Raw genomic sequence first — 57,671 nt, 5'->3', positions numbered from 1 at the left:
GGGCCATGCGGTATGGCCAGCGATCTACGCGGCCCACAGGCGCTCGGGCAAAGTGAAACCTCGATAATGCAGTCTCTGACGCCGGAGAAAATTGCCGCCATATTACCGCTGCAATTTTTCCCGCAACTGGCGGATTTTACGGGTCCGTATGTGATGTTGGCATCGCGGCGCAATAATCGCGCATTAAGCGGGGTGATGATCAACGCTGATGCGGGATTAGCTATTCGCGGAATTCGCCACGTAGCGGCAGGGCTGGATCTTTAAGGAAGTACGATGAAAGAAAAAACGATCATTATTGTCGGTGGCGGGCAAGCGGCGGCCATGGCTGCGGCTTCGCTACGCCAGCAAGGGTTCACCGGTGAGCTGCATTTGTTTTCAGATGAGCAGCATCTTCCATATGAACGTCCACCGCTCTCGAAAGCCATGTTGCTGGAGGATTCCCCACAGTTGCAGTCGGTGTTACCCGCTAACTGGTGGCAGGAAAACAATGTTCATCTGCATTCTGGCGTAACCATCAAAACGCTGGGCCGCGACACACGAGAACTTGCGTTAGCCAACGGCGAAAGCTGGCACTGGGATCAGCTGTTTATTGCTACTGGCGCGGCAGCCCGACCGCTGCCATTGCTTGACGCACTGGGAGAACGCTGCTTTACCCTGCGCCATGCCGGCGATGCCGCCAGACTGCGAGAAGTTCTGCAGCCCGAACGGTCAGTCGTGATTGTCGGTGCCGGAACTATTGGTCTGGAACTGGCTGCCAGCGCCACGCAGCGTGGATGTAAGGTGACAGTGATTGAACTGGCGGCAACCGTCATGGGCCGTAATGCACCACCACCCGTGCAACACTATCTTTTACAGCGCCATCAGCAGGCTGGTGTGCGCATTCTGCTCAATAATGCCATTGAACATGTGGTCGATGGTGAAAAAGTAGAACTGACGCTGCAAAGTGGCGAAACGCTTCAGGCCGATGTGGTGATTTACGGTATTGGTATCAGCGCCAACGACCAACTGGCTCGCGAGGCCAACCTTGATACTGCCAATGGTATTGTCATTGATGAAGCTTGCCGCACCTGCGATCCCGCGATCTTTGCCGGTGGCGATGTGGCAATCACCCGTCTTGATAATGGTGCACTACACCGCTGCGAAAGCTGGGAAAACGCCAATAACCAGGCGCAAATTGCCGCTGCCGCAATGTTGGGGCTACCGCTTCCGCGACTGCCGCCGCCGTGGTTCTGGAGCGATCAGTACAGTGATAACTTACAGTTTATTGGCGATATGCATGGCGATGACTGGATTTGTCGTGGCAACCCGGAAACTCAGAAGGCGATTTGGTTTAATCTGCAAAACGGCGTGCTTATCGGTGCAGTCACGCTGAATCAGGGCCGTGAGATTCGCCCAATCCGCAAATGGATCCAGAGCGGCAAAACGTTTGATGCGAAACTGCTGATAGATGAGGACATCGCGCTTAAATCACTGTAACCAGGATAATTAGCGAATATCTCAACGCCTGGGGCGTGGCGAGGTACCAGAGTGTGTATTACGTTTAAATCACATTATCTTGCAAAGGGATTGGTTATGAACACACTACGTTATTTTGATTTTGGTGCTGCCCGCCCCGTTTTGTTATTAATTGCCCGTATCGCCGTGGTCTTAATTTTCATTATTTTTGGTTTTCCCAAAATGATGGGCTTTGACGGTACGGTCCAATATATGGCCTCGCTGGGCGCGCCGATGCCGATGCTGGCAGCGATTATTGCGGTAGTTATGGAAGTACCCGCCGCGATTTTAATCGTGCTTGGCTTTTTCACCCGTCCGCTGGCGGTGCTGTTTATTTTCTACACGCTGGGTACGGCGGTGATTGGTCACCATTACTGGGATATGACCGGCGATGCGGTTGGGCCAAATATGATTAATTTCTGGAAGAATGTCAGTATCGCTGGCGCATTCCTGCTGTTGGCAATTACCGGGCCGGGGGCAATTTCTCTCGATCGGCGTTAGGAAAGATGCCGGATGCGGCGTGAACGCCTTATCCGGCATTTTATAAATTACAGTAACGCAACCCGCAACGACATCTCTGACGTTGTTGATTCCCCCGGCGCAAGCGCAATGAGGTCACCTCCTTCCGGGCGATGATGGTCATCCGGCGCATGGCTCATCGGTTCCAGACAGAAGAAATCAAACGCATATCCTTTATCAAACGCCGGGTCGGAAACAAAGATGAAATAACATGGTGCAGGTGGCGTCGTTTCCATGATGATGGCATAACCCTCCTGCGGCTGCTCGATGCGGGCCTGACCATTCCGTCCGGCAAAGCCATTGTTTACCCACTGGTGCGGCAACGGCGCGAGCTGGTTGAAATCCAGCTCCTGCGGTAGCTGCTCGCAAAACTCACCCGCCAGCCACTGCTCCCGCTCCAGCCAGTAACCGCTCGCCTGCGCCTGAATCCGCGTTTGTGGTGACAACGGGAAATAAGGATGCCAGCCGGTACCAAATGGCAGCGTCTCTGCCCCTTGATTGGTGACAGAGAGCGTCACCGTCAGCGTATCTGCCGTTAAATGAAACGCCTGACTTACCCGATAGTGATAAACACCGCTGCGATGTTCATACACCAGACACAAGCTATCATCGCTGCGCGAGACACATTGCCACTGCCCCAGCCAGCCGTCGCCGTGCAGATAGTGCGCATCCCACTCAACATTCGGTTGCAGTTGATACTCACGCCCCTGCCAGACAAAACGATTGCCGCTCACCCGGTTTGCAAACGGCACCAGCGGAAAACAAGAGGCATCGGTTGCCACACCGCTTTTTTTACCGGGACGTAAGAGCGGCGTCGCGTCACGCCAGAAGCCTTCGATGACGCCGCCCCGGTCAGAAACGTCCAGCTTTAGCGGCCCGTGAGATAAGGTATAGATGGTCATCCGCTGACTCCTTAATCCGGGAAGTTAATCACAACTTTCCCGCATTTACCGCTCGCCATCAGCGCATAGGCATCTCCTGCCTGTTCCAGTGAGAAGCGATGGGTAATGGCATTACGCGGCCACAGTTTCCAGTCCGTTAAATCGTGGGCGCATTTTTCCATATGGAACAGACTGGTCACCCAGGAGCCAATAATCCGCCGTTGATGATGCATCAGATCAGCGCTAACCTCGAACTCCACTTTTCCGGTTTCCCCGATGTAAACCACCCGTCCCCAGTCAGCAGTGGATTGCAACGCCAGTAAGCGACCTGCGGCATTACCTGAACAATCGAGCGCAACATCCGCGCCACCGCGGGTGAGTTCGGCGATAATCTGCGGCAGACCTTCGGTCGTTGCTAAATAGCCGTGATCCATCACCCCTAACTGTTTCGCCATCGCCAGACGTTCCGGCAGCATATCAACGCCGATGATCCTTTTTGCACCGCGACCTTTCGCCAGCATCATCGCCATCATGCCGACCGGCCCCAGACCGACCACCAGCACGTTATCACTGCCGGAAACTTCGCCGCGCAAAATCCCTTCATACGCTGTACCAACGCCGCAACTGATAAACGCACCATCTTCATAGCTCAGCGCGTCCGGCAGGAGGATCAGATCTTTTTCTTCCGCCAGCAGATATTCGGCATGACCGCCGTCACGCTGCCAGCCGTAAGCGGCTTTTCCTTCGCCAGTACAAGAGATAGGAAAACCGCGACGGCAGTTCGGGCAAAAACCACAGCCAGAAATGTGATACACCAGCACGCGGTCGCCCTCTTTAAAATGGCGACAGCCTTGCCCCATCGCCACAATTTGCCCGCACGGTTCATGACCATTGATAAATCCCTGGTATAACGGTTTATCGGGAGCCGCCGCTGTGGCGCGGTGTTGATGATAGATATAGTGGACATCGCTTCCGCAAATCCCGGAGGATTTCATTTTAATCAGTACCTGGTTAATCCCCGGTGTCGGCACCGCAACTTCCCGCAGATCGACGGTCGAATTTCCTGGTAAATAAGCTGCCAGCATCGTTTTCATAATTCCCTCATTAACAATACGATTAATTTTCATCCCTGCCGCACCCGCGCCAGGGGGGTTAAGGTTTAGCGTTTCGCTTTACTGCTTCGCTGGGTCAGCAAGATATTCGCCAGAACCGCCACCACGATGATGACGCCGCGCACCACCTGCTGGAAAAAAGAGTTAATCCCGAGCAACACCAGACCGTTACCGATTAGCGTAATCACCAGCACACCAAGCAACGTACCGAACAAGGAACCGCGACCGCCGGAAAGTGCCGTACCGCCGACCACGACCGCGGCGATGACGTCAAACTCCAGACCGTTTGCCGCACCTGCGTTACCAGAACCGAGGCGAGCTGCCAGCAAAATGCCGGTCACCGCCGCTAATAATCCCGAAAGGGTAAAAATAAGAATGCGCACCCGACGAACGTTGATACCGCACAACTGCGCTGCCGTCGCATTACCGCCAACAGCAAAAACCGAGCGCCCGAAGGCGGTTTTGCGGCTGATGAACACAAACAGCGCAAACAACACCATCATGATCAGCGCGGATACTGGCACACCGAGAAATTGTCCCCCCAGCCAGTCCAGTACCTCGTTTTCGTCAATCGGCACTGGCAGGGCGTTAGTCATAAACAGCCCCATTCCGCGCAGGGCGCTCCACAGCCCCAGCGTGGCAACGAAACTGGGCACGTTAAACACGCCGCGCAGCACGCCGGCCAGCGTCCCCATCAGCGCGCCTAACAGCAACACCAGCAGACAAGCAATCGCCAGCGGAACGTTAAATTGCAGCAAAAATGCCAGGCACACCGAGACAAAAGCCACCATCGGTCCGACGCTGACATCAATTTCACCGGAGATAATAATCAGCGTCATCGCCCAGGCGGCGATCCCGATGGTGGCAGCATCGCGCAGCACGTTCATTTGGTTATTCAATGAGATAAAGCCAGGCGCATTCAGGGAGAAGACCAGATAAAGAATGGCGATTACCACCAGCAAACCGATCTCATTAATATGGCGACTGACAAATTGTTTGAGCGAGACGCTCTTGCCCTGCGGCAATGATAATGACGAAGCAGACATCTTCAGGTTCCTCGGTAAAATTCATCAGTGCACAGACAGAATGGCGGACATCAGCTCATCCACATTGACCGGCGAGTGAAACTCCTGCGAGAACGTACCGTGCTGTAATAACAGGATGCGGTCGCACACCAGCGGCAACTCCTCCACTTCACTGGAGATAAACACCACGCTTTTCCCTTCGGCAGCCAGCTCGCGGACAATACGGTAAATCTGCTGTTTGGCTTCGATATCGACGCCGCGCGTTGGCTCGTCGAGCAATAAAATCTGGCTGGCGGCATAGACCCAACGACCGATCACCACTTTTTGCTGATTGCCGCCAGAAAGCGTGCCAATAGGCGTTTCGCTACTGGCTGCCTTGACCGTCATCCGCTGCATCACCTCTTCGGTCAGGCGGCGGATGGTGGACCATTGCAGCACACCGTTGGCGCTGATTTTTTGCCGATTGGTCAGTACCGTATTTTCGTCAACGCCCAGCCAGGGAATGATCCCCGCTTCTTTGCGGTTTTCTGGCGTATAGCCAATGCCGCGTTTCAGCATCTCGCCGTAATCGGGGCGCGTGATTTTCTCGCCGTTGATAACAATTTCGCCCTGTTCATACGTCTCCAGCCCAACAATCGCCTTCAGCAATTCACTGCGCCCTGCCCCCAGCAGGCCAGCAATGCCGAGCACTTCGCCACGACGCAGGGAAAAACTGATCTCCGTAAGTTTTGGTCTGTGGCGTAACGCGCGAACTTCCAGTACGGTCTGGTCCGCAATCTCCTGAGCTACAACCGGTGCAAGATCAACGTGATCGCGCCCGAGCATCAGCGACACAATATGACGGGTTGAGGTGTTTTCGAGCATCACATCGCCCGCCACCTGACCATCGCGCATAACGGTGGCACAGGAGGCAATGCGGCGAATTTCTTCCATCCGGTGGCTGACATAAATCACCGCCACGCCCAGTGCTGACATTTTTTTCACGGCGCTGATTACCAGTTCAACTTCCGTACTGGCAAGCGAGCTGGTCGGTTCATCAAGGATGACCACGCGCGGTTCGCCTTTCATCACCCGCGCAATTTCCACCAGTTGCTTTTGCGCCGGGCTTAGTGTCGAAACAAGTTGTTCAGGGCTAACATCGACGCCCAGCGCCTGTAAACAACGTCGGGCATCCTGCGCCATTTGCGGGTAATCAATCATGCCGTTGCGGCGGGGCCATTGACCAAGGCAGAGGTTTTCCGCCACCGTCAGCCCCTCCACCAGACTTAATTCCTGATAAACCGCGCGTACCCCCAGTTCAGCGGCACGGCGAGTCAGCGTAGCTTCGTCGCCTTCCAGTCGCGTCTCGCCAATCCAGATATCACCGCTATCCGGACGTTCGCTACCGGTAAGCATTCGAATGAGGGTCGATTTTCCCGCACCGTTTTTGCCTAACAGCGCGCGAACTTCGCCTTTATTGAGCGTAAAGTTAACGTTATCCAGCGCAACGACGCCGGGGTAACGCTTATTTCCTGCCACCACTTTTGCTACCGGAACTGCCTCTGTTGCCGTGAACATAGGGACCTCTGCGAATCAGCTATTAGGGCAGACCATCAACGTGCGTTGCCAGCCACTGTTTACCGTCTTCCGTTTTGGTATAGAGATCGATTGGCACCTGAATCACTTTTTCACCGTCGGCTTGTTTATTGATAACCTTCAATGTTTGCGCGAAAACAGCATTGCCCATTTTCTTACCGGAAATATCCACTACCGCTTTCAGCACCTGGTTATTTTCCAGTTCCTGAGCAATTTCAGTGGTCATATCTGAACCGAAAACGGCAATTTTTCCAGCCTGATTTTGATTACGTACCGCTTTTACCGCGCCGAGTGTCGCTCCACCCGATTCCCCCATAATGGCGTTGAGATCTGGTGTGGAGATAATCAGTTTTTCACCAACAGAAATCGCTTTATCTAAAACAGTCCCTTCCTGATTAGCGACAATTTGCGCGCCGGGAACGCGGGCTTTTAATACTTCCTCAAATCCTTTACGTCGTTGCACACAAACTTCAAAGGCTTCGCAATTGATGACAGCAATTTTCGGCTGGTCAATTTTGTTGGCAATAAAATAATCGGCAGCAGCGTTACCCAGTTTTTTACCAAATTCCAGCGGATCGCCAACCAGATATGCCGAGACATATTTATCGACACCCTTTTGATTAATACAGGTGTTGTAGCAAATCACCGGAATACCCGCCTCACTGGCGCGGCGAACGGTGCGGCTACTGCCATTTTCAGACACTGCCGACAAAATAATGGCATCGACATTACGCACCACGAGGGTATCAACAAAGGTACTTTCTTTCGAAATATCGCCCTGAGCGTTAGTTTCAATTAACTGTACCTGTACTGAAGAATCTTTTGCCGCATCCTGAACGCCCTGGCGCACTCCAGCGTAATATCCCTGGGTATCAAGGTATATTGCACCAATGGTCATTTCTTTTTCCGCAGCGTTGGCAAATAGTGTGCTACCTAATAGCGTAGCCATTAATAATAGATTACGGGTTGTTCTCATTTTTTTAGGCATAGTGCCTCCTGTAGGGTTTTTATTTACAACGGCTTATTTTAATTATTTGAGCGTGAGCGGCAGCGCGTGCCGCTCAAATATTACAGTTAATAGTGTTTAGTGAACGTAGCTAAAAATAAAAGGCATCACGGTGGTAAATAATGCCGCTTTCGGCCAGGCTGGATTAATCGCCGTCAATTCAGCGCGAGCAGATTCGTATTGCGCAATCTCGCCTAATCCCGCAGCCGCCAGCATCGCCACCATCAGGCATTTTTCTTTATGCTGCTGTTGTAAATCGCCATACAGCGATAACAAGTCAGGTTGCGAGACGGCAAAGAAATCCGCTTCGATACTGGTTTTTGCCATCTCTTGTGCCCACTGTTTCATTTCACTAAACAGTTGCTGTGCGGTTTGTTGTTCGCCCAGTAATCGCAGCGCCATCCCTTGCCAGAAGAGATAATCAACCGGCTGATCGTTGTAATAACTGTGGATGTTAATGGTGCGATCGCCGGTCGCCGCCAGACGTAAACAACGCGTCGCTTCAGTTTCATCGCCCTGCGCCTTGGCGCATATCGCCTGCCAGAACCAGATGTCGTTGTCAGTTTGCCCCGGTAAACGGCCTTCGCTTAAATTCTCCGGATAATGCAACGCGGCATGAAGCAGTTCGCTGGCCTGCTGCGGCTCTCTGGCATCAAGATGCTGCCAGGCGCGTAATAACTGGTTGAGGATAAACTGGCTGGTGACCTTCCCTTCCCCACCTTCCCACGGGTGGAATTTGCGCTTGGCGAGAATGTCCGCCGCTTTGTCTGCCTGACCAGTGAGATGCCACAAATTGAGCAGTTCTGCGGTCATGTCGTCGCGTTTCAGAGCAATTTCCAGATTATTTTCCAGACGAGCCAGTCGTTTCTCCGGTGCGGCTCCGGTTAGCTTATCCAGCAAATCCCGTTCAAAAAGCAGACGAGCATCCTGCGGCGCAAGCTGATAAGCACTATCAAGATAACGCGCGGCCAGTTCATAATCATGCTGCTTATTCCATGCATGGATTGCCAGCCCACGCCAGCCGTCGGCAAACTCCGGCGACATCTCAACGCAACGTTGCCATAAGGCAATTGCTTTGCCGTAGCTGCGCTTGTTGTAGTAGAAACAGGCCAGTAAATGCCGGGCAAACCAGCACTCTTCGATACTCTCCAGCGCCGCCACTTCTTCCAGCGTATTAGGGAAACGGACAAACTGCGGGAAGACATCAATAGCTTTTGCGACCAGTTCTCCGCGTTCAGCTTTTGGCAGCAAACTGGCTTGCAGGTAAAGCGGTAGCGTGCGCTGACAGTCCAGTGCGTTCAGCATCTCTGCCGCCAGAGCGGGCATGCCCCAGTTAATCAGTTGCCCGGCGGTCATCAGGGCGTTAACGTCGCGTCCCTGACACAGACCTCGCCACTGTACGAGGGCAGATTCGCTACAACCATCGAACCAGTTCAGCCACCACAGAGTGGCGTTCAGCGGATAATCACGCAGCAACTTCTCTCGCTGCAAACGCGCGTTGTCCTGACGACCACTTAACACCAGCAGCAGGTTATGCAGGCAAAGCACTTCCTGATTGGTTGGGCAGGCGCGAAGACTTTGTTGGCAAAAATCCAGACCCGCGTCGAAGTGACCATTACGCGCCGCCAGCCGTGCCAGACCATAATAGCCACCGGCTTTACTGTTTCCGCTCCAGACCGCACGCCAGAAATCCTCTTCGGCTTGTTGATATTGCCCCTGACGTTCGTAAGCACTGGCGCGAATTAAACTCGCCTGTCCGCACTGCGGGTTTTTGTTCAGCACATGTGCGCGTTTCAGCGCCTGAGTGGCATACGCCACCGCTTGTGGGTAATCAGCGCGGTTATATTCCAGCATCGCCAACGCCAGGTTACAGCGATAATCCAGCGGGTCCAGCGCCACGCCGCGCAGGTAGTAATCGAACGGTGAACGGCTGGCATGATGATATTGCTCCAGATGCTGACCGATAAACCAGGCTTCATCTGTACTGGTAATCTCTTGTGCTGCCAGTGGCGCTTTGGCGACGTCTGGCAACGGCAACTCTTGTGGCTGATGTTCCTGATAACTCAGTACGATATTGCCATCGGCATCGGAGAGTTCAATGGTTAGTCTGTCAGGATTGATACCATGCAACACGCCCTGAATGGCGGTCGCTGGCGTCAGAGCCACGGCATCGTCGAGCAACGCGTTGCATTTGCCGATTTCGCGGATCGCCAGGCGGCATCCTTTCAACGGGGAGATGGCATACAGCCCCCACTCAATCCCCCGCTCGCTACGCTGGAGTTTAATCACCGCATCGCGGGAGGCGTTTTGCACCATGCCCAGAGAATGATAAGGCAGGAAATACTGCTCGAAACGCTTCTCTTCGTAAGCATCAAGCCAGGTAAAATCGGGCTGGTTATCGGCAAAAATACCCGTCATCAGTTCGATATACGGGCCGTTATTGTCGGTCAGGCTCTTATCCCACGCCTGGCCGAATTCACTGTGTCCCCAGCTCCACTGTTTTTTACCTGGCGCGATGTGGTGGTTGGCAACGTGTAGCAAACCGCCATCTTCATCGTGACACCATGCGCCAACAAAATCGTACTGCGATTTTTCGGCCATATACGAAGTCGGCACTGGCACATTTTTATAGCGAGAAATATCCACTCCGGCGGAGTAGTCCACTTTGTAGTAAGTGCCGGTAGCGATAGGGAAAGCTGAAACAGCCCGTTTGCCGTGATCAAACACCGCCGTTACATCCGGCGGGAAAACGCTCTGATGCCCTTCGCCACCTTTCACTGCCGGGTTAGCCCACCACAAGAAATGACGCGGCGTGGCATTGCCGTTATAGACGCGGCTGGCAATCTCCAGCGCCGCCCGGTCAGGGCGTAGTGTGAAACCGGTCATCACCTGTAAACCGTGCATCGGCTCCGTTTCGCCGACCCACACCGTCTGTGCGCCGTCTTCATGGGCTTCGATGGTGAAATCAACGGGCATAAAGGTAGTCGGGCGATGGTGTTGTGGCCAGTTAAACTCAATCCCGCCGGAGATCCACGGTCCCAGCAGCCCCACCAGCGCAGGTTTAATGACTTCATTGTGATAGACAAAATCGCGCTGTTTCACTTTATCCCATGCGCGATGCACCCGACCGCCCAGTTCCGGCAGGATCATCACTTTGATGTAGTCGTTTTCCAGCCACACCGCCTGCCAGGATTTCAGGGTTTTCTGCTCGCTCAGCGTATCGGTCACGCCGTAGGGATAAACCGCGCCGGACGATCCCTGATAAACGCGATTTTCCAGGAACATAGGGTGTATATCCTGCGGACCTGTTTCATAAGTCGGGATCTCAACGCGCTCTTGCCACACTTTTACTGGAGTCATGGTGCCCTCAATATTAACAAGACATACTGAATTAAAAGATTTGTGGCAGTGTATTGAACAATCTGGCAATGTTTTCGCGGAATAATCACGCAATTAACTAAACAAGGTTTAGTGAAGATGAAAGCCTGCATTAACAATCAACAGATCCGCCACCATAACAAATGCGTGATTCTGGAACTGCTGTACCGGCAAAAGCGCGCCAATAAATCAACGCTGGCCCGGCTGGCGCAAATTTCAATTCCGGCGGTCAGTAATATTTTGCAGGAGCTGGAAAGCGAAAAACGGGTGGTGAATATCGACGATGAAAGCCAGACGCGCGGGCACAGTAGCGGTACATGGCTGATCGCGCCGGAAGGTGACTGGACGCTGTGCCTGAACGTGACGCCCACCAGCATTGAGTGTCAGGTCGCTAATGCCTGTTTAAGTCCGAAAGGCGAATTTGAATATTTTCAGATTGATGCACCGACACCGCAGGCTCTGTTGTCCGAAATCGAAAAATGCTGGCATCGTCATCGTAAACTGTGGCCGGACCGTACTATCAACCTGGCGCTGGCAATCCACGGTCAGGTTGATCCAGTGACTGGCGTGTCGCAAACCATGCCGCAAGCGCCGTGGACAACGCCGGTTGAGGTGAAGTATCTGCTGGAAGAGAAGCTGGGCATTCGGGTGATGGTCGATAATGACTGCGTGATGCTGGCGCTGGCGGAGAAATGGCAAAATAATTCGCAAGGACGGGATTTCTGCGTGATCAACGTTGATTACGGTATTGGCTCGTCATTCGTGATTAACGAGCAAATTTATCGCGGCAGTTTGTATGGTAGCGGACAGATTGGTCACACCATCGTTAATCCGGATGGCGTCGCCTGCGACTGTGGACGTTATGGCTGCCTGGAAACCGTCGCCTCGTTAAGCGCATTAAAAAAACAGGCGCGAGTATGGCTAAAATCACAACCGGTTAATACTCAGCTTGATCCTGAAAAATTGACAACCGCACAATTAATCGCTGCCTGGCAGAGTGGAGAACCGTGGATCACCAGCTGGGTTGACCGCAGTGCCAACGCCATTGGTTTGAGTCTGTATAACTTCCTCAATATCCTCAATATTAATCAGATTTGGCTGTATGGTCGCAGCTGCGCCTTTGGTGAGAACTGGCTTAATTCCATTATTCGCCAGACGGGATTTAACCCGTTCGACCGCGATGAAGGACCGAGCGTGAAAGCAACGCAAATTGGCTTTGGGCTATTAAGCCGCGCACAGCAGGTGCTGGGGATTGGCTATTTGTATGTTGAGGCACAGTTACGACAGATTTGATGACGCGATAACGTAACAAGGCTTCCCTAAGGAAGCCTTGATGATCACAAACGAAAAAATGCCTGATGCGCTACGCTTATCAGGCCTACACGGAGATTGCAATATCTTGAATTTGCAATAATTTGTAGGCCGGATAAGGCGTTCACGCCGCATCCGGCATGAACAACGAGCACATTGTCAGCAAATCACCGTTTCGCTTATGCGTAAACCGGATAACGTGCGCAGATGTCGAGAACTTTACCTTTGATGCGCTCGATAACGGCTTCATCATTGATGCTGTCCAGCACGTCACACATCCAGCCAGCCAGTTCTTTCGCTTCGGCTTCTTTAAAGCCACGACGTGTAATCGCCGGAGTACCCACGCGAATACCGGAGGTTACAAACGGGCTCTTCGGATCGTTCGGTACGCTGTTTTTGTTGACGGTGATGTTAGCACGGCCCAGAGCGGCGTCAGCTTCTTTACCGGTCAGGTTTTTATCAACCAGATCAACCAGGAACAGGTGGTTATCAGTACCGCCGGAAACCACTTTGTAACCGCGCTCCAGGAATACTTCTACCATCGCTTTAGCGTTTTTCGCAACCTGCTGTTGGTAAGTTTTGAACTCAGGCTCCATCGCTTCTTTCAGAGCAACCGCTTTACCGGCGATTACGTGCATCAACGGACCGCCCTGACCACCAGGGAAAACGGCAGAGTTCAGTTTTTTGTACAGCTCTTCGCTACCACCTTTCGCCAGGATCAGGCCACCGCGCGGACCCGCCAGGGTTTTGTGAGTGGTGGTAGTAACAACGTGAGCATGAGGAACTGGGTTCGGGTAGACGCCAGCAGCAACCAGGCCCGCAACGTGCGCCATATCAACGAAAAGGTAAGCACCGATGCTGTCAGCGATTTCACGCATTTTCGCCCAGTCAACCACGCCGGAATATGCAGAGAAGCCACCGATGATCATTTTCGGCTTGTGTTCTTTGGCTTGTTTTTCCAGATCGGCGTAGTCGATATGACCGGTAGCATCGATACCGTAAGGAACGATGTTGTACAGTTTACCGGAGAAGTTAACCGGAGAACCGTGAGTCAGGTGACCGCCATGCGCCAGGTTCATCCCCAGAACGGTGTCGCCGGGTTCCAGCAGCGCGGTGTAGACCGCAAAGTTCGCCTGGGAACCGGAGTGCGGCTGGACGTTAGCGTAGTCAGCGCCGAACAGTTCTTTTGCGCGATCAATCGCCAGTTGTTCAACGATATCAACATACTCGCAACCGCCGTAGTAGCGTTTGCCCGGATAACCTTCAGCATATTTGTTGGTCAGCTGAGAACCCTGCGCCTGCATTACGCGCGGGCTGGTGTAGTTTTCGGAGGCGATCAGTTCGATGTGCTCTTCCTGACGTACTTTTTCCTGCTCCATAGCCTGCCACAGTTCGGCATCATAATCGGCAATGTTCATTTCACGCTTTAACATCCGCATCTCCTGACTCAGCTAACAATAAAATTTTCGGCCTTTATAGGCGGTCCTGTTGGACAACGGCGAACAGTATAACCGAATCATTGTGCGATAACAGGTCTTGACAAAGGAATTTACGCAAACGATTACCTTCAGGCTGCGCAAGGCTTTGGAGAATAAAGAGCTTGCAACCGTAAACGGATTTCTTTTCAGGTTTGTGATGCAAATTTTTCACTTCATCACATTCCTCATGAAAAACACCAAAGAACCATTTACATTGCAGGGCTATTTTTTATAAGATGCATTTGAGATACATCAATTAAGATGCAAAAAAAGGAAGACCATATGCTTGACGCTCAAACCATCGCTACAGTAAAAGCCACCATCCCTTTACTGGTGGAAACAGGGCCAAAGTTAACCGCCCATTTCTACGACCGTATGTTTACTCATAACCCAGAACTCAAAGAAATTTTTAACATGAGTAACCAGCGTAATGGCGATCAACGTGAAGCCTTGTTTAACGCCATTGCCGCCTACGCCAGCAATATCGAAAACCTGCCTGCGCTGCTGCCAGCGGTTGAAAAAATCGCGCAGAAGCACACCAGTTTCCAGATCAAACCGGAACAGTACAACATCGTCGGCGAACACCTGTTGGCGACGCTGGACGAAATGTTCAGCCCGGGCCAGGAAGTGCTGGACGCGTGGGGTAAAGCCTATGGCGTACTGGCTAACGTATTTATCAATCGCGAGGCAGAAATCTATAACGAAAACGCCAGCAAAGCCGGTGGCTGGGAAGGTACTCGCGATTTCCGCATTGTAGCTAAAACACCGCGCAGCACGCTTATCACCAGTTTCGAACTTGAGCCGGTGGACGGCGGCGCAGTGGCGGAATACCGTCCAGGGCAATATCTCGGCGTCTGGCTGAAGCCGGAAGGTTTCCCACATCAGGAAATTCGTCAGTACTCTTTGACGCGCAAACCGGATGGCAAAGGCTATCGTATTGCAGTGAAACGCGAAGAGGGTGGGCAGGTATCAAACTGGTTACACAATCACGCCAACGTTGGCGATGTCGTGAAACTGGTCGCTCCGGCAGGTGATTTCTTTATGGCTATCGCAGATGACACGCCGGTGACGTTAATCTCTGCCGGTGTCGGTCAAACACCAATGCTGGCAATGCTCGACACGCTGGCAAAAGCAGGTCATAGCGCTCAGGTAAACTGGTTCCATGCGGCAGAAAATGGCGATGTTCATGCCTTTGCCGATGAAGTTAAGGAACTGGGGCAAGCACTGCCACGCTTTACCGCGCACACCTGGTATCGTCAGCCGAGCGAAGCCGATCGCGCTAAAGGTCAGTTTGATAGTGAAGGTCTGATGGATTTGAGCAAACTGGAAGGTGCGTTCAGCGATCCGACAATGCAGTTCTATCTCTGCGGCCCGGTTGGCTTCATGCAGTTTGCCGCGAAACAGTTAGTGGACCTGGGTGTGAAACAGGAAAACATTCATTACGAATGCTTTGGCCCGCATAAAGTGCTGTGATTTGAGGTTGCCGGATGGAGACATCCGGCAACCCTGACGCGGTTTAAATTGCCGCGTCGTCCTCTTCGCCAGTACGGATACGAATGACCCGTGCCACGTCAAAGACGAAAATTTTACCGTCACCGATTTTGCCGGTTTGCGCCGTGCGAATAATCGTATCTACGCAGATATCGACAATGTCGTCCGGCACGACAATCTCAATTTTCACTTTCGGCAGAAAATCCACCATATACTCCGCGCCGCGATACAGCTCGGTATGGCCTTTCTGGCGGCCAAAACCTTTCACCTCGGTGACCGTCATGCCGGTAATGCCGACTTCAGCCAGTGCTTCGCGGACATCGTCCAGCTTGAAGGGTTTAATAATCGCATCAATCTTTTTCATGCTATTCCTTGAAAAGGTCGCCTGTCTTTTGATCTGCTAAACGTAACACATTACGCCGATTCATTCCTTGAAATCGTTTGCATCCAGCTCGTGTCGGGAAAGCAGTTTATAAAATTCTGTCCGGTTGCGCCCCGCCATTCTCGCCGCGTGGGTGACATTACCTTTGGTGATTTGCAGCAGCTTACGCAAGTAGTTGAGTTCAAACTGATTACGCGCCTCAACAAAGGTTGGCAGAGCCGTATTTTCGCCCTCCAGCGCCTGCTCGACTAACGCATCACTAATCACCGGAGATGATGTTAGCGCCACGCACTGTTCAATCACGTTGACCAACTGGCGCACATTACCCGGCCAGCTCGCGGTCATCAGTCGTTTCATTGCATCGGTGGAGAATGCGCGGACAAACGGTTTATGTCGCTCTGCCGCCTGGCGCAATAAGTGGTTTGCCAGTAGCGGAATGTCTTCTGTGCGCTCCGCCAATGCCGGAATTTTCAGACTGACAACGTTGAGGCGATAGTAGAGATCTTCACGGAATTCCCCGCGCGCCATCGCCTTTGGCAGGTCACGGTGAGTGGCGGAAATAATCCGCACGTCGATATCAATATCGCGGTTGCTGCCCAGCGGGCGCACTTTGCGCTCCTGCAACACGCGTAGCAGTTTGACCTGCAACGGTGCGGGCATGTCGCCAATCTCATCGAGAAACAGCGTACCGCCTTCCGCCGCCTGGAATAAACCTTCGCGATTGCTGACAGCGCCAGTAAACGCGCCACGCGCATGACCAAACAGCTCCGACTCCAGCAATTGCTCGGGCAATGCGCCACAGTTAATAGCAATAAACGGTTTGCTGTTGCGCGGGCTGGCGTTGTGGATCGCCTGGGCAAAAATCTCTTTCCCGGTACCGCTCTGACCGTTAATCAAAACGCTAACATCTGACTGCGCCACCAGCCTCGCCTGTTCCAGCAAACGCAGCATCAGCGGGCTGCGGGTGACAATCGCCTCGCGCCAGCGTTCGTCGGTGGTTGGCGCGGATTGTTCCAGCGCATCATCAATTGCCTGATACAGCGCGTCTTTATCGACGGGCTTTGTGAGGAAACTGAACACGCCCTGCTGTGTCGCGGCAACCGCATCGGGAATGGAGCCATGCGCGGTGAGGATGATTACTGGCATACCTGGCTGCACTTTCTGGATTTCAGCAAACAGTTGCATACCATCCATTTCATCCATCCGCAGATCGCTGATGACTAAATCTACTTTTTCACGATTCAGTATCCGCAATCCTTCAGCTCCACTTTCCGCCGTAACCACGCTGTAGCCTTCACTGGTCAGACGCAGGCCAAGCAGTTTCAGCAATCCTGGATCGTCATCGACCAGTAATAAATGCGCAGGTTTATGGCTCATCAGGAGTGACCTCATGGGTAGATGGCGCGGGCTTTTCACTCTCGTGCGGCGTATCCGGCGAGAAATTGCCAGCCGGTTTGCGGTTCGAGAGCTGACGTTCAATATCGGTCAGATTTTCCAGCTTGCGGGTGGTGAGCTCCAGTTGCTGCTGTAGAACGTGATGTTGCTGGCGCAAAGTATCCAGTTCGCTGTCGCTGGACTGCTGGAGTTTGCTGTAGCGTTGGCGCTCTTCAGCCAGTTGCAGTTGCAGCGCCTGACCGTCGCGCCAGAGTCGATACAGTGGGCGAACCTGTGCCGGGATCTCGGTACTTAACGCATCAATGCGCGCGACCAGCTGGCGGCGCTCATAAGGCGTAATTTTGGCGTCAGCGAGCAAAATCCCTTGTTTGAAGATATTTTGCCAGCTGCCGTCGTCATATTGGCGGGCTTGCTGACGCGACTGCGCAGGCATTAAACGTTCAGCACAATCCATCGCCCGCAGCCAGTAAAGCGGATTGGTTTCGGTTGACTTACCTTGCAGTGCCCAGATGTCGCTGCATTCAGTAGAAAGATAGTCAGCCAGTTGATAAACCGGAATTTTTTCTTCTGCTGGCGCATCAATAGCTGGCTTATTGTGACTCTGCACGCAACCCAGCAATGCCAGACATGGCAGCCCTGCCAGCCATAGCCGTCGGGGCAATAATCGTTGAAAAATGTGTCGCATATTCACCAGACTTAAAACCTATCCCAGTGGGCGTAATTGTTGCAGGCAGTTTGGACATGGACAGCGCGGAGAAACCGGAGCGTACACGTAGTACGTAAGGATTTCGAGCACTGCACGAGGCCAAACTGGCAAATAAAATAGCCTGATGGGATAGGCTCTTAACATTATTTCGTGTTTTTCGACGACGGTAATTCAATGCGGAAGCAAACCTCTTGCCCGCTCTCGTCGACCAGATACAGTTCCCCCTGCATACGGCGAATACAATCCCTGGCAATGCTTAATCCCAGACCGCTGCCCTTCACCGCCCCTTTTCGCTGGTGGCTTCCCTGAAAAAAGGGTTCGAAGATCATGGCGCGTTCCTCTTGCGGAATGGGTGTGCCTGTATTGATGACATCAATATAAACCCGCGCGCCATGTAAACTGCTGCGAAGGCAAATGTTACCGGATTCAGCCCCGTAGTGCACCGCATTGGAGTAAAGATTATCCAGTACGCTCATCAGCAGCATTGGCTCCGCCAGGCAAGCAGTTGCTTTGAGATCGACGTCGGTATGCATCATTTTAGCCCGTGCGGGCAGGCTATGAGCAGAAACCACCATTTCCACCAGCGGTGCCAACTCTACACTCTCCAGTTCCACCGCGCCGTCCGCCTGTTTACGGTTGTAATCAAGCAGTTGTTCGATCAGTTTTTGCAAATTGCGGCTGCTGCTATCAAGGATGCTCACCACCTCTTTTTGCTCGGGCGTAAGCGGCCCGACAACCTGGTCAGCCAGTAATTCAGTGCCCTCGCGCATACTCGCCAGCGGGGTTTTTAATTCATGAGATAAATGTCTTAAGAATTGATGGCGCTGGGATTCCAGCCATGACAGGCGCTCACTTAACCAAAGAATACGTTGCCCAACCGAGCGTAACTCACTCGGGCCACTGAACGAAACGCTATTGCCCAGAGAACGCCCTTCCCCCAGACGGTTGATCATCCGTTCAATATTTTTTACCGGGCCGATAATCATCCGCGTGAAGAGCAGTACCATCACCAGACTTACCAGAAATAACACCAGCGATTGCCAACCAAAATATTGCCCACGTTCGGCGATTTCACGCTGAAGCTGCTGCCCACGAGAGAACACCACTGTGCGCGTGGCCTGTACCATTTCGGTATTGGCGCTGGCAAAGGCTTCCAGACGCGCGGCGGCGGCAGCATCGGGACCGCTGTTGTTACACTGAAGTTGAGCCAGATTGTTCAAGTCCTGACGCAATGCCTGGTAAAGTTTATCGTCCGGCAGTACGCCTGCGTGGGCATCGAGCATTTCGCTATAACGCTTGCGCTGGCTTTGATAAACCTTCGCCAGGGTTGGGTCATCCAGCACGCAATACTGACGGTAGCTACGCTCCATCTCCAGCGCCGCGTTGGTCATCGCTTCACTGCGCCGGGCATCAATAAGCGTAGTACGGTTAACCAGCGCCGCCTGATCGCTAAGCGCATTCAGGCTTTGCCAGGCTTGCCATGCCAGCACCAACAGGGGTAGCAGAATCAGCAAAAATGCCAGCATTACCAGTTGTCGTAATGAGCGGGGAAAAACGGGCCAGCGTTTCAAGGTGTTACTCTCGTCAGACGCGAATAGCCTGATGCTAACCGAGGGGAAGTTCAGATACAACAAAGCCGGGAATGACCCGGCTTTGTTATGGAATAAAGCGGTGCCTAACTCGACGTTTCGCCCGAGGGTTGATATAGCTAAGCTGATATCAGAAGTTGGACGGCAGGCACCTTGTTGTGCGTCATTCGAATTTTATGTAGCACGTCCCGAAGGGGCTGACATAAGTCGGTGAATGAGCCACTGATGACTATTATGCAGTAACTGTGCCAATAAATAAAATAGTTTGGTAACGTACTGATTATACGTTGTTTTGATGGATTTATGACTTCTTCGCTATTTGGCTGTAAATCAGCCATTGTGTCGCTAAAAAGAGACACCTTAAGATAAATTTATTAGATCCAAATAAAATCAATCAATTAAATGTCGCCAAAAAGCGACACGGTAAACCACCCATTGTCGTGATTTACAGACACAAAAAAAGCTCCCGGAGCTGGGAGCTTATGATAGTGGTCGGCGTTTAATGCCGGATGCGGCGTGAATGCCACATCCGGGCAGCAAAACCAATAGTTTTACGACTTACCCCAACTGCTTACGCGCATTGCGGAAAATACGCATCCATGGGCCATCCTCGCCCCAGTTTTCCGGATACCAGGAGTTACTGACAGTACGGAAAACACGTTCCGGGTGCGGCATCATAATGGTGACTCGACCACTTTCAGTCGTGACCGCCGTAATACCATTCGGAGAACCGTTCGGGTTAGCCGGGTAGGTTTCGGTGACTTTACCAAAGTTATCGACATAGCGCAGTGCCACCAGCCCTTTGCTTTCCAGTGCCGCCAGATGCGCCGCATCGCGCACTTCCACGCGCCCTTCGCCGTGAGAGACAGCAATCGGCATCTGCGAACCCACCATCCCTTGCAACAGCAGAGACGGGCTTTGGGTCACTTCTACCAGGCTGAAACGCGCTTCAAAGCGATCGGAGGTGTTACGCACGAAACGTGGCCACAACTCGCTACCTGGGATCAGTTCGCGTAGGTTAGACATCATCTGGCAACCGTTACATACCCCCAGCGCCAGCGTTTGCGGACGGTGGAAGAAGGTTGCAAACTCATCGTGTACACGGTCATTGAACAGGATAGACTTCGCCCAACCTTCACCAGCCCCCAGCACGTCACCGTAGGAGAATCCGCCGCACGCTACCAGAGCGTGGAAATCCTCCAGGCCCGTGCGTCCAGCCAGCAGGTCGCTCATATGCACATCGATTGCATCGAAGCCTGCACGGTGGAAAGCTGCCGCCATTTCAACATGCGAGTTCACCCCCTGCTCACGCAGCACGGCAACTTTCGGACGCGCACCGGTGGCAATATACGGTGCTGCCACATCTTCGTTGATATCAAACGACAGTTTCACATTCAGGCCCGGATCGGCGTCGTTAGATTTCGCCTGATGTTCCTGATCGGCACACTCCGGATTGTCACGCAGGCGCTGCATCTGCCAGGTAGTTTCTGCCCACCAGACACGCAACGTGGTGCGGCTTTCGCTGAATACAGTCTGCCCGTTGGCGGTAATTACAAAACGGTCACCGGAAACCGCCTGCCCAACATAATGGACGCAATCAGCAAGCCCATGCTGTGCCAGTACCGCTTCAACTGCTTCACGGTCAGCGGCTCGAACCTGAATCACCGCACCCAGTTCTTCGTTAAACAACGCCGCCAGGCGATCGTCACCCAGAGTGGCGATATCCGCTTCAATACCGCAATGACCGGCAAACGCCATTTCCGCCAGCGTCACCAGCAGGCCACCGTCAGAGCGGTCGTGGTACGCGAGCAGCTTACGCTGTGCAACCAGTGCCTGAATCGCGTCATAGAAACCTTTCAGTTGCGCGAAGTCGCGCACATCAGCAGGCTTGTCGCCAAGCTGACGATAAACCTGCGCCAGCGCCGTTGCGCCCAGCGCGTTATTGCCTTTGCCTAAATCAATCAGCAGCAGTGCGTTATCTTCGGTAGAAAGCTGCGGCGTGATGGTGTGACGTACATCTTCCACGCGGGCAAATGCAGAAATCACCAGCGAAAGCGGCGAGGTCATTTCGCGCTCTTCGCTACCTTCCTGCCAGCGGGTTTTCATCGACATGGAGTCTTTACCCACCGGAATCGTCAGGCCCAGCGCCGGACAAAGCTCTTCGCCCACCGCTTTAACGGCTTCATACAGGCCTGCATCTTCACCAGGGTGGCCTGCCGCCGCCATCCAGTTGGCGGAAAGTTTAATGCGTTTGATATCGCCAATCTGCGTTGCGGCAATATTGGTTAACGCTTCACCGACCGCCAGACGGGCAGAGGCGGCGAAATCCAGCAGTGCAACCGGCGCACGTTCGCCAATTGCCATCGCTTCGCCGTAGTAGCTGTCGAGGCTGGCGGTAGTGACCGCGCAGTTAGCGACCGGCACCTGCCACGGCCCCACCATCTGATCGCGCGCCACCATACCGGTTACGCTGCGGTCGCCAATGGTCACCAGGAAGGTTTTTTCCGCCACAGTCGGCAGATGCAGCACACGTTTCACCGCGTCTGCAATGGTGATCCCTTCACGGGCCAGCGCGTCGCCTTTCGCTTTCAGCGTTTGCACATCGCGGGTCATCTTCGGCGTTTTACCAAGCAGGACGTCCAGCGGCAGATCGATCGGCTGATTATCAAAATGACGATCGTGCAGAGAAAGATGCAGTTCTTCGGTCGCTTCACCAATCACCGCGTAGGGCGCGCGTTCACGCTTACACAGTTCGTCAAACAGCGGTAACTGATCGGCAGCAACCGCCAGCACGTAGCGTTCCTGGGATTCGTTACACCAGATTTCCAGCGGGCTCATGCCCGGTTCGTCGCTCAGAATATCGCGCAGTTCGAATTTACCGCCGCGTCCGCCGTCGCTCACCAGCTCCGGCATGGCATTAGAAAGACCGCCTGCGCCGACGTCGTGGATAAACAGAATTGGGTTAGCATCACCAAGCTGCCAGCAACGGTCGATCACTTCCTGACAGCGACGCTCCATCTCCGGGTTATCGCGCTGTACGGAAGCAAAGTCGAGGTCGGCATCAGACTGACCAGACGCCATGGAAGACGCCGCGCCGCCGCCAAGACCGATGTTCATTGCCGGGCCGCCGAGAACGACCAGTTTCGCACCGACGTTGATCTCACCTTTTTGTACGTGATCGGCGCGAATGTTGCCGATCCCACCCGCCAGCATGATCGGTTTGTGATACCCGCGCAGCTCTTCGCCGTTGTGGCTGTTCACTTTTTCTTCATAGGTACGGAAGTAGCCGTTCAGTGCCGGACGACCAAATTCGTTGTTAAATGCCGCGCCGCCCAGCGGACCTTCTGTCATGATGTCCAGCGCGGTGACAATGCGCTCAGGCTTACCGAAATCTTCTTCCCACGGTTGTTCAAAGCCAGGAATACGCAGGTTGGATACGGAGAAACCGACCAGGCCAGCTTTCGGCTTCGCGCCGCGGCCGGTGGCACCTTCATCGCGGATTTCACCGCCGGAACCGGTAGCTGCGCCCGGCCACGGAGAAATCGCCGTTGGGTGGTTGTGGGTTTCGACTTTCATCAGAATGTGCGCCGGTTCCTGATGGAAATCGTAGCGGCCCGTTTCGTGGTCAGCAAAGTAGCGGCCCACTTCAGAACCTTCCATTACGGCGGCGTTATCTTTATAAGCAGAAAGAACGTGATCCGGCGTGGTTTCGAAGGTGTTTTTGATCATCTTGAACAGCGATTTCGGCTGTTGTTCTCCGTCGATAATCCAGTCGGCGTTAAAAATTTTGTGGCGGCAGTGCTCAGAATTCGCCTGGGCGAACATATACAGCTCGATGTCGTTCGGGTTACGACCCAGCTTTGTGAACGCATCCTGCAGATAGTCAATTTCATCTTCCGCCAGTGCCAGGCCAAGACGCAGGTTAGCGTCGATTAGCGCCTGACGGCCCTGCCCCAGCAAATCAACGCTGGTGACCGGAGTCGGTTGATGGTGTGCAAACAGCTGCTCTGCATCATCTAAAGCAGAAAAGACCGTTTCCATCATGCGGTCGTGCAGTTCAGCGGTCACCTGCTGCCATTGTTGATGGGTCAGCGTACCGGCTTCTATATAGTAAGCAACGCCGCGCTCAAGGCGGTTTACCTGTTGCAGCCCGCAGTTATGGGCGATATCGGTCGCTTTCGAAGACCAGGGAGAGATGGTACCAGGACGCGGAGTCACCAGCAGGAGTTTGCCTTGCGGGGCGTGGCTGGCGAGTGCCGGGCCATATTTCAGCAGGCGTTCAAGTTGTGCGTGCTCATCATCGTTTAACGGCGCATTGAGGTCAGCAAAATGGACATACTCGGCGTAAATATTGTGAACCGGGAGCCTGGCAGCCTGAAAACGTGCCAGCAGTTTGTTGATTCGGAATGCCGACAATGCAGGCGAACCACGCAGAATTTCCATCATAAGTCTCTCGTCTTCTAAGCTTTCGGTGTACCCAAGGGGGGGAAACGGGCGTCATTATAAAGAATCTGATGCGCCGACGAAACCGTTTGCGTGGAAATAAAATCACCATTGTGAATTAGCAACGCGTGCCGCCAATGGCTGTAATAAGTTGCCAACTGGCGCTGGTTTACGCAAAATGCCGCTCATTTATGAGTAAACCTTTCACTATTATTACGTTTTTTCAAGCTGGGATGCGCACGACACAGAGAATTAACTAATTGAAAAAATTAAAGATTAATTATCTGTTCATCGGCATTCTGGCACTGCTGCTTGCGGTCGCTCTCTGGCCATCCATTCCCTGGTTTGGTAAAGCCGACAACCGTATCGCCGCCATTCAAGCGCGGGGAGAGTTGCGTGTGAGCACTATTCATACCCCACTGACTTATAACGAAATCAACGGGAAACCTTTTGGCCTGGATTACGAACTGGCGAAACAGTTTGCCGAGTACCTCGGCGTAAAACTGAAAGTGACCGTGCGGCAGAATATCAGCCAGCTGTTTGACGACCTCGATAACGGCAACGCCGATCTGCTGGCTGCAGGACTGGTTTATAACAGTGAGCGGGTAAAAAACTATCAGCCTGGCCCTACCTACTATTCCGTGTCACAACAACTGGTTTATAAAGTGGGTCAGTATCGCCCGCGTACGCTGGGCAATCTGACAGCGGAGCAACTTACCATCGCACCAGGCCATGTGGTGGTTAACGATCTCCAGACCCTGAAAGAAACAAAATTCCCGGAATTAAGCTGGAAGGTAGACGACAAAAAAGGCTCAGCAGAATTAATGGAAGATGTCATCGAAGGAAAACTCGATTACACCATTGCTGATTCTGTCGCCATCAGCCTGTTTCAGCGCGTTCACCCGGAACTCGCTGTAGCGCTTGATATCACCGACGAACAGCCGGTGACCTGGTTTAGCCGATTAGATGGCGATAATACCCTTTCTGCCGCTCTGCTCGACTTCTTCAACGAAATGAATGAAGACGGCACGCTGGCACGCATTGAAGAGAAATACCTGGGGCATGGCGATGATTTTGATTACGTCGATACGCGCACGTTTTTACGCGCCGTCGATACCGTACTGCCGCAGTTGAAACCGCTGTTTGAGAAGTACGCCGAAGAAATTGACTGGCGTTTGCTGGCCGCTATTGCTTATCAGGAATCGCACTGGGATGCACAGGCCACTTCCCCGACGGGTGTGCGTGGCATGATGATGTTAACCAAAAATACCGCGCAAAGCCTCGGCATTACGGATCGTACCGATGCCGAACAGAGCATCAGCGGCGGTGTGCGTTATTTGCAGGATATGATGAGTAAAGTGCCGGAAAGTGTGCCGGAGAACGAACGGATCTGGTTTGCCCTCGCCGCGTACAATATGGGCTATGCGCATATGCTGGATGCCCGCGCCCTGACGGCAAAAACTAAAGGTAATCCTGACAGTTGGGCTGACGTGAAACAGCGCCTGCCTTTACTTAGCCAGAAACCCTATTACAGCAAGCTGACTTACGGCTACGCACGTGGGCATGAAGCCTACGCTTATGTCGAAAATATTCGTAAGTATCAGATTAGCCTGGTGGGGTATCTGCAAGAGAAAGAGAAGCAGGCTACAGAAGCGGCGATACAACTGGCGCAGGATTATCCGGCAGTATCGCCAACGGAGCTGGGCAAAGAGAAATTTCCTTTTCTCTCGTTTCTTTCCCAGTCGTCATCAAACTATTTGACCCACTCTCCCTCTCTGCTGTTTTCCAGGAAAGGGAGTGAAGAGAAACAAAATTAATCCGTCGAGGATTGCGCTTTTTTCTGCGCTTTAATTTCCTGTCGGCGCATGCGAAAGAAGTCACTGAGCAACGCCGCGCACTCATCCGCCAGTATTCCTTCTGTAATTTCCACTCGGTGATTCATACCCGGATGGTGCAGCACATCCATTAAAGATCCCGCAGCGCCCGTTTTCGCATCACGCGCACCAAAGACCACGCGACCAATTCGACTGTGGATCATTGCTCCGGCACACATCACACATGGCTCAAGCGTGACATACAACGTGGCGTCGATCAGACGATAATTTTGCATCACCAGACCGCCCTGCCGCAGGGCCATGATTTCTGCATGTGCGGTGGGATCATGTCGACCAATCGGACGGTTCCAGCCTTCGCCGATTACCCGATTGTTATGCACTAATACCGCGCCGACCGGTACTTCCCGCTCATCCCAGGCACGCTTCGCCAGCGTCATTGCATGACGCATCCAGTATTCGTGGCTAAATTCGACTTCAGACAAAAAGAAAACTCCGGTTATAAAAGCGCGGCGCATTATACACGTACGCTATGCTTTACTCTATTCCAGTTGCTGGAGTTCACCACGCGGGGTTACCCGCCAGCGATGCTGGCAGAAATAAAGCAGCGGGTTGTCCTGATTACTGTCGCTATAGCCACTGTACAGCCGCAGCGGCGTGCCAATTTTGCGCTCCAGTTGTGCGACCTTTTCATGTCCCAGACAACGCATCGTCAATATCCAACCGCCATAACCCCGCTGGATCTGACTGGCAATAAGATTAACCCGCGGCAACCAGGGCGTATCATAATAAACCGCTTCAACCAGCGGCTGCGGAGAGCCTGTGATCAACCAAATATCCGCATCGGAACTTAACAGGTAGGTAGTCAAACGCTCCTGGACAAGCGGAAAAGCTGTAACATTGTCGCGAAACCAGTGCACAAAATCGGCCTGCAACGCCTGTAAACGCGCTTCACTGTGACCAAAAGTGCATCCCCAAAGAAGCAGACTCATCGGCCAGCGTGCTGCACGACCTTTTATCAATAACGCGATGGCAATGACCGGCAACAACGGCAGGACAAGTAATGCATTCAGCGGTTGGCGACGCAGTAAATAACGCATAAAACTGCCGAACATATCCTGCTGATGCAATGTTCCATCTAAGTCAAAAAACACCACACGACGCTCGTGAGTTGCCAAACCATACTCCTCTGGACTGAAACATCCTGATTAATCTTCGCTACTACATAGCCTAACAGATAGATCATCACTTTTCCGGCAACAATCGACTGCATCATGGCTATCTGGAATTTTTAATTCATGGCAATTAGCAGCAATGGAATATAAAATTCACTCGCGTGTGTTTCATATTGCCTGTTGTCGCCATAATTTCATCGCGAGGAAAGATATGAACGGCTTACTTCGTATCCGTCAGCGTTACCAGGGGCTTGCCCAGAGTGATAAAAAACTGGCGGACTATTTGCTACTACAACCTGATACGGCGCGCCATTTAAGCTCTCAGCAACTGGCCAACGAAGCCGGAGTCAGTCAGTCCAGCGTCGTGAAGTTCGCGCAAAAACTCGGCTATAAAGGTTTTCCGGCATTGAAGTTGGCGTTGAGTGAAGCGCTGGCAAGCCAGCCGGAATCCCCTTCTGTGCCCATTCATAACCAAATCCGTGGTGATGATCCGTTACGGCTGGTCGGCGAAAAACTGATTAAAGAAAATACTGCCGCCATGTACGCAACGCTAAACGTTAATAGTGAAGAGAAACTGCATGAAGGCGTGGCAATGTTGCGCTCTGCGCGGCGGATAATTCTGACCGGTATTGGCGCTTCGGGTCTGGTGGCGCAAAACTTTGCCTGGAAGCTGATGAAGATTGGCTTCAATGCCGCCGCAGTGCGCGATATGCATGCGCTACTCGCCACAGTCCAGGCGTCGTCCCCTGACGATCTGTTATTAGCCATTTCCTACACTGGTGTACGACGCGAGTTAAACCTGGCGGCAGATGAGATGCTGCGAGTGGGCGGAAAAGTGATGGCAATTACCGGCTTTACTCCCAATGCCCTGCAACAACGCGCTTCTCACTGCCTGTATACCATTGCCGAAGAACAAGCGACAAACAGTGCTGCAATCTCTGCTTGTCACGCTCAGGGAATGTTAACGGATTTACTGTTCATTGCGCTGATTCAGCAGGATCTGGAACTGGCACCAGAACGTATTCGTCATAGTGAAGCGCTGGTGAAAAAACTGGTTTGAGTAAAGAATGCGCGTATAATGCCCGCCCGGTTTGTGTTGTTTTGAGAGTTTCCTTATGGCGCTGTTAATCACTAAAAAATGCATCAATTGTGATATGTGTGAACCCGAATGCCCGAATGAGGCGATTTCGATGGGTGAACATATCTACGAGATTAACAGCGATAAGTGTACCGAATGCGTAGGCCACTACGAGACGCCCACCTGCCAGAAGGTGTGCCCGATCCCCAATACCATTGTGAAGGATCCACAACATGTCGAGACGGAAGAACAGTTGTGGGATAAATTTGTGCTAATGCACCACGCGGATAAGATTTAATATTTTGCTCTATGAGCAGGATATTGCTTATTTGCTCGTATAAAAGCGAAAGTTACATATTCATTTCCATGATGTCATTAATGAATATATTCATTAAATGAATTCCGATAATATATACGCCGACACTTACGTCTAATTATTAAAGGCGCGCCTGGCTGGTTAACCTGACGCGCCTTAAGTACGTTTCCTGGTGTTACAAGAACAGAAGGATCAGCTGTAAAACAGCAATGACGACTTTAATGACCCGTTTAATCAGGTATCGGCAATCAGTCATTCGTTTTTCCTTAAACAAGGAATGCAGCCGTTCAGATTAGCCCTTACATCTCCCCAAAACTGAACGTGCGAGTTATTGGAATCGAGTGCCGCACTCCACACCAGAGCTTTGACGACACCACTCGTTTCAATGGGGGAATTCAGTGGCATGGCGTAGAACACAGCAAAATATCCAATAACGACGCCGATTCTAATGTACTTATCAAAAAGCGGTCACGTTAATCTTTTCATCAATATCGATTTCTTCGTAAAGGCTCGAGTTTTTATGCTAAAGATTGCAAGTTGCTTGTACAGGATAACTAAATTGATCCATAATCATTTTTGTTGGAATCGTGTGCTGCACAAAATTAAAGTTGTAAAGTAAAACCCCCGTTCCTTACCAGTTCGGGGGTTTTACTTTTTAAAGAGAACGATATTATTTTAACTTTCGATAATTACCGTGGCACAAGCATAGTGGCGCTCATCTGCCAGCGTTACATGCATATTTACAACGCCGAGCTTTTCCGCCAGTTTTAATGCCTCGCCCCACAGTCGCAGCCGTGGCTTACCAAGCTCATCGTTAAATACTTCAAACTGATTAAACGCCAGACCATTGCGGATCCCGGTGCCAAACGCTTTTGCTGCGGCTTCTTTTACGGCAAAGCGTTTCGCCAGAAAACGCACCGGCTGGTGGTGCGTTTTCCAGATTGCCCATTCGTTATCGCTTAATACGCGGCGTGCCAGGCGCTCACCGGATCGGGCGATCACCGATTCAATGCGAGCGATCTCCACAATATCCGTACCTAAACCTAATATTGCCATTAGCCACGCGCTTCCAGCATCAAACGCTTCATTTCTGCCACCGCATCTTTCAGTCCGGTCATCACTGCACGACCAATAATGGCATGACCGATATTCAGTTCATGCATCTCAGGGATGGCGGCAATGGCTTTCACGTTGTGATAGGTCAGACCGTGACCAGCGTTAACTTTCAGACCGAGACTAGCGGCAAAGGTCGCGGCTTTGGCGATACGCGCCAGCTCTTGCGCCTGTTCGGCGTCAGTTTTGGCATCAGCATAGCAACCGGTGTGGATCTCGATAAACGGTGCGCCAACCTCTGCCGCGGCTTTGATCTGCTCTTCATCGGCGTCGATAAACAGAGAAACCAGGATCCCGGCCTCCGCCAGACGTTTGCAGGCATCGCGCATTTTTTCACGCTGCCCTGCGACGTCCAGGCCGCCTTCGGTTGTTACTTCCTGACGCTTTTCCGGTACCAGGCAGCAAAAATGCGGCTTTGTTTCAACGGCGATCGCCAGCATCTCTTCGGTCACCGCCATCTCCAGATTCATGCGGGTATCCAGCGTCTGACGCAGGATGCGCACGTCGCGGTCGGTAATGTGGCGACGATCTTCACGTAGATGCACGGTAATGCCATCCGCCCCCGCCTGCTCAGCAATAAACGCCGCCTGCACCGGATCCGGGTAAGCAGTACCACGTGCGTTACGCAGCGTTGCAATATGGTCAATGTTGACGCCTAACAGTAATTCAGCCATGACAATCCTCATCATTCATAATGTGTTTTCACCGTTCGCTTAGGCATAAACTGCCGGAACAGTTCCCTGCTCTTTAATGGTTTACCGCCAAGATACGGCTTAAGCGCCATGCGGGTAAAGCGTTTCGCGGCACGTAGTGTGTCTGCGTCAGGAAATTCCCGCGCGTTTAACGCTTTTAACTGCCTTCCAGTGAACGTTTTATTGTCGATAACGACGCTTGCGATAAACCCTTTTTCTTCGCGATAACGATACGTCATGGTGTCATCTACCGGCTCGCCGCTACCCGCACAATGGGTAAAATTGACGCCATAACCCAGATGACCGAGCAGTGCCAGTTCAAAGCGGCGCAGCGCGGGTTCTGGCGTACCAGTGGCACCTGCAAGAGACTGAATGCAGTGCAAGTAATCGAAAAAGAGTTCAGAGAAGCGCGTCTCGTATTCCAGCACGCGGGAGAGAAGTTCGTTAATGTACAAACCACTGTAAAGGGTGATACCGCTTAATGGCAGCGCCAGCGAGACAGCTTCGGCACTGCGCAGCGTTTTGACTTCGCCACGCCCGCCAAAACGTAGCAAGAGAGGGGTGAAAGGCTGTAATGCACCTTTCAGAGTAGAGCGTTTAGAGCGTGCGCCTTTGGCAACCAGACGCACGCGACCCGATTCCTCCGTGAAGACGTCCAGCATCAGGCTGGTTTCGCTCCACGGGCGACTATGCAATACGAATGCGCGCTGCCAGCCTTCCATCATACTCGTCGCCTTTCAAGTTGCAGGTGCCTTGGCTGCACCCGTTCACCCTGGTCACTTACTTTAGTAAGCTCCCAGGGATTCACGGTCTTGCCGCCTTCCTGCACCTCGAAAGTCATAGAGTATGCTAATTAAAGATCGTCAACGTAACCGAGACTGCGCAGTGCGCGTTCGTCGTCGGCCCAGCCAGATTTCACTTTTACCCACAGTTCAAGGTGGACAGGCGCTTCGAACATTTCCTGCATGTCTTTACGCGCTTCAATCCCGATGGTTTTGATCTTGGCCCCTTTGTTGCCAATAACCATCTTCTTCTGCCCTTCACGCTCAACGAGAATCAAACCGTTGATGTCATAACCACCGCGTTCGTTAGAGACGAAACGTTCGATCTCCACGGTCACGGAGTACGGCAGTTCAGCGCCGAGGAAACGCATCAGTTTTTCGCGGATGATTTCAGACGCCATAAAACGCTGTGAGCGATCGGTGATGTAATCTTCCGGGAAGTGATGGGTCGCTTCAGGCAGATGCTTACGCACGATTGCCGCGATAGTGTCGACATTCAGCCCGGTTTCGGCAGAGATCGGCACGATATCGAGGAAGTTCATCTGGCTTGCCAGGAACTGTAAATGCGGCAGCAGATCGGCTTTTTCCTGCACGTTATCCACTTTGTTCACCGCGAGGATTACCGGCGCTTTGCCATCGCGCAGTTTGTTGAGCACCATTTCATCGTCCGGCGTCCAGCGGGTGCCTTCAACGACAAAAATCACCAGCTCAACGTCGCCAATGGAGCTGCTCGCCGCTTTGTTCATCAGGCGGTTAATGGCGCGTTTTTCTTCCATATGCAGGCCTGGGGTATCGACGTAGATCGCCTGATACGCGCCTTCAGTATGGATCCCCACAATGCGGTGACGAGTTGTCTGCGCCTTGCGGGAGGTGATGGAGATTTTCTGCCCCAACAATTTATTCAACAATGTGGATTTGCCAACGTTCGGACGTCCGACGATAGCAATAAATCCGCAGTAACTTTTATCGTTGCTCATTCCAGCTCCAGTTTTTTCAACGCCTGTTCGGCGGCAGCCTGCTCAGCCTTACGACGGCTTGAACCTGTGCCTACCACCGGTTCACTCAGGCCGCTGACCTGGCAGTGGATAGTAAATTCCTGATCGTGCGCTTCGCCACGTACCTGGACGACCAGATAAGTCGGCAGCGGCAGATGGCGACCCTGCAAATATTCTTGCAAGCGCGTTTTCGGATCTTTTTGTTTGTCACCTGGGCTAATTTCGTCCAGACGGGTTTGATACCAGTTAAGGATTAATTTCTCGACGGTTTGAATATCACTGTCGAGGAATACGCCACCAATTAATGCTTCGACGGTGTCGGCGAGAATTGACTCACGACGAAATCCACCGCTTTTAAGTTCACCTGGCCCTAAACGTAAGCACTCGCCTAACTCAAATTCGCGCGCCAGTTCTGCCAGCGTATTGCCACGGACCAGCGTGGCGCGCATCCGGCTCATATCGCCTTCATCCACACGAGGGAAACGGTGATAAAGCGCATTGGCGATAACGTAGCTCAGAATAGAGTCGCCTAAAAATTCTAAACGCTCGTTATGTTTGCTGCTGGCACTACGATGGGTTAATGCCTGCTGCAACAGTTCCTGATGATTAAAAGTGTAGCCCAGCTTCCTTTGAAGCCGATTAATTACGATGGGGTTCATGCGATACCAATAAATAAATGCGTCAACAATTCAGCACACGAAACAGACCTGATATACATGGCTCTACTAACTGCTTCGCTGCAGTTTCAGTTTACCGGTATATGGGGACCAACGCTGTTTCGTGTGCCGTGGCAACCTGGAGGTGCCAACCTTAAACTTCGGGGGAATATTCTATACACAACGACGGGGGATGTCGTTAGCCACGGGGGATTTATCTCATAAATAATTCACGTTGTCGCCATAACGGCGACAACGTGAACGAAGATAAGCTATTAATGGATGCCGCCAATACGACTTAAGCGCACACCAGTCGGCCATTCGCCTTCTTGCTTATCGAAACTCATCCAGATAGCCGTTGCCCGACCGACCAGATTCGCTTCCGGCACAAAGCCCCAGTAACGGCTGTCCGCGCTGTTGTCACGGTTGTCACCCATCATGAAGTATTGGCCCGGTGGAACAATCCAGGTTGCCAGTTGTTGCCCTGGCTGCTGGTAATACATCCCCACCTGATCCTGCGCAATCGGCACTGTCAAAATACGGTGCGTCACATCACCCAGAGTCTCTTTACGCTCGGAAAGACGAATTCCATTTTCTTTGGTTTCGTTTTTCGGCACTTCAAAGAATCCGCTGGTTGCTTCCCCACCATTACGGCGCGAGAAGGTCTGAACGAAATCGCTGGGTTCCACGTTTGAGTAGGTAACCGGCAGCGCGTTTTCACACGCCTGACCGGAACTGCATCCCGGCTGAATCGTCAGCTCTTTTGAAACCGGATCGTAAGTGACTTTATCGCCCGGTAAACCCACCGCACGCTTGATGTAATCAAGCTTTGGATCTTCCGGGTATTTAAAGACCACGATATCGCCACGTTTCGGATGACCGGTTTCGATCAGCGTTTTCTGGTAGATAGGATCTTTAATGCCGTAAGCAAACTTTTCTACCAGAATAAAGTCACCGATTAACAGAGTCGGCATCATCGAACCTGACGGGATCTGGAACGGTTCATAAATAAACGAACGCACAATCAATACGATAGCCAGTACCGGAAAAACAGAAGCACCGGTTTCCAGCCAGCCAGGCTTCGGCGCAACCTTTTTCAGTGTTGCTTTATCCAGTGAGTCACCGGCAGCCGCCTGCGCCGCTGCCTGACGTTCCCGTCGCTTAGGTGCGAAAAAGAATTTATCCACGCACCATAAAATGCCCGTCACCAGTGTGGCAATCACCAGAATGAGGGCAAACATATTCGCCATGCCAACTCCTAAGGGTTATTTGTTGTCTTTGCCGACGTGCAGAATGGCGAGGAACGCTTCCTGCGGCAGCTCGACGTTACCGATCTGCTTCATGCGTTTCTTACCTTCTTTCTGCTTCTGCAGCAGCTTTTTCTTACGGCTGATATCGCCACCATAACATTTAGCCAGTACGTTTTTACGCAGCTGTTTCACGGTGGAGCGCGCAATGATGTGCGTACCAATCGCTGCCTGAATGGCAATATCAAACTGCTGGCGTGGGATCAGATCCTTCATCTTTTCCACCAGCTCGCGACCACGGTTTTGCGAATTATCACGGTGGGTGATCAGCGCCAGCGCATCAACACGTTCACCGTTGATTAATACGTCTACACGTACCATGTCGGACGCCTGGAAGCGTTTGAAGTTGTAATCCAGAGACGCATAACCACGAGAGGTAGATTTCAGGCGATCGAAGAAGTCGAGCACCACTTCAGCCATCGGGATCTCGTAGGTCAACGCTACCTGGTTACCGTGGTAAACCATGTTGGTTTGTACGCCACGTTTTTCTACGCACAGCGTAATAACGTTACCGAGATATGCCTGCGGCAATAGCATGTGACACTCTGCAATCGGCTCGCGCAGTTCGTAGATGTTATTTACCGCTGGCAGCTTCGATGGGCTGTCGACGTAAATAACTTCTCTTGACGTAGTTTCAACTTCATACACTACGGTCGGCGCCGTGGTGATCAGATCCAGATCGTATTCACGTTCCAGACGTTCCTGAATGATCTCCATGTGCAGCAGGCCGAGGAAGCCGCAGCGGAAACCAAAGCCCAACGCGCTGGAGCTTTCCGGCTCATAGAACAGTGAGGCATCATTCAGGCTGAGTTTGCCCAGCGCGTCACGGAAGGCTTCATAGTCGTCAGAGCTTACCGGGAACAAGCCTGCGTAAACCTGCGGTTTGACTTTCTTAAAGCCAGGCAGCGCCTTTTCTGCCGGATTACGCGCCAGTGTTAAGGTATCGCCTACCGGTGCACCGTGGATGTCTTTGATCGCACATACCAACCAGCCAACTTCACCGCATTTCAGTTCAGTGCGGTCAACCTGCTTCGGCGTGAAAATACCCAGACGGTCGGCGTTATAGGTCTGCCCGGTACTCATGACTTTCACTTTGTCGCCCTTACGCAGGGTGCCGTTTTTAATACGGATAAGTGAAACAACGCCCAGGTAGTTGTCGAACCAGGAGTCGATAATTAGCGCCTGTAACGGGCCTTCCGGATCGCCTTCCGGCGGCGGAATATCGCGCACCAGACGTTCGAGAACGTCCTGCACACCAACGCCGGTTTTCGCTGAGCAGCGCACTGCGTCGGTGGCGTCGATACCAACGATATCTTCAATTTCTTCTGCTACGCGTTCAGGATCAGCTGCCGGCAGGTCAATCTTGTTCAGTACCGGCACTACTTCGAGATCCATTTCCATCGCGGTGTAGCAGTTTGCCAGGGTTTGCGCTTCTACGCCCTGCCCGGCGTCGACCACCAGCAATGCACCCTCACAGGCAGCCAGCGAACGGGAAACTTCATAGGAGAAGTCTACGTGGCCCGGGGTGTCGATAAAGTTAAGCTGATAGGTTTCGCCGTCAGACGCTTTGTAATCCAGCGTCACGCTTTGCGCTTTGATGGTAATGCCACGCTCACGCTCAAGATCCATGGAATCGAGAACCTGCGCCTCCATTTCACGGTCAGACAGGCCACCGCAGATCTGGATAATACGGTCAGACAGCGTCGATTTACCGTGGTCAATGTGAGCTATGATCGAAAAGTTACGTATATTCTTCATAAAGTATGATTATTGTGCCTTAATGCCCGGTTAACCAGGCTTTTAGAAGTCGCTGTTCTGAGCTTAACGTCTGTATTAATAGAAACGCCGCATTCTACACTACAACATTGAGGCGAGGAAATGTTCATACGGTATGGATTGTGGTATCTGGAAACGTCCTCGCATTTGTTATGCAAAATGCAACAAAGCCAGTGAAATCACTGGCTCGCGTCTTCCGAAGATGTTTCAAATCGCACAAGGCCTGGCGGCAATGCCACGCTTAAGATGATCGGTTGCCATTCCGCCCGGGCAGCAAACTTTCGCGAGTAGCCGCGTGCAATCAGGAATCCACCAACGCCGCCGAGAATCGCACCGCATAATGCTGCAAGATCTGAAGCAAAGAGTAGCTGAAATAACGAAGCGATGAGGAATAATCCCACCAACGGCGACATATAAACCAGTAATGCGGAGCTAAGCAGGCTGCCTTCGGTGATTCCTAATTCCACTTTTTGCCCCGGCACTAACGGTTCATCACAGGGTACGACAATGGTATGCGTGGTTTGTGGGCCAAGTTTATTCAGCACGCGGCTACCGCAACCGACACGGGAAGCACAGCTGCTGCATGAGGCTTTAACATCACAACTGACCAGCGCCTGCCCGTTTTGCCAGGAGACGACAGTAGCCCACTCTTTGATCATTGAGCTGCCCCAAACTTAATATTCTCGGCAATGCGTTTCGCCGTTTGTGGCGGCAGTTCGCCGACAATGGTGATTTCGGCGTTATCACGTACGCTTGTACTGACGGTTCTGCGTCCGGTGCGCAACATCTGATCGGTGCTCGATGGCGTAGCGCGGTTAACGTTTACCGAGAAGCTGAATAATCCGTCGGAATAGAGACGTGATTCGATAGGCATGTTGTCCATCGTCGGTAACGGACGTCGGCTGCTGGAAACCTCACTAAACCCCTGTGGCAACCAGGTTGGCGTCCAGCTGAATTTAGCTTTTTCACCTACAGGAACAGAAAGCAGCGGCGGCAGATTTGCTTTCGCCAGCGTCTGCATACTGCTACTGATATCCTGATTAACGTTAAAAGCAATCACGCGAAATTGTTCCAGCGTTTCACCATCGCGATCAAGGAGATCAACCCGCATCGGTAATTTCGATTCGGTGTCCATCCACACGATGTAGCTGTAGCGTGTGCCATCACGGGCCACCACGCGAATGACTTCGCAAAGACGATCAGCAATACGCGTGCGTCCCACGGAGATAAAGTCGTAGTAAGGAGAAAGGCGTTTGAAATCGGTATAGATGAGCGATGGCAGAGAATCAACAATGTAATCGCCATTAAGCGTGAACGGTTCAAGGCCCGGTTCAAAGTAGCTGATTTCATTGCCGCGCTGTACCACTTCCCGGCGCGGGCCATCCATTTGCAACAATTGTGCAAGAGGACGGTTATCGAGGCGTGCATGTCGATAACGCAGAGACTCAACACCCTGTTTATTGATGCTGATGAATGACAGCTCGTAATTCAGTGACTGACTGGCCAGGTTCATCTGCTGTAATAACGCCCCGGACGCGGGAGTGGCCGAGGCGTTAGCAGAGAATAACAGGCTACCTGTCACTAATGACATGGCAAACCAAAGTTGCTTCATTACTGCGATTGCGTTCCTAAAGTTTGAATTCCTGGCACCTGTACAGCGGCTTGCTGTGTTTGGGCCTGCTCAAACTGAAGCTGTTCAGAGTGGAGTCGACGTTGCAGTTCGTAATCCTGCAACATTGCATTAATGCGACGACGCTGCTCCTGTACCTGCTGCTGTTGACCATTGTTTGCAGTCGCTTCAGAAGGTACTCCCAGGCTAACCGGGCTGGCTTTACCCATCATCGGCAGTGTATTAAATACTGGCGTTTCGGGCTGCTGGGACGTTTCAGATTGCCCATTATAGTGCTGGACGCCAACGATAACTGCAAGCGATACGCATGCTGCTACGCCCATTTGGGTAAGCTGTGCCGCCCACGGACGAACTTTCTGCCAGAATGGCATTTTCTGCCATTGATGCGGCGCAGGCTGGGCTTCCGGGATCAGTGTCGCCGGTTGACGTACTGGCTCTTCTTCAATGGCGGCCATTACGCGTGAAGAGATATCGAAATGGAGCACCTCGGGAGTATCACCCCGCATTGAGTCACGGATTAAGTGATAGCTTTCCCAGGTTTTCTGCATTTCTGGGTTATGAGCCAGTTCGTTAAGCAGCTCACTATCCAGCGTTTCGCCATCCATTAAAGCGGAAAGTTGTTCTTTCTGCATGCCTAATACCCTTATCCAGTATCCCGCTATCGTCAACGCCTGATAAGCGGTTGAACTTTGTTATCAATAGCTTCCCTCGCTCGGAAGATACGTGAACGCACCGTACCTACCGGACAATCCATGATAGCGGCTATCTCTTCATAGCTCAGGCCATCCAGCTCCCGCAAGGTTATTGCCATGCGTAAATCTTCCGGGAGGGACTCAATAGTTCGGAAAACTATCTGTCTCAGTTCTTCTGACAACATTAAGTTCTCAGGGTTCGAAATTTCTTTCAACGCGCCGCCACTTTCGAAGTTTTCAGCTTCAATGGCATCCACATCACTGGAAGGTGGACGACGCCCCTGAGCAACCAGGTAATTTTTCGCTGTATTTACAGCAATCCGATACAGCCATGTATAAAAAGCGCTATCTCCCCGGAACGAATCCAGCGCACGATAGGCTTTAATAAAAGCTTCTTGTACCACATCGGGAACATCACCCGACGGCACATAGCGGGAAACCAGACTCGCCACTTTATGCTGATAGCGCACTACCAGTAAGTTAAAGGCTTTCTGATCTCCCTTCTGGACCCGTTCAACCAGGACCTGGTCCGTTAACTGCTCGCTCATCCGAGGTAAAGTCTCCCCAAACCAAATTTCCACGCGCTATCGAAACGCCACTCCATTAGCTGCAATTTGAGCAAGCAAAGGGTTAGAGTGTCTCGTTTTTGTAAAGTTCCGTAACGCATCTGTTTTTGTTTGTCATGCTGTAGACGGATCATTATCTATCATTATAAGTCTACAGAATCTGAACATCGCATTATCTGTGTAGAAATGCCCATTTAACTGCCTGAAGAGTAACCCAACGGCCTTTTTATTTCACCACCTAATCCTTCGCCAGCCAGTAACTTCTCGTTTTCTCGTCGCCGTGATTCGGTCTGTTTAGCCTCTGTAACAAAAATTAAAATAGCAGGTGTTTAATCGCACAACATGATGCTATGCTGACCAAACCGTGTTTAGTAAATTAAACAAAGAAAATGAATACTCTCCCTGAACATTCATGTGACGTGTTGATTATCGGTAGCGGCGCTGCCGGGCTTTCACTGGCGCTACGTCTGGCTGATCGGCATCATGTCATCGTTCTAAGTAAAGGCCCAGTCACGGAAGGTTCAACATTTTATGCCCAGGGCGGAATTGCCGCCGTGTTTGATGAAACTGACAGCATTGATTCGCATGTGGAAGACACAATGATAGCCGGTGCTGGTATTTGTGATCGCCATGCAGTTGAATTTGTCGCCAGCAATGCGCGTTCCTGTGTGCAATGGTTAATCGACCAGGGGGTGTTGTTTGATACCCACGTTCAATCGAATGGCGAAGAAAGTTACCATTTGACCCGTGAAGGTGGACATAGTCACCGACGAATTCTTCATGCTGCGGACGCCACCGGTAAAGAAGTAGAAACCACACTAGTGAGCAAGGCGCAGAACCATCCGAATATTCGCGTGCTGGAGCGCAGCAACGCGGTTGATCTGATTATTTCTGACAAAATTGGCCTGTCGGGCACGCGACGTGTTGTTGGCGCGTGGGTATGGAACCGAAATAAAGAAACGGTGGAAACCTGCCACGCAAAAGCAGTGGTGCTGGCAACCGGCGGTGCGTCAAAAGTTTACCAGTACACTACCAATCCGGATATTTCTTCTGGCGATGGTATTGCTATGGCGTGGCGCGCGGGCTGCCGGGTCGCCAATCTCGAATTTAATCAGTTTCACCCTACCGCGCTCTATCACCCACAGGCACGAAATTTCCTGTTAACGGAAGCACTGCGCGGCGAAGGTGCTTATCTCAAGCGCCCGGATGGCACGCGTTTTATGCCCGATTTCGATGAGCGCGGCGAACTGGCCCCGCGCGATATTGTCGCCCGCGCTATTGATCATGAAATGAAACGCCTCGGTGCGGATTGTATGTATCTCGACATCAGCCATAAGCCTGCCGATTTTATTCGCCAGCATTTCCCGATGATCTATGAAAAGTTGCTCGGGCTGGGGATAGATCTCACGAAAGACCCTGTGCCGATTGTGCCTGCTGCACATTATACCTGCGGTGGTGTAATGGTTGATGATCATGGGCGTACGGACGTCGAAGGTTTGTACGCCATTGGCGAAGTGAGTTATACCGGATTACACGGCGCTAACCGCATGGCCTCAAATTCATTACTGGAGTGTCTGGTTTACGGCTGGTCGGCGGCGGAGGATATTACCAGGCGTATGCCTTATGCCCACGGCGTCAGTACGTTACCGCCATGGGATGAAAGCCGCGTTGAGAACCCAGACGAGCTGGTGGTGATTCAACATAACTGGCACGAGTTACGTCTGTTTATGTGGGATTACGTTGGCATTGTGCGCACAACGAAGCGCCTGGAACGCGCCCTGCGGCGGATCAATATGCTTCAGCAGGAAATAGACGAATATTACGCCCATTTCCGCGTATCAAATAATTTGCTGGAGCTGCGTAATCTGGTACAGGTTGCCGAGTTGATTGTTCGCTGTGCGATGGTGCGCAAGGAGAGCCGGGGGCTGCATTTCACGCTGGATTACCCGGAGTTGCTCACTCACTCTGGCCCATCGATCCTTTCCCCCGACAACCTTTACATAAACAAATAAAAAGCCTGGGTCAGCGCAGTGTACGCTTCGGAATAGCTCTGGTCTGGCCCACGAATCACTAAGCGATCGCTATAGCATTCTCCCGCCTGTGGGGAGAATGCCAGCAGCACCCGATGCGGCTGTCGCGTTTCGTTTTCCGCCACATCCGTCCGTAAACGTAAATGCCAGCCCATTCTTAATGCCAGTTCAGTAAAACCATTACCAATCTGCTCTGGCAACACCACGCAAAAAAATCCCTCTTCAGTAATGCACTCCGCCGCGCAGGTTAGCAACGATTGATGATCAAGCGTAGTGGTATAGCGTGCCTGTTCCCTCTGCGGCGTAGCGCACTCAACGCCCTGCTGATAATAAGGCGGGTTACTGATGATTAAATCAAAGCGTGCTGTCTGCTGTGTGATCCACTGCTGAATATCCGCCGGATAGATATTAATCCGCTCTGCCCACGGGGACTGGTTGATATTTTCCTGCGCCTGAGTCGCAGCTTCACTTTCCAGTTCAACGGCATCAATCATCACGCTGTCATCGGTTCGCTGCGCCAGCATTAATGCCAGCAACCCGCTACCCGCGCCGATATCAAGGCAACGTTTTACCCCAGCCACCGGTGCCCATGCGCCCAGCAAAATGCCATCCGTTCCCACTTTCATCGCACAGCGATCGTGAGCAACAAAAAACTGTTTAAAAGTAAATCCATTACGACGAAGCACGGATGTAGACTGTGACATGAAAATAAAACCTTGCAGGAAAAACGGCGATAGCACCGGGTGTGAACAATACCCGAGAAGCGATATCCATACAAACAGATGAAGATTGCAGCCGTAACGTCTATAATCAGCGCCCCACACAGAGGTAGAACATGACTGTAACGACTTTTTCCGAACTTGAACTCGACGAAAGCCTGCTGGAAGCCCTCCAGGATAAAGGTTTCACTCGCCCGACCGCCATTCAGGCTGCCGCCATTCCGCCTGCGCTCGATGGCCGTGATGTACTCGGTTCTGCGCCGACAGGCACCGGTAAAACGGCGGCGTATCTGCTGCCAGCGTTGCAGCACCTGCTCGATTTTCCCCGTAAGAAATCCGGTCCGCCGCGTATTTTGATCCTCACCCCGACTCGCGAATTGGCGATGCAGGTGGCCGATCATGCCCGCGAACTGGCGAAACATACGCATCTGGATATCGCCACCATCACCGGCGGCGTAGCCTATATGAACCACGCGGAAGTATTCAGCGAAAACCAGGATATCGTGGTTGCCACGACCGGACGTCTGCTGCAATACATAAAAGAAGAGAACTTCGATTGCCGCGCGGTTGAAACGCTGATCCTCGACGAAGCAGACCGTATGCTGGATATGGGTTTTGCTCAGGATATCGAACATATTGCAGGCGAAACGCGCTGGCGTAAACAGACCCTGCTCTTCTCGGCAACGCTTGAAGGCGATGCCATTCAGGATTTTGCCGAGCGTCTGCTTGAAGATCCGGTGGAAGTTTCTGCGAATCCATCCACCCGTGAGCGCAAAAAAATTCATCAGTGGTATTACCGCGCCGATGACCTGGAACATAAAACCGCATTACTGGTGCATCTGTTAAAACAACCGGAAGCGACCCGCTCAATTGTATTTGTGCGTAAGCGTGAGCGTGTGCATGAACTGGCAAACTGGTTGCGCGAAGCGGGCATCAACAACTGCTATCTCGAAGGTGAGATGGTACAAGGCAAGCGTAACGAAGCGATCAAGCGTCTGACCGAAGGTCGCGTAAACGTACTGGTTGCCACCGATGTTGCCGCGCGCGGTATCGACATTCCGGATGTCAGCCATGTCTTTAACTTCGATATGCCACGCAGTGGCGATACTTATTTACACCGTATCGGACGTACTGCTCGCGCTGGTCGTAAGGGAACCGCGATTTCACTGGTTGAAGCTCATGACCATCTGCTGCTGGGCAAAGTAGGCCGCTATATTGAAGAGCCAATTAAAGCTCGCGTTATTGATGAGTTACGCCCGAAAACGCGTGCGCCAAGCGAAAAGCAGACCGGCAAGCCATCGAAGAAAGTACTGGCAAAACGCGCCGAGAAGAAAAAGGCTAAAGAGAAAGAGAAGCCACGGGTGAAAAAACGCCATCGCGATACCAAAAATATTGGTAAGCGACGCAAACCAAGCGGAACAGGCGTACCACCGCAAACGACAGAAGAGTGATCTTAATTCCGGGTTTAAGCCCGGAATTAAAAGTGCTGGCAAACGCAAAACTGCCTGATGCGCTACGCTTATCAGGCCTACATGGCTCATGCAATATATTGAATTTGCACGATCTTGTAGGCCGGATAAGGCGTTCACGCCGCATCCGGCATGAACAAAACGCACTTCGTCGACAAGTTGGGTGCCGGGTTTAAGCCCGGCATTATTTTTATCCCGGCAAAAAACACTCTTCAACACACTGAATAAAAGTGTGCATCGCCGGGCTAACCGCTTTCCCGGCATGGTGTGCGCACATTGCCGTAATGGTCTGCGACTGTTCGCCAAAAGGCAATTCGATTAATTCTCCGCACTCCAACTCTTTTGCCACCGCAAAACGCGGCAGATAGCTAACTCCGATATTCGCCGCGACACAACGCTTTATGCTTTCGATACTTATAAGCTCAATGGTATTTTCCACCGTGATCCGCCGCTGGCGCAGCGTGCTCTCAAATATCTGCCGGAAGACACATTGCGGTTCGTTGATAATAAAACTACAGGCGTTATGTCTTCCCGGCTGGGTAAAATCGATATCTGCAATTTGCGGTGAAGCCACCAGCACCAGCGATTGTTCACCCAATTCTCGTCGATTCAGAGCATCATCATTTCCTACGCGATAAAAAACACCGACGTCGGCCTCATCATTCAGTAGAGCATCACGGATCACGTAACAGTTCAGCGACTGCAGTGATAAACGCACTTTTGGTGCACGTTGCCGAAAACGCTGCAACACCTGCGGCATTCGGTAAGAGAGCAGCGTTTCGCCTGAAACAACGCGCAGTTCTCCGTCCGGATCAGACTCTTTTTTGGCAGCCTCACGAAGCGTATCCATCACTCTGGTGAGTTCATAGATGTGCGGCAGCAACTTTTTGCCTTCGCGAGTGAGGCACATCCGTCGGCCAATTTTCTCAAACAATTGTACTGAGAACTCCTGTTCAAGCTGCTGAATATGAAAAGTCACCGTCGATTGTGTGCAACACAATTTTTGCGAAGCTCGCAAAAAGGAACCCTCTTCCACCACGGTTTTAAGCGTAATAAAACGGCGCAGATCCATAACTCCAAACCTATCGAAAATATCGAATTTAGAATGTGAAAACATTCATTTTTTTAAATGTTTTGTGTCGGGTACTGTCTACCAAAACAGAGGAGATAACAAGTGACACCGACCCTTTTAAGTGCTTTTTGGACCTACACCCTGATTACCGCCCTGACGCCAGGACCAAACAATATACTCGCTCTTAGCTCTGCCACGTCGCATGGATTTCGTCGGAGTACCCACGTGCTGGCAGGGATGAGTCTGGGATTTTTGATTGTGATGTTACTGTGTGCAGGAATTTCATTTTCACTGGCTGTTATTGACCCAGCAGCGGTGCACCTTTTGAGTTGGGCAGGAGCGGCATATATTGTCTGGCTGGCGTGGAAAATCGCTACCAGTCCAACCAAGGAAGACGGACTTCAGGCCAAACCGATCAGCTTCTGGGCCAGCTTTGCTTTGCAGTTTGTGAACGTCAAAATTATTTTGTACGGCATTACAGCACTGTCGACATTTATCCTGCCACAAACGCAGGCGTTAAGCTGGGTGATTGGCGTCAGCGTTTTGCTGGCAATGATTGGGACCTTTGGCAATGTGTGCTGGGCGCTGGCGGGGCATCTGTTTCAGCGATTGTTTCGCCAGTATGGTCGCCAGTTAAATATCGTGCTGGCGTTGTTGCTGGTCTATTGCGCGGTGCGCATTTTCTGTTAATGAAAAAAAGCGGAAGAGGTCGCCCTCTTCCGCTTAGTAACTTGCTACTTAAACCTTACAGGCTTTCAGTAAAGGTACGAGCGATAACATCGCGCTGCTGTTCCGGAGTCAGAGAGTTAAAGCGAACTGCATAACCGGATACACGGATGGTCAGCTGCGGATATTTTTCCGGATGCTTAACTGCATCTTCCAGAGTTTCACGACGCAGAACGTTTACGTTCAGGTGCTGACCACCTTCAACGCGAACTTCTGGTTTAACTTCTACTGGAACTTCACGGTATTCAATGTCACCCAGTTTGCTTACTGCAACCACTTCGTCTTCTGCAAAACCTGCTTTCGCAACGATGCAACGCGCTTCGCCTTTTTCGCTGTCCAGCAGCCAGAAAGAGTTCAGCAGATCGTCATTAGCAGCTTTAGTAATCTGGATACCTGTAATCATGTGATGCCTCCCCGGCAAAATTATTTGATTTGATTAGCCTGTCGCGGCCAATTGGTAAAACCATTGTTGCTTGAGTGTATATATACTCCTCAAACACCCTTGATTCTTTGATTTAAATCAATAAAAACCACACATCAAGTGTGGTCGCAAATGGATTTTATTGTTTTACATCAACTTATGCAGGTGTGAAATTTTACCAATTTACATTTTTTTGCACTCGTTTAAGTCTAAAAAATGAGCATGATTTTGTTCTGTAGAAAGAAGCAGTTAAGCTAGGCGGATTGAAGATTCGCGGGAGAGCGAGATGGCAAACGAATTAACCTGGCATGACGTGCTGGCTGAAGAGAAGCAGCAACCCTATTTTCTTAATACCCTACAGACCGTCGCCAGCGAGCGGCAGGCCGGCGTCACTATCTATCCGCCACAAAAGGATGTCTTTAACGCGTTCCGCTTTACAGAGTTGGGTGACGTTAAAGTGGTGATTCTCGGCCAGGATCCTTATCACGGACCGGGACAGGCGCATGGTCTGGCATTTTCCGTTCGCCCCGGCATTGCGACACCGCCGTCACTGCTGAATATGTATAAAGAGCTGGAAAATACTATTCCCGGTTTCACCCGCCCTAATCATGGTTATCTTGAAAGCTGGGCGCGTCAGGGCGTTCTGCTACTCAATACTGTGTTGACGGTTCGCGCAGGTCAGGCGCATTCCCACGCTAGCCTCGGCTGGGAGACCTTCACCGATAAAGTCATCAGCCTGATCAACCAGCATCGCGAAGGCGTGGTGTTTTTGTTGTGGGGATCACATGCACAGAAGAAAGGGGCGATTATTGATAAACAACGCCATCACATACTGAAAGCGCCGCATCCATCACCGCTTTCGGCGCATCGTGGGTTCTTTGGCTGCAACCATTTTGTGCTGGCAAATCAGTGGCTGGAACAACGTGGCGAGAAACCGATTGACTGGATGCCAGTATTACCGGCAGAAAGTGAGTAAATTTGCAGGAAAACGCCGGATGGCAGCGTTGCCACCCGGCTGATTTATCAGGCTTTATTCTGACGCCACCATTCACCAAGCAAAACGCCGGTTGCAACAGAGATATTTAGCCCGGCAACGTTGCCCGTACCATCAATCTTCACGCGCAAATCGTTCGGATCGCGTGCGGCATCCGGTAACCCTTCATATTCCTGACCCAGCACTAGCACCATTTTCTCTGGCAGACTGGTTTTGAACAGCGGTTTACCCTGCTCGCTGGAGGTGGTCACTACGGTGTAACCCGCCTGGCGGAAGTCATCCAGCACGTTAACAATGTTGTCGCCAGTAATCGGCTGAACATGCTCTGCACCGCCTTCTGCGGTACGGATAGCCGCACCGGATTCCAGCAACGCCGCATCCTGCACCACGACGCCTTTCACGCCGAAGTGCGCGCAACTGCGCATCATGCCACCCAAGTTATGCGGGTTAGATTCGTTTTCCAGTGCCAGTACACAATCCTGCGCACCTGCCTGACTTACCCACTGCTGCACGGTTGTACCGTTACGCTTTTTGATCAGGAAGCAAACGCCGCCGTGATGTTCCGTGCCTGACGCTTTGGTCAGTTCCGCTTCATCCACCACATGATACGCTTTGCGGTTTGCCGCCATCCAGCGCAATGCTTCTTTAAAACGTGGCGTTACGCTCTGAATAAACCAGGCGCGAACAATCGCTTCGGGGCGGCTCTGGAACAGTGCCTGACAGGCGTTTTCGCCGTAGACGCGGGTTTCTTCCGCACGCTGACGACGCAACACTTCCGGATCAATAAAACTTTTACCACTGATGCCACCGTGATCGGCCTTTTCCGGCGTCTCATCACCCGGCGCGCGGGAAACCGTGCGCCACGGAGACTCTTCCCACTTGCGGTCACGGGGCTGACTTTGTTTGTCATCGCGGGCGGGGCGACGGCCACCGTCGGCACGAGATTTTCCTGGACGCCCGCCCCCTTTCCCGGTACGCGGGTTATGGGTACGTTTATCAGAATCATCATCACTGCGGACATACATCACTTTGACCTTGCCGCTTTTACCTTTCATCTCATCGTTCATGCTTTTCTCCACCAGCGCTGCGCGAAGCGCGCAGATTACCCGAAGTGCGCGCGGTTCGCCATGATTTCGTACCAAAGCCTGCGACTATCATACCTATTGAATAAAACAGATTGTTGTCTGGAACAATGTCCCCGATAATATGTAACATATTAGAAACATACCGGCGTCGTTGCCGATAAGTCTCCTTACTCATCCCGAGGTTAGTTATGAATACCGTTTGTACCCATTGTCAGGCCATCAATCGCATTCCCGACGATCGGATCGAAGATGCGGCAAAATGCGGACGCTGCGGTCACGACTTATTTGACGGAGAGGTGATTAATGCGACCGGTGAAACGCTCGATAAATTGCTGAAAGATGATCTGCCTGTGGTGATCGACTTCTGGGCGCCGTGGTGCGGCCCCTGCCGTAATTTCGCACCAATTTTTGAAGATGTTGCGCAAGAACGTAGCGGTAAAGTGCGCTTTGTGAAAGTGAATACCGAAGCTGAACGTGAATTAAGCAGCCGCTTTGGTATTCGTAGCATTCCGACAATCATGATTTTCAAAAACGGTCAGGTTGTCGACATGCTTAATGGCGCAGTACCAAAAGCACCTTTCGATAGCTGGCTGAACGAATCGCTTTAATCTTGTCGGGGTGCATCTTGTGCCCCGTTTTCTCCTCTGCGACAATGGCGTTTTTTCGACGCTCTCTTATGACCGAAAACGCTGTTCTCCAGTTACGCGCCGAGCGTATTGCGCGCGCAACACGTCCTTTTCTTGCCCGCGGTAATCGCGTTCGTCGCTGCCAACGCTGTCTTTTGCCAGAGAAATTATGTCTCTGTTCGACAATTACTCCAGCGGAAGCTAAAAGTCGCTTTTGTTTGCTGATGTTCGACACCGAGCCAATGAAGCCCAGTAACACCGGGCGTCTGATTGCCGATATCTTGCCAAATACCGTCGCGTTTCAATGGTCCCGTACCGAACCCTCGCAGGATTTGCTGGCTCTGGTACAAAACCCGGATTATCAGCCAATGGTGGTCTTTCCCGCCTCGTATGCTGATGAGCAACGGGAAGTGATTTTTACACCACCTGCTGGTAAGCCACCGCTGTTTATCATGCTCGATGGTACCTGGCCGGAAGCTCGCAAGATGTTTCGTAAAAGTCCGTATCTGGATAATCTTCCCGTCATTTCCGTCGATCTTTCCCGGCTTTCTGCCTATCGCCTGCGTGAAGCCCAGGCTGAAGGCCAATACTGCACTGCCGAAGTTGCCATCGCACTGTTAGATATGGCCGGCGATACCGGAGCGGCGGCAGGTCTAGGCGAGTATTTCACCCGCTTTAAAACACGCTATCTGGCAGGAAAAACGCAACATCTGGGTAGCATCACAGCAGAACAGTTAGAAAGCGTTTAAAATCATTCGGTCACTTCTGCGGGAGACCGATATGAGTCAGCGAGGACTGGAAGCACTACTGCGACCAAAATCGATTGCGGTAATTGGCGCATCGATGAAACCCAATCGCGCAGGTTACCTGATGATGCGTAACCTGCTGGCGGGGGGATTTAACGGGCCGGTACTCCCGGTGACGCCTGCCTGGAAAGCGGTGTTGGGTGTGTTGGCCTGGCCGGATATTGCCAGCCTGCCCTTTACACCCGATCTTGCGGTTTTATGTACCAATGCCAGCCGCAATCTTACTCTTCTGGAAGAGCTCGGCGAGAAAGGCTGTAAAACCTGCATTATTCTTTCCGCCCCGGCATCGCAACACGAAGATCTCCGCGCCTGCGCCCTGCGCCATAACATGCGTCTGCTGGGGCCAAACAGTCTGGGATTACTGGCCCCCTGGCAAGGCCTGAATGCCAGCTTTTCGCCTGTACCGATTAAACGCGGCAAACTGGCGTTTATTTCGCAGTCTGCCGCCGTCTCCAATACCATCCTCGACTGGGCACAACAGCGGGAAATGGGCTTTTCCTACTTTATTGCTCTCGGCGACAGTCTGGATATCGACGTTGATGAATTGCTCGATTATCTGGCGCGCGACAGCAAAACTAGTGCAATCCTGCTCTACCTCGAACAATTAAGTGATGCGCGACGTTTTGTTTCGGCTGCACGTAGCGCCTCACGTAATAAACCGATTCTGGTGATTAAAAGCGGACGTAGCCCGGCGGCGCAACGACTACTGAACACCACGGCAGGAATGGATCCTGCTTGGGATGCAGCTATTCAGCGCGCCGGTTTGTTGCGAGTGCAGGATACCCACGAGCTGTTTTCGGCAGTCGAAACCCTTAGCCATATGCGCCCGCTACGTGGAGAGCGGCTGATGATTATCAGCAACGGTGCAGCACCTGCCGCACTGGCGCTGGATGCCTTATGGTCACGCAATGGCAAGCTGGCTACGCTCAGTGAAGAAACCTGCCAGAAATTGCGCGATGCACTGCCAGAACATGTGGCAATCTCTAACCCGCTCGATCTTCGTGATGACGCCAGTAGTGAGCATTATATTAAAACGCTGGATATTCTGCTCCACAGTCAGGATTTTGATGCGCTGATGGTTATTCATTCGCCCAGCGCCGCTGCCCCCGCAACAGAAAGCGCACATGCATTAATTGAAGCGGTAAAGCATCATCCCCGCAGCAAGTATGTTTCTCTGCTGACGAACTGGTGCGGCGAGCACTCCTCGCAAGAGGCACGACGTTTATTCAGCGAAGCCGGGCTGCCGACCTACCGCACCCCGGAAGGAACCATCACCGCTTTTATGCATATGGTGGAGTACCGGCGTAATCAGAAGCAACTACGCGAAACGCCGGCGTTGCCCAGCAATCTGACCTCTAATACCGCAGAAGCGCATCTTCTGTTGCAACAGGCCATTGTCGAAGGGGCAACGTCGCTCGATACCCATGAAGTTCAGCCTATCCTGCAAGCGTACGGCATGAACACACTTCCCACCTGGATTGCCACTGACAGCACCGAGGCTGTGCATATTGCCGAACAGATTGGTTATCCGGTGGCACTAAAATTACGCTCGCCGGATATTCCACATAAATCAGAAGTTCAGGGCGTCATGCTCTACTTGCGTACAGCCAATGAAGTCCAGCAAGCCGCAAATGCTATTTTCGATCGCGTAAAAATGGCCTGGCCGCAGGCGCGGATCCACGGCCTGTTGGTGCAAAGTATGGCTAACCGTGCTGGCGCTCAGGAGTTGCGGGTTGTGGTTGAGCACGATCCGGTTTTCGGGCCGTTGATCATGCTGGGCGAAGGCGGTGTGGAGTGGCGTCCTGAAGATCAAGCCGTCGTCGCGTTACCACCGCTGAACATGAACCTGGCCCGCTATCTGGTTATTCAGGGGATCAAAAGTAAAAAGATTCGTGCGCGCAGTGCGCTACGCCCATTGGATGTTGCAGGCTTGAGCCAGCTTCTGGTACAGGTTTCCAACTTGATTGTCGATTGTCCGGAAATTCAACGTCTGGATATTCATCCTTTGCTGGCTTCTGGCAGTGAATTTACCGCGCTGGATGTCACGCTGGATATCGCGCCGTTTGAAGGCGATAACGAGAGCCGGCTGGCAGTGCGCCCTTATCCACATCAGCTGGAAGAGTGGGTAGAATTGAAAAACGGTGAACGCTGCTTGTTCCGCCCGATTTTGCCAGAAGATGAGCCACAACTTCAGCAGTTCATTTCGCGAGTCACCAAAGAAGATCTTTATTACCGCTACTTTAGCGAGATCAACGAATTTACCCATGAAGATTTAGCCAACATGACGCAGATCGACTACGATCGGGAAATGGCATTTGTAGCGGTACGACGTATTGATCAAACGGAAGAGATCCTCGGCGTCACGCGTGCGATCTCCGACCCTGATAACATCGATGCCGAATTTGCCGTGCTGGTTCGCTCGGATCTCAAAGGGTTAGGCTTAGGTCGACGCTTAATGGAAAAGTTGATTACCTATACGCGAGATCACGGACTGCAACGTCTGAATGGTATTACGATGCCAAACAATCGTGGCATGGTGGCGCTGGCCCGCAAGCTCGGGTTTAACGTTGATATCCAGCTCGAAGAGGGGATCGTTGGGCTTACGCTAAATCTTGCCCAGCGCGAGGAATCATGAGTAAGGTACTGGAAATGTTGACCACTTAATCGGGACTGGTGTTATTATTGCCCGCTTATGTCGTCTGCATTGCACAGAGGACCCTTCAATGAACAGAGAAGAAATGCACTGTGATGTTGTCAAAATTTAAGCGTAATAAACATCAACAACACCTTGCCCAACTACCCAAGATTTCTCAATCAGTTGATGATGTCGATTTCTTTTACGCTCCCGCCGACTTCCGGGAGACGCTGCTGGAAAAAATAGCCAGCGCGAAGCAGCGCATTTGCATTGTCGCCCTGTATCTCGAACAGGATGACGGTGGCAAAGGCATTCTGAACGCGTTGTATGAGGCTAAACGGCAGCGTCCGGAACTGGATGTGCGGGTGCTGGTCGACTGGCATCGTGCACAACGTGGACGCATTGGCGCTGCGGCATCTAACACTAACGCTGACTGGTACTGCCGCATGGCGCAGGAAAATCCGGGCGTAGATGTTCCAGTTTATGGCGTTCCAATCAATACCCGTGAGGCCCTTGGTGTTCTGCACTTTAAAGGCTTTATCATCGACGATAGCGTTCTTTATAGCGGTGCCAGCTTGAACGATGTTTATCTGCATCAGCACGATAAATACCGCTACGACCGTTATCATCTGATTCGTAACCGCAAGATGTCAGACATTATGTTCGAATGGGTTACACAGAATATAATGAATGGTCGCGGCGTTAATCGTTTGGATGATGTTAATCGCCCAAAAAGCCCGGAAATCAAGAATGACATTCGTCTGTTCCGCCAGGAGCTGCGTGATGCCGCTTATCATTTCCAGGGTGATGCTGATAACGATCAGCTTTCTGTTACGCCATTGGTGGGCCTGGGGAAATCGAGTCTGTTGAACAAGACCATTTTCCATCTTATGCCTTGTGCCGAGCAGAAACTAACCATTTGCACACCATATTTCAACCTGCCAGCAATCCTTGTGCGTAATATCATCCAGTTACTGCGCGAAGGGAAAAAGGTCGAAATTATTGTTGGCGATAAAACTGCGAATGACTTCTACATTCCGGAAGATGAGCCTTTCAAGATAATTGGCGCACTACCTTATCTCTATGAGATCAATCTGCGTCGTTTCCTGAGCCGTTTGCAGTATTACGTCAACACTGACCAGTTAGTGGTTCGGTTATGGAAAGATGACGACAACACCTATCACCTGAAAGGGATGTGGGTTGATGATAAGTGGATGTTGCTCACCGGCAATAACCTGAACCCACGCGCCTGGCGTCTGGATCTGGAAAACGCCATTTTGATTCACGATCCGCAACTGGAGCTTGCGCCACAGCGAGAGAAAGAACTGGAGCTGATCCGCGAGCATACCACCATCGTTAAGCACTATCGCGATCTGCAAAGTATTGCCGATTATCCGGTGAAGGTTCGTAAACTCATTCGCCGTTTGCGCCGTATCCGCATCGACCGATTAATTAGCCGCATCCTGTAATCACAACCCCGTCCTGTACGGGGTTTGTTTTTGGAGGCCACGTTTTGCGTATTCTTTTTGTCTGTTCGCTATTGTTACTTTCTGGATGCAGCCATATGGCTAACGATAGCTGGAGCGGGCAGGATAAAGCTCAACACTTTATCGCCTCGGCGATGCTTTCCGCTGCCGGAAATGAATATTCACAGCATCAGGGGATGAGTCGCGATCGCAGTGCCACTTTCGGGCTGATGTTCTCTGTTGGGCTGGGCGCGTCAAAAGAACTTTGGGATAGCCGCCCCGAGGGGAGCGGCTGGAGCTGGAAAGATTTTACCTGGGATGTCGCCGGTGCAACTACTGGCTATACCGTCTGGCAACTGGCGCATCACTAAAGACGCATCCCTTTTCCTTTACGGTGCAATGTTAGTGAAACCAGAAACGCCACCACGGCCATCAAGGTCACATACCAGAAGAAGGCTGTTTCCATTCCTATTGATTTCAGTGACAACGCTACGTACTCCGCCGAACCACCAAATATAGCATTGGCGACCGCATATGACAGACCAACGCCTAATGCGCGAACCTGTGCCGGGAACATCTCAGCCTTCAGTATTCCACTGATTGAAGTATAAAAACTCACTATCAGCAGGGCGCACATCACTAGACCAAAAGCGGCATAAGGCGAAGAAACGTTCTGCAATGCTGAGAGAATAGGAACGGTAAAAATGGTTGCCAGAGAACCGAAACATAACATTGAGGTACGACGACCAATCTTATCCGACAGCGCGCCAATAAGTGGTTGAATAAGCATGAATACAAACAATGCGGCAGTCATAATGCCACTCGCCACGTTGGCATGCATTCCCGCAGTATTTACCAGATACTTCTGCATATAAGTGGTGAAGGTATAGAAACAAAGGGAGCCTGCAGCGGTAAAACCGAGAACCATGATGAATGCACGGCGATTGCGCCATAATCCTTTTAGAGAACCAGCTTCTTTTAAAGCGCGTGTTTCTTGTTGTGAAGTTTCATCTAACTGACGACGTAACCACAACGCCACAACAGCTAACACAGCTCCTAACGCGAAAGGAATACGCCATCCCCACTCTCTGAGTGCAGCGTCTTCCATGGTGTGCTGTAAAACCACGACAACCAGTAGAGCTAGCAGTTGCCCGCCGATCAACGTCACATACTGAAATGATGCGTAAAAACCTTTGCGCCCTTCAACGGCAACTTCACTCATATAGGTGGCGCTGGTGCCATATTCTCCGCCAACGGATAATCCCTGGAATAAACGAGCAAGAAGCAATAATGCCGGAGCCCAGGTACCGATTGTTTCGTAGCCTGGCAAACAGGCGATAACCAGTGAGCCGAAACACATCATACACACCGATAACAGCATCGATTTTTTGCGACCATGTTTATCGGCTATCCGGCCAAATAGCCAACCGCCTATTGGGCGCATCAGAAATCCCGCAGCAAAAACACCTGCTGTTTGCAGTAGTTGAGTCGTCGTGTTCCCGGAAGGGAAGAAGATGTGGGCGAAGTAGAGTGAACAGAACGAGTAGACATAGAAATCGAACCACTCGACCAAATTACCTGAAGAGGCCCCCACAATTGCCCAGATGCGGCGACGAGTATCACTACTTGTCAGTTTGCTGTCTGCCGTTACAGTACTTTCAGCCATGCCATTATGTCTCCTGCCGTAATCCGATGCTTTTGTCGGTCGCTGTTGTTTATTTTTTTGGTAAAGAAAATGTTATACATTTGTTGCGCATCATTATGCAACCTTAACCATGAATTTAGTTAGCAGGAAAATGGTTATTAAGGAGCTTAAGGATAGATTTCTGGTAAGGAGGAAGTATTTAAGTGGGCAATTTGGGGAAGCCGTATTCGCTGTTGAATCTGGCTTATGTGGGAGCGTAGGACGGATAAGATGCAGCCAGCGTCGCATCCGGCATTTTTTCCGCACCAGCGCAAAAAGGCCATCCTGACGGATGGCCTTCTGCTTAATTTGATGCCTGGCAGTTCCCTACTCTCGCATGGGGAGACCCCACACTACCATCGGCGCTACGGCGTTTCACTTCTGAGTTCGGCATGGGGTCAGGTGGGACCACCGCGCTAAGGCCGCCAGGCAAATTCCTGTGCTCTGTCCTGTGTCTTTTGTGCTGATACTGCGTTGGCTGCATTCGCGAAAATCAGTCACATACTTCAGTATGCTCCTTCCTTCGCTTCATTTGCCGCCTTGTCTCAGCGCAAAATCCTTCGGACTCTGGATCCAAGCTGAAATTCTCTCAATCCGCCAAAACACCTTCGGCGTTGTAAGGTTAAGCCTCACGGTTCATTAGTACCGGTTAGCTCAACGCATCGCTGCGCTTACACACCCGGCCTATCAACGTCGTCGTCTTCAACGTTCCTTCAGGACCCTTAAAGGGTCAGGGAGAACTCATCTCGGGGCAAGTTTCGTGCTTAGATGCTTTCAGCACTTATCTCTTCCGCATTTAGCTACCGGGCAGTGCCATTGGCATGACAACCCGAACACCAGTGATGCGTCCACTCCGGTCCTCTCGTACTAGGAGCAGCCCCCCTCAGTTCTCCAGCGCCCACGGCAGATAGGGACCGAACTGTCTCACGACGTTCTAAACCCAGCTCGCGTACCACTTTAAATGGCGAACAGCCATACCCTTGGGACCTACTTCAGCCCCAGGATGTGATGAGCCGACATCGAGGTGCCAAACACCGCCGTCGATATGAACTCTTGGGCGGTATCAGCCTGTTATCCCCGGAGTACCTTTTATCCGTTGAGCGATGGCCCTTCCATTCAGAACCACCGGATCACTATGACCTGCTTTCGCACCTGCTCGCGCCGTCACGCTCGCAGTCAAGCTGGCTTATGCCATTGCACTAACCTCCTGATGTCCGACCAGGATTAGCCAACCTTCGTGCTCCTCCGTTACTCTTTAGGAGGAGACCGCCCCAGTCAAACTACCCACCAGACACTGTCCGCAACCCCGATAAGGGGCCAACGTTAGAACATCAAACATTAAAGGGTGGTATTTCAAGGTCGGCTCCATGCAGACTGGCGTCCACACTTCAAAGCCTCCCACCTATCCTACACATCAAGGCTCAATGTTCAGTGTCAAGCTATAGTAAAGGTTCACGGGGTCTTTCCGTCTTGCCGCGGGTACACTGCATCTTCACAGCGAGTTCAATTTCACTGAGTCTCGGGTGGAGACAGCCTGGCCATCATTACGCCATTCGTGCAGGTCGGAACTTACCCGACAAGGAATTTCGCTACCTTAGGACCGTTATAGTTACGGCCGCCGTTTACCGGGGCTTCGATCAAGAGCTTCGCGTTACCGCTAACCCCATCAATTAACCTTCCGGCACCGGGCAGGCGTCACACCGTATACGTCCACTTTCGTGTTTGCACAGTGCTGTGTTTTTAATAAACAGTTGCAGCCAGCTGGTATCTTCGACTGATTTCAGCTCCACGAGCAAGTCGCTTCACCTACATATCAGCGTGCCTTCTCCCGAAGTTACGGCACCATTTTGCCTAGTTCCTTCACCCGAGTTCTCTCAAGCGCCTTGGTATTCTCTACCTGACCACCTGTGTCGGTTTGGGGTACGATTTGATGTTACCTGATGCTTAGAGGCTTTTCCTGGAAGCAGGGCATTTGTTGCTTCAGCACCGTAGTGCCTCGTCATCACGCCTCAGCCTTGATTTTCCGGATTTGCCTGGAAAACCAGCCTACACGCTTAAACCGGGACAACCGTCGCCCGGCCAACATAGCCTTCTCCGTCCCCCCTTCGCAGTAACACCAAGTACAGGAATATTAACCTGTTTCCCATCGACTACGCCTTTCGGCCTCGCCTTAGGGGTCGACTCACCCTGCCCCGATTAACGTTGGACAGGAACCCTTGGTCTTCCGGCGAGCGGGCTTTTCACCCGCTTTATCGTTACTTATGTCAGCATTCGCACTTCTGATACCTCCAGCATACCTCACAGTACACCTTCGCAGGCTTACAGAACGCTCCCCTACCCAACAACGCATAAGCGTCGCTGCCGCAGCTTCGGTGCATGGTTTAGCCCCGTTACATCTTCCGCGCAGGCCGACTCGACCAGTGAGCTATTACGCTTTCTTTAAATGATGGCTGCTTCTAAGCCAACATCCTGGCTGTCTGGGCCTTCCCACATCGTTTCCCACTTAACCATGACTTTGGGACCTTAGCTGGCGGTCTGGGTTGTTTCCCTCTTCACGACGGACGTTAGCACCCGCCGTGTGTCTCCCGTGATAACATTCTCCGGTATTCGCAGTTTGCATCGGGTTGGTAAGTCGGGATGACCCCCTTGCCGAAACAGTGCTCTACCCCCGGAGATGAATTCACGAGGCGCTACCTAAATAGCTTTCGGGGAGAACCAGCTATCTCCCGGTTTGATTGGCCTTTCACCCCCAGCCACAAGTCATCCGCTAATTTTTCAACATTAGTCGGTTCGGTCCTCCAGTTAGTGTTACCCAACCTTCAACCTGCCCATGGCTAGATCACCGGGTTTCGGGTCTATACCCTGCAACTTAACGCCCAGTTAAGACTCGGTTTCCCTTCGGCTCCCCTATTCGGTTAACCTTGCTACAGAATATAAGTCGCTGACCCATTATACAAAAGGTACGCAGTCACCCCATAAAGAGGCTCCCACTGCTTGTACGTACACGGTTTCAGGTTCTTTTTCACTCCCCTCGCCGGGGTTCTTTTCGCCTTTCCCTCACGGTACTGGTTCACTATCGGTCAGTCAGGAGTATTTAGCCTTGGAGGATGGTCCCCCCATATTCAGACAGGATACCACGTGTCCCGCCCTACTCATCGAGCTCACAGTATGTGCATTTTTGTGTACGGGGCTGTCACCCTGTATCGCGCGCCTTTCCAGACGCTTCCACTAACACACACACTGATTCAGGCTCTGGGCTGCTCCCCGTTCGCTCGCCGCTACTGGGGGAATCTCGGTTGATTTCTTTTCCTCGGGGTACTTAGATGTTTCAGTTCCCCCGGTTCGCCTCATTAACCTATGGATTCAGTTAATGATAGTGTGACGAATCACACTGGGTTTCCCCATTCGGAAATCGCCGGTTATAACGGTTCATATCACCTTACCGACGCTTATCGCAGATTAGCACGTCCTTCATCGCCTCTGACTGCCAGGGCATCCACCGTGTACGCTTAGTCGCTTAACCTCACAACCCGAAGATGTTTC

Annotated in this window: 49 protein-coding genes and 2 rRNA genes (1 of these 51 running past the window's edge); 17 read left to right on the top strand and 34 right to left on the bottom strand. The window is 51.9% G+C overall.

Features of this window, described 5'->3' with window-relative positions; all coding sequences use genetic code 11:
* The 3 genes from hcaB to FQZ95_RS05420 all read left to right on the top strand — a co-directional run.
* On the top strand, positions 1-264 hold the 3' end of the coding sequence (gene hcaB, locus FQZ95_RS05430) for a 3-phenylpropionate-dihydrodiol/cinnamic acid-dihydrodiol dehydrogenase (protein WP_160529962.1). The gene continues 549 nt to the left of window position 1, outside the view; only the last 264 of its 813 coding nucleotides appear in the window; its start codon lies off the left edge, out of view; its stop codon occupies positions 262-264.
* Positions 265-273: 9 nt separating this feature from the next.
* Positions 274-1,476 (top strand): phenylpropionate dioxygenase ferredoxin reductase subunit, encoded by a 1,203-nt coding sequence (gene hcaD, locus FQZ95_RS05425; protein WP_160529961.1) that lies wholly within the window; start codon positions 274-276, stop codon positions 1,474-1,476.
* A gap of 96 nt (positions 1,477-1,572) precedes the next feature.
* The gene (locus FQZ95_RS05420) at positions 1,573-1,995 is read left to right on the top strand and encodes a DoxX family protein (protein ID WP_001094726.1); all 423 of its coding nucleotides are present in this window, start codon (positions 1,573-1,575) and stop codon (positions 1,993-1,995) included.
* A 47-nt stretch (positions 1,996-2,042) separates the two neighbouring features.
* Here the strand turns inward: FQZ95_RS05420 and FQZ95_RS05415 are convergent, their stop codons facing one another.
* The 6 genes from FQZ95_RS05415 to FQZ95_RS05390 form a co-directional block, all read right to left on the bottom strand.
* Complete coding sequence (locus FQZ95_RS05415) at positions 2,043-2,915, bottom strand: aldose 1-epimerase (protein WP_160529960.1); 873 nt, start codon at positions 2,913-2,915, stop codon at positions 2,043-2,045.
* An 11-nt stretch (positions 2,916-2,926) separates the two neighbouring features.
* The gene (locus tag FQZ95_RS05410) at positions 2,927-4,021 is read right to left on the bottom strand and encodes a zinc-dependent alcohol dehydrogenase family protein (RefSeq protein WP_160529959.1); all 1,095 of its coding nucleotides are present in this window, start codon (positions 4,019-4,021) and stop codon (positions 2,927-2,929) included.
* A gap of 32 nt (positions 4,022-4,053) precedes the next feature.
* Positions 4,054-5,052, bottom strand: a complete 999-nt coding sequence (locus tag FQZ95_RS05405; protein WP_039020969.1) for an ABC transporter permease — start codon at positions 5,050-5,052, stop codon at positions 4,054-4,056.
* 24 nt (positions 5,053-5,076) lie between these two features.
* On the bottom strand, positions 5,077-6,588 hold the full coding sequence (locus FQZ95_RS05400; protein ID WP_088541194.1) for a sugar ABC transporter ATP-binding protein: 1,512 nt from the start codon (positions 6,586-6,588) through the stop codon (positions 5,077-5,079).
* Positions 6,589-6,610: 22 nt separating this feature from the next.
* Complete coding sequence (locus tag FQZ95_RS05395) at positions 6,611-7,594, bottom strand: substrate-binding domain-containing protein (RefSeq protein ID WP_160529958.1); 984 nt, start codon at positions 7,592-7,594, stop codon at positions 6,611-6,613.
* A 96-nt stretch (positions 7,595-7,690) separates the two neighbouring features.
* Positions 7,691-10,972, bottom strand: coding sequence for a DUF5107 domain-containing protein (locus FQZ95_RS05390; protein ID WP_160529957.1), 3,282 nt, complete (start codon positions 10,970-10,972; stop codon positions 7,691-7,693).
* 117 nt (positions 10,973-11,089) lie between these two features.
* Between FQZ95_RS05390 and FQZ95_RS05385 the strand changes: the two genes are divergently transcribed.
* Positions 11,090-12,283: an ROK family protein gene (locus FQZ95_RS05385; protein WP_160529956.1), complete on the top strand. Its 1,194-nt coding sequence runs from the start codon at positions 11,090-11,092 to the stop codon at positions 12,281-12,283.
* A 197-nt stretch (positions 12,284-12,480) separates the two neighbouring features.
* Here the strand turns inward: FQZ95_RS05385 and glyA are convergent, their stop codons facing one another.
* Positions 12,481-13,734, bottom strand: coding sequence for a serine hydroxymethyltransferase (glyA, locus tag FQZ95_RS05380; protein WP_000919159.1), 1,254 nt, complete (start codon positions 13,732-13,734; stop codon positions 12,481-12,483).
* Positions 13,735-14,061: 327 nt separating this feature from the next.
* On the opposite strand from glyA, the gene hmpA reads away from it, so the two are divergent.
* Entirely contained in the window at positions 14,062-15,252 is a 1,191-nt protein-coding gene (gene hmpA / locus FQZ95_RS05375) for an NO-inducible flavohemoprotein (protein ID WP_000883135.1), read from the top strand.
* A gap of 43 nt (positions 15,253-15,295) precedes the next feature.
* Here the strand turns inward: hmpA and glnB are convergent, their stop codons facing one another.
* From glnB to purL, 5 genes are all read right to left on the bottom strand, one after another.
* Positions 15,296-15,634 carry a nitrogen regulatory protein P-II gene (glnB, locus tag FQZ95_RS05370; RefSeq protein ID WP_000717691.1) on the bottom strand — a complete coding sequence of 113 codons (339 nt, stop codon included), beginning with the start codon at positions 15,632-15,634 and terminating at the stop codon, positions 15,296-15,298.
* A gap of 60 nt (positions 15,635-15,694) precedes the next feature.
* Entirely contained in the window at positions 15,695-17,029 is a 1,335-nt protein-coding gene (gene glrR, locus FQZ95_RS05365; RefSeq protein WP_001353028.1) for a two-component system response regulator GlrR, read from the bottom strand.
* A complete protein-coding gene (qseG, locus tag FQZ95_RS05360) occupies positions 17,019-17,732 on the bottom strand; it encodes a two-component system QseEF-associated lipoprotein QseG (RefSeq protein ID WP_160529955.1) in 714 nt (237 codons plus the stop codon). Before qseG ends, glrR begins: the two co-directional genes overlap by 11 nt.
* A gap of 164 nt (positions 17,733-17,896) precedes the next feature.
* Entirely contained in the window at positions 17,897-19,324 is a 1,428-nt protein-coding gene (gene qseE, locus FQZ95_RS05355) for a two component system sensor histidine kinase QseE/GlrK (protein WP_001353026.1), read from the bottom strand.
* Between the two features lie 576 nt (positions 19,325-19,900).
* Positions 19,901-23,788, bottom strand: coding sequence for a phosphoribosylformylglycinamidine synthase (gene purL / locus FQZ95_RS05350; protein WP_032184908.1), 3,888 nt, complete (start codon positions 23,786-23,788; stop codon positions 19,901-19,903).
* A gap of 257 nt (positions 23,789-24,045) precedes the next feature.
* Here purL and mltF point away from each other — a divergent pair, with 257 nt between their 5' ends.
* Entirely contained in the window at positions 24,046-25,602 is a 1,557-nt protein-coding gene (gene mltF / locus FQZ95_RS05345; protein WP_000734229.1) for a membrane-bound lytic murein transglycosylase MltF, read from the top strand.
* Here the strand turns inward: mltF and tadA are convergent.
* Together tadA and yfhb are read right to left on the bottom strand one after the other, a co-directional pair.
* The gene (tadA, locus tag FQZ95_RS05340; RefSeq protein ID WP_001301544.1) at positions 25,599-26,102 is read right to left on the bottom strand and encodes a tRNA adenosine(34) deaminase TadA; all 504 of its coding nucleotides are present in this window, start codon (positions 26,100-26,102) and stop codon (positions 25,599-25,601) included. The genes mltF and tadA overlap by 4 nt on opposite strands.
* Positions 26,103-26,159: 57 nt before the next feature.
* Positions 26,160-26,795, bottom strand: coding sequence for a phosphatidylglycerophosphatase C (yfhb, locus tag FQZ95_RS05335; protein ID WP_000190668.1), 636 nt, complete (start codon positions 26,793-26,795; stop codon positions 26,160-26,162).
* Between the two features lie 208 nt (positions 26,796-27,003).
* On the opposite strand from yfhb, the gene FQZ95_RS05330 reads away from it, so the two are divergent.
* Together FQZ95_RS05330 and yfhL are read left to right on the top strand one after the other, a co-directional pair.
* A complete protein-coding gene (locus tag FQZ95_RS05330; protein WP_032184911.1) occupies positions 27,004-27,852 on the top strand; it encodes a MurR/RpiR family transcriptional regulator in 849 nt (282 codons plus the stop codon).
* 55 nt (positions 27,853-27,907) lie between these two features.
* Positions 27,908-28,168, top strand: coding sequence for a 4Fe-4S dicluster ferredoxin YfhL (yfhL, locus tag FQZ95_RS05325; RefSeq protein ID WP_001196297.1), 261 nt, complete (start codon positions 27,908-27,910; stop codon positions 28,166-28,168).
* Positions 28,169-28,361: 193 nt separating this feature from the next.
* On the opposite strand, the gene shoB is transcribed toward yfhL, so the two are convergent.
* The 13 genes from shoB to rseD all read right to left on the bottom strand — a co-directional run bounded on the left by shoB (position 28,362) and on the right by rseD (position 38,529).
* On the bottom strand, positions 28,362-28,442 hold the full coding sequence (gene shoB / locus FQZ95_RS05320; protein WP_000128779.1) for a type I toxin-antitoxin system toxin ShoB: 81 nt from the start codon (positions 28,440-28,442) through the stop codon (positions 28,362-28,364).
* Between the two features lie 419 nt (positions 28,443-28,861).
* On the bottom strand, positions 28,862-29,242 hold the full coding sequence (gene acpS / locus FQZ95_RS05315) for a holo-ACP synthase (RefSeq protein WP_000986047.1): 381 nt from the start codon (positions 29,240-29,242) through the stop codon (positions 28,862-28,864).
* Positions 29,242-29,973 (bottom strand): pyridoxine 5'-phosphate synthase, encoded by a 732-nt coding sequence (gene pdxJ, locus FQZ95_RS05310; RefSeq protein ID WP_024198867.1) that lies wholly within the window; start codon positions 29,971-29,973, stop codon positions 29,242-29,244. Before pdxJ ends, acpS begins: the two co-directional genes overlap by 1 nt.
* Positions 29,974-29,984: 11 nt before the next feature.
* Positions 29,985-30,713 (bottom strand): DNA repair protein RecO, encoded by a 729-nt coding sequence (gene recO / locus FQZ95_RS05305; protein ID WP_000399393.1) that lies wholly within the window; start codon positions 30,711-30,713, stop codon positions 29,985-29,987.
* Positions 30,714-30,844: 131 nt separating this feature from the next.
* On the bottom strand, positions 30,845-31,750 hold the full coding sequence (gene era / locus FQZ95_RS05300; RefSeq protein WP_000063883.1) for a GTPase Era: 906 nt from the start codon (positions 31,748-31,750) through the stop codon (positions 30,845-30,847).
* Complete coding sequence (gene rnc / locus FQZ95_RS05295) at positions 31,747-32,427, bottom strand: ribonuclease III (RefSeq protein ID WP_001068343.1); 681 nt, start codon at positions 32,425-32,427, stop codon at positions 31,747-31,749. The genes era and rnc overlap by 4 nt, the downstream gene beginning before the upstream one ends.
* A 272-nt stretch (positions 32,428-32,699) precedes the next feature.
* Positions 32,700-33,674 (bottom strand): signal peptidase I, encoded by a 975-nt coding sequence (gene lepB, locus FQZ95_RS05290; RefSeq protein WP_000002542.1) that lies wholly within the window; start codon positions 33,672-33,674, stop codon positions 32,700-32,702.
* Positions 33,675-33,689: 15 nt separating this feature from the next.
* Entirely contained in the window at positions 33,690-35,489 is a 1,800-nt protein-coding gene (lepA, locus tag FQZ95_RS05285) for a translation elongation factor 4 (RefSeq protein ID WP_000790168.1), read from the bottom strand.
* 197 nt (positions 35,490-35,686) lie between these two features.
* Entirely contained in the window at positions 35,687-36,166 is a 480-nt protein-coding gene (rseC, locus tag FQZ95_RS05280; protein WP_000589077.1) for a SoxR-reducing system protein RseC, read from the bottom strand.
* Positions 36,163-37,119, bottom strand: coding sequence for a sigma-E factor regulatory protein RseB (rseB, locus tag FQZ95_RS05275; RefSeq protein ID WP_000812053.1), 957 nt, complete (start codon positions 37,117-37,119; stop codon positions 36,163-36,165). The genes rseC and rseB overlap by 4 nt, the downstream gene beginning before the upstream one ends.
* Entirely contained in the window at positions 37,119-37,769 is a 651-nt protein-coding gene (gene rseA / locus FQZ95_RS05270) for an anti-sigma-E factor RseA (protein WP_001168459.1), read from the bottom strand. Before rseA ends, rseB begins: the two co-directional genes overlap by 1 nt.
* A gap of 32 nt (positions 37,770-37,801) precedes the next feature.
* Positions 37,802-38,377 (bottom strand): RNA polymerase sigma factor RpoE, encoded by a 576-nt coding sequence (rpoE, locus tag FQZ95_RS05265; protein WP_001295364.1) that lies wholly within the window; start codon positions 38,375-38,377, stop codon positions 37,802-37,804.
* On the bottom strand, positions 38,374-38,529 hold the full coding sequence (gene rseD / locus FQZ95_RS05260) for a rpoE leader peptide RseD (RefSeq protein WP_001303621.1): 156 nt from the start codon (positions 38,527-38,529) through the stop codon (positions 38,374-38,376). The genes rpoE and rseD overlap by 4 nt, the downstream gene beginning before the upstream one ends.
* A gap of 255 nt (positions 38,530-38,784) precedes the next feature.
* Here rseD and nadB point away from each other — a divergent pair, with 255 nt between their 5' ends.
* Positions 38,785-40,407 carry an L-aspartate oxidase gene (gene nadB, locus FQZ95_RS05255; protein WP_032184917.1) on the top strand — a complete coding sequence of 541 codons (1,623 nt, stop codon included), beginning with the start codon at positions 38,785-38,787 and terminating at the stop codon, positions 40,405-40,407.
* Here the strand turns inward: nadB and trmN are convergent.
* A complete protein-coding gene (gene trmN, locus FQZ95_RS05250) occupies positions 40,392-41,129 on the bottom strand; it encodes a tRNA(1)(Val) (adenine(37)-N(6))-methyltransferase TrmN (protein ID WP_001353022.1) in 738 nt (245 codons plus the stop codon). The genes nadB and trmN overlap by 16 nt on opposite strands.
* A 131-nt stretch (positions 41,130-41,260) precedes the next feature.
* Here trmN and srmB point away from each other — a divergent pair, with 131 nt between their 5' ends.
* A complete protein-coding gene (gene srmB / locus FQZ95_RS05245; protein WP_000219193.1) occupies positions 41,261-42,595 on the top strand; it encodes an ATP-dependent RNA helicase SrmB in 1,335 nt (444 codons plus the stop codon).
* Between the two features lie 208 nt (positions 42,596-42,803).
* Here the strand turns inward: srmB and FQZ95_RS05240 are convergent, their stop codons facing one another.
* Positions 42,804-43,685 (bottom strand): LysR family transcriptional regulator, encoded by an 882-nt coding sequence (locus tag FQZ95_RS05240; RefSeq protein ID WP_088541190.1) that lies wholly within the window; start codon positions 43,683-43,685, stop codon positions 42,804-42,806.
* Between the two features lie 102 nt (positions 43,686-43,787).
* Here FQZ95_RS05240 and eamB point away from each other — a divergent pair, with 102 nt between their 5' ends.
* Positions 43,788-44,375: a cysteine/O-acetylserine transporter gene (eamB, locus tag FQZ95_RS05235; protein WP_032184919.1), complete on the top strand. Its 588-nt coding sequence runs from the start codon at positions 43,788-43,790 to the stop codon at positions 44,373-44,375.
* 55 nt (positions 44,376-44,430) lie between these two features.
* On the opposite strand, the gene grcA is transcribed toward eamB, so the two are convergent.
* Positions 44,431-44,814, bottom strand: a complete 384-nt coding sequence (grcA, locus tag FQZ95_RS05230) for an autonomous glycyl radical cofactor GrcA (RefSeq protein ID WP_000627804.1) — start codon at positions 44,812-44,814, stop codon at positions 44,431-44,433.
* A 304-nt stretch (positions 44,815-45,118) separates the two neighbouring features.
* Between grcA and ung the strand changes: the two genes are divergently transcribed.
* Entirely contained in the window at positions 45,119-45,808 is a 690-nt protein-coding gene (gene ung, locus FQZ95_RS05225) for a uracil-DNA glycosylase (RefSeq protein WP_032184921.1), read from the top strand.
* Positions 45,809-45,855: 47 nt separating this feature from the next.
* Here the strand turns inward: ung and FQZ95_RS05220 are convergent, their stop codons facing one another.
* Positions 45,856-46,893, bottom strand: a complete 1,038-nt coding sequence (locus tag FQZ95_RS05220; RefSeq protein WP_000997419.1) for a tRNA/rRNA methyltransferase — start codon at positions 46,891-46,893, stop codon at positions 45,856-45,858.
* Between the two features lie 206 nt (positions 46,894-47,099).
* On the opposite strand from FQZ95_RS05220, the gene trxC reads away from it, so the two are divergent.
* The 5 genes from trxC (at position 47,100) to FQZ95_RS05195 (ending at position 52,815) form a co-directional block, all read left to right on the top strand.
* On the top strand, positions 47,100-47,519 hold the full coding sequence (trxC, locus tag FQZ95_RS05215) for a thioredoxin TrxC (protein ID WP_001098726.1): 420 nt from the start codon (positions 47,100-47,102) through the stop codon (positions 47,517-47,519).
* A 68-nt stretch (positions 47,520-47,587) separates the two neighbouring features.
* Complete coding sequence (gene tapT, locus FQZ95_RS05210) at positions 47,588-48,286, top strand: tRNA-uridine aminocarboxypropyltransferase (protein ID WP_032184923.1); 699 nt, start codon at positions 47,588-47,590, stop codon at positions 48,284-48,286.
* Positions 48,287-48,317: 31 nt separating this feature from the next.
* Complete coding sequence (patZ, locus tag FQZ95_RS05205) at positions 48,318-50,978, top strand: peptidyl-lysine N-acetyltransferase PatZ (protein WP_088541188.1); 2,661 nt, start codon at positions 48,318-48,320, stop codon at positions 50,976-50,978.
* A 113-nt stretch (positions 50,979-51,091) separates the two neighbouring features.
* On the top strand, positions 51,092-52,447 hold the full coding sequence (gene pssA / locus FQZ95_RS05200) for a CDP-diacylglycerol--serine O-phosphatidyltransferase (RefSeq protein WP_032184926.1): 1,356 nt from the start codon (positions 51,092-51,094) through the stop codon (positions 52,445-52,447).
* A gap of 44 nt (positions 52,448-52,491) precedes the next feature.
* Positions 52,492-52,815: a YfiM family lipoprotein gene (locus tag FQZ95_RS05195; protein ID WP_072004035.1), complete on the top strand. Its 324-nt coding sequence runs from the start codon at positions 52,492-52,494 to the stop codon at positions 52,813-52,815.
* Here FQZ95_RS05195 and kgtP read toward each other — a convergent pair.
* The 3 genes from kgtP to FQZ95_RS05180 all read right to left on the bottom strand — a co-directional run bounded on the left by kgtP (position 52,812) and on the right by FQZ95_RS05180 (position 57,651).
* Positions 52,812-54,110, bottom strand: a complete 1,299-nt coding sequence (gene kgtP, locus FQZ95_RS05190) for an alpha-ketoglutarate permease (RefSeq protein WP_000841107.1) — start codon at positions 54,108-54,110, stop codon at positions 52,812-52,814. The genes FQZ95_RS05195 and kgtP overlap by 4 nt on opposite strands.
* Positions 54,111-54,442: 332 nt before the next feature.
* Positions 54,443-54,558 (bottom strand): 5S ribosomal RNA (rrf, locus tag FQZ95_RS05185).
* A 188-nt stretch (positions 54,559-54,746) separates the two neighbouring features.
* Positions 54,747-57,651: ribosomal RNA gene (locus tag FQZ95_RS05180) — 23S ribosomal RNA — on the bottom strand.
* Between the last annotated feature and the right edge of the window lie 20 nt (positions 57,652-57,671).

The sequence above is a fragment of the Escherichia sp. HH41S genome, assembly GCF_009820115.1.
Taxonomy (GTDB): Bacteria; Pseudomonadota; Gammaproteobacteria; order Enterobacterales; family Enterobacteriaceae; genus Escherichia; species Escherichia coli_F.
The sequence above is the reverse complement of the archived record's forward strand: the minus strand, read 5'-3'. Positions and strand labels throughout refer to the sequence as shown.

Excerpts from the sequence above, each read along its gene's own strand:
- hcaD (WP_160529961.1), top strand. The coding sequence starts at position 274 with ATGAAAGAAAAAACGATCATTATTGTCGGTGGCGGGCAAGCGGCGGCC.
- FQZ95_RS05420 (WP_001094726.1), top strand. The coding sequence starts at position 1,573 with ATGAACACACTACGTTATTTTGATTTTGGTGCTGCCCGCCCCGTTTTG.
- FQZ95_RS05415 (WP_160529960.1), bottom strand. The coding sequence starts at position 2,915 with ATGACCATCTATACCTTATCTCACGGGCCGCTAAAGCTGGACGTTTCT.
- FQZ95_RS05410 (WP_160529959.1), bottom strand. The coding sequence starts at position 4,021 with ATGAAAATTAATCGTATTGTTAATGAGGGAATTATGAAAACGATGCTG.
- FQZ95_RS05405 (WP_039020969.1), bottom strand. The coding sequence starts at position 5,052 with ATGTCTGCTTCGTCATTATCATTGCCGCAGGGCAAGAGCGTCTCGCTC.
- FQZ95_RS05400 (WP_088541194.1), bottom strand. The coding sequence starts at position 6,588 with ATGTTCACGGCAACAGAGGCAGTTCCGGTAGCAAAAGTGGTGGCAGGA.
- FQZ95_RS05395 (WP_160529958.1), bottom strand. The coding sequence starts at position 7,594 with ATGCCTAAAAAAATGAGAACAACCCGTAATCTATTATTAATGGCTACG.
- FQZ95_RS05390 (WP_160529957.1), bottom strand. The coding sequence starts at position 10,972 with ATGACTCCAGTAAAAGTGTGGCAAGAGCGCGTTGAGATCCCGACTTAT.
- FQZ95_RS05385 (WP_160529956.1), top strand. The coding sequence starts at position 11,090 with ATGAAAGCCTGCATTAACAATCAACAGATCCGCCACCATAACAAATGC.
- glyA (WP_000919159.1), bottom strand. The coding sequence starts at position 13,734 with ATGTTAAAGCGTGAAATGAACATTGCCGATTATGATGCCGAACTGTGG.
- hmpA (WP_000883135.1), top strand. The coding sequence starts at position 14,062 with ATGCTTGACGCTCAAACCATCGCTACAGTAAAAGCCACCATCCCTTTA.
- glnB (WP_000717691.1), bottom strand. The coding sequence starts at position 15,634 with ATGAAAAAGATTGATGCGATTATTAAACCCTTCAAGCTGGACGATGTC.
- glrR (WP_001353028.1), bottom strand. The coding sequence starts at position 17,029 with ATGAGCCATAAACCTGCGCATTTATTACTGGTCGATGACGATCCAGGA.
- qseG (WP_160529955.1), bottom strand. The coding sequence starts at position 17,732 with ATGCGACACATTTTTCAACGATTATTGCCCCGACGGCTATGGCTGGCA.
- purL (WP_032184908.1), bottom strand. The coding sequence starts at position 23,788 with ATGATGGAAATTCTGCGTGGTTCGCCTGCATTGTCGGCATTCCGAATC.
- FQZ95_RS05330 (WP_032184911.1), top strand. The coding sequence starts at position 27,004 with ATGAACGGCTTACTTCGTATCCGTCAGCGTTACCAGGGGCTTGCCCAG.
- yfhL (WP_001196297.1), top strand. The coding sequence starts at position 27,908 with ATGGCGCTGTTAATCACTAAAAAATGCATCAATTGTGATATGTGTGAA.
- shoB (WP_000128779.1), bottom strand. The coding sequence starts at position 28,442 with ATGACTGATTGCCGATACCTGATTAAACGGGTCATTAAAGTCGTCATT.
- acpS (WP_000986047.1), bottom strand. The coding sequence starts at position 29,242 with ATGGCAATATTAGGTTTAGGTACGGATATTGTGGAGATCGCTCGCATT.
- pdxJ (WP_024198867.1), bottom strand. The coding sequence starts at position 29,973 with ATGGCTGAATTACTGTTAGGCGTCAACATTGACCATATTGCAACGCTG.
- recO (WP_000399393.1), bottom strand. The coding sequence starts at position 30,713 with ATGGAAGGCTGGCAGCGCGCATTCGTATTGCATAGTCGCCCGTGGAGC.
- era (WP_000063883.1), bottom strand. The coding sequence starts at position 31,750 with ATGAGCAACGATAAAAGTTACTGCGGATTTATTGCTATCGTCGGACGT.
- rnc (WP_001068343.1), bottom strand. The coding sequence starts at position 32,427 with ATGAACCCCATCGTAATTAATCGGCTTCAAAGGAAGCTGGGCTACACT.
- lepB (WP_000002542.1), bottom strand. The coding sequence starts at position 33,674 with ATGGCGAATATGTTTGCCCTCATTCTGGTGATTGCCACACTGGTGACG.
- lepA (WP_000790168.1), bottom strand. The coding sequence starts at position 35,489 with ATGAAGAATATACGTAACTTTTCGATCATAGCTCACATTGACCACGGT.
- rseC (WP_000589077.1), bottom strand. The coding sequence starts at position 36,166 with ATGATCAAAGAGTGGGCTACTGTCGTCTCCTGGCAAAACGGGCAGGCG.
- rseB (WP_000812053.1), bottom strand. The coding sequence starts at position 37,119 with ATGAAGCAACTTTGGTTTGCCATGTCATTAGTGACAGGTAGCCTGTTA.
- rseA (WP_001168459.1), bottom strand. The coding sequence starts at position 37,769 with ATGCAGAAAGAACAACTTTCCGCTTTAATGGATGGCGAAACGCTGGAT.
- rpoE (WP_001295364.1), bottom strand. The coding sequence starts at position 38,377 with ATGAGCGAGCAGTTAACGGACCAGGTCCTGGTTGAACGGGTCCAGAAG.
- rseD (WP_001303621.1), bottom strand. The coding sequence starts at position 38,529 with ATGATCCGTCTACAGCATGACAAACAAAAACAGATGCGTTACGGAACT.
- nadB (WP_032184917.1), top strand. The coding sequence starts at position 38,785 with ATGAATACTCTCCCTGAACATTCATGTGACGTGTTGATTATCGGTAGC.
- trmN (WP_001353022.1), bottom strand. The coding sequence starts at position 41,129 with ATGTCACAGTCTACATCCGTGCTTCGTCGTAATGGATTTACTTTTAAA.
- srmB (WP_000219193.1), top strand. The coding sequence starts at position 41,261 with ATGACTGTAACGACTTTTTCCGAACTTGAACTCGACGAAAGCCTGCTG.
- FQZ95_RS05240 (WP_088541190.1), bottom strand. The coding sequence starts at position 43,685 with ATGGATCTGCGCCGTTTTATTACGCTTAAAACCGTGGTGGAAGAGGGT.
- grcA (WP_000627804.1), bottom strand. The coding sequence starts at position 44,814 with ATGATTACAGGTATCCAGATTACTAAAGCTGCTAATGACGATCTGCTG.
- ung (WP_032184921.1), top strand. The coding sequence starts at position 45,119 with ATGGCAAACGAATTAACCTGGCATGACGTGCTGGCTGAAGAGAAGCAG.
- FQZ95_RS05220 (WP_000997419.1), bottom strand. The coding sequence starts at position 46,893 with ATGAACGATGAGATGAAAGGTAAAAGCGGCAAGGTCAAAGTGATGTAT.
- trxC (WP_001098726.1), top strand. The coding sequence starts at position 47,100 with ATGAATACCGTTTGTACCCATTGTCAGGCCATCAATCGCATTCCCGAC.
- tapT (WP_032184923.1), top strand. The coding sequence starts at position 47,588 with ATGACCGAAAACGCTGTTCTCCAGTTACGCGCCGAGCGTATTGCGCGC.
- patZ (WP_088541188.1), top strand. The coding sequence starts at position 48,318 with ATGAGTCAGCGAGGACTGGAAGCACTACTGCGACCAAAATCGATTGCG.
- pssA (WP_032184926.1), top strand. The coding sequence starts at position 51,092 with ATGTTGTCAAAATTTAAGCGTAATAAACATCAACAACACCTTGCCCAA.
- kgtP (WP_000841107.1), bottom strand. The coding sequence starts at position 54,110 with ATGGCTGAAAGTACTGTAACGGCAGACAGCAAACTGACAAGTAGTGAT.